The sequence below is a fragment of the Pandoraea anhela genome, from assembly GCF_902459655.1.
GTDB lineage: Bacteria > Pseudomonadota > Gammaproteobacteria > Burkholderiales > Burkholderiaceae > Pandoraea > Pandoraea anhela.
On record NZ_CABPSB010000019.1, the window covers coordinates 1 to 57,497 of the forward strand.

The 57,497-nt window shown below is 64.9% G+C and carries 51 protein-coding genes and 1 pseudogene (1 of these 52 running past the window's edge); 32 read left to right on the forward strand and 20 right to left on the reverse strand.

The features are described from left to right. Positions 1–236: 236 nt before the first annotated feature. Positions 237–734, forward strand: a complete 498-nt coding sequence (locus PAN31108_RS21035; protein WP_150670722.1) for a DUF2946 family protein — start codon at positions 237–239, stop codon at positions 732–734. A gap of 435 nt (positions 735–1,169) precedes the next feature. After that, a complete protein-coding gene (locus tag PAN31108_RS21040; RefSeq protein WP_150670802.1) occupies positions 1,170–3,242 on the forward strand; it encodes a TonB-dependent receptor family protein in 2,073 nt (690 codons plus the stop codon). Positions 3,243–3,348: 106 nt separating this feature from the next. Here PAN31108_RS21040 and PAN31108_RS21045 read toward each other — a convergent pair whose 3' ends face one another. Then, on the reverse strand, positions 3,349–3,921 hold the full coding sequence (locus PAN31108_RS21045) for a cytochrome b (RefSeq protein WP_150670723.1): 573 nt from the start codon (positions 3,919–3,921) through the stop codon (positions 3,349–3,351). Positions 3,922–4,508: 587 nt separating this feature from the next. On the opposite strand from PAN31108_RS21045, the gene PAN31108_RS21050 reads away from it, so the two are divergent. After that, positions 4,509–5,342, forward strand: a complete 834-nt coding sequence (locus tag PAN31108_RS21050) for an aldo/keto reductase (RefSeq protein ID WP_150670724.1) — start codon at positions 4,509–4,511, stop codon at positions 5,340–5,342. A gap of 68 nt (positions 5,343–5,410) precedes the next feature. Then, positions 5,411–6,694: an NAD(P)/FAD-dependent oxidoreductase gene (locus tag PAN31108_RS21055; protein ID WP_370819702.1), complete on the forward strand. Its 1,284-nt coding sequence runs from the start codon at positions 5,411–5,413 to the stop codon at positions 6,692–6,694. A 184-nt stretch (positions 6,695–6,878) separates the two neighbouring features. Here PAN31108_RS21055 and PAN31108_RS21060 read toward each other — a convergent pair whose 3' ends face one another. Next, a complete protein-coding gene (locus PAN31108_RS21060; protein ID WP_150670726.1) occupies positions 6,879–7,880 on the reverse strand; it encodes an LLM class flavin-dependent oxidoreductase in 1,002 nt (333 codons plus the stop codon). Positions 7,881–8,037: 157 nt separating this feature from the next. Between PAN31108_RS21060 and PAN31108_RS21065 the strand changes: the two genes are divergently transcribed. From PAN31108_RS21065 to PAN31108_RS21075, 3 genes are all read left to right on the forward strand, one after another. Then, the gene (locus PAN31108_RS21065) at positions 8,038–8,490 is read left to right on the forward strand and encodes a winged helix-turn-helix transcriptional regulator (protein WP_246184070.1); all 453 of its coding nucleotides are present in this window, start codon (positions 8,038–8,040) and stop codon (positions 8,488–8,490) included. 372 nt (positions 8,491–8,862) lie between these two features. Next, entirely contained in the window at positions 8,863–9,882 is a 1,020-nt protein-coding gene (locus PAN31108_RS21070; protein WP_246184076.1) for a patatin-like phospholipase family protein, read from the forward strand. Beyond that, entirely contained in the window at positions 9,883–11,331 is a 1,449-nt protein-coding gene (locus PAN31108_RS21075) for a GntP family permease (protein ID WP_150670728.1), read from the forward strand. A 172-nt stretch (positions 11,332–11,503) separates the two neighbouring features. On the opposite strand, the gene PAN31108_RS21080 is transcribed toward PAN31108_RS21075, so the two are convergent. Both PAN31108_RS21080 and PAN31108_RS21085 read right to left on the reverse strand, forming a co-directional pair. Next, positions 11,504–12,484, reverse strand: a complete 981-nt coding sequence (locus PAN31108_RS21080) for a M14 family metallopeptidase (RefSeq protein WP_150670729.1) — start codon at positions 12,482–12,484, stop codon at positions 11,504–11,506. A 176-nt stretch (positions 12,485–12,660) separates the two neighbouring features. Continuing rightward, positions 12,661–13,980, reverse strand: coding sequence for an MFS transporter (locus tag PAN31108_RS21085; protein ID WP_150670730.1), 1,320 nt, complete (start codon positions 13,978–13,980; stop codon positions 12,661–12,663). 321 nt (positions 13,981–14,301) lie between these two features. Here PAN31108_RS21085 and acnA point away from each other — a divergent pair, with 321 nt between their 5' ends. The 4 genes from acnA (at position 14,302) to PAN31108_RS21105 (ending at position 19,709) form a co-directional block, all read left to right on the forward strand. Next, positions 14,302–16,932 carry an aconitate hydratase AcnA gene (gene acnA / locus PAN31108_RS21090; protein WP_150670731.1) on the forward strand — a complete coding sequence of 877 codons (2,631 nt, stop codon included), beginning with the start codon at positions 14,302–14,304 and terminating at the stop codon, positions 16,930–16,932. A gap of 37 nt (positions 16,933–16,969) precedes the next feature. Continuing rightward, on the forward strand, positions 16,970–17,866 hold the full coding sequence (locus PAN31108_RS21095; protein ID WP_150670732.1) for a GntR family transcriptional regulator: 897 nt from the start codon (positions 16,970–16,972) through the stop codon (positions 17,864–17,866). A gap of 96 nt (positions 17,867–17,962) precedes the next feature. After that, complete coding sequence (locus PAN31108_RS21100; RefSeq protein ID WP_150670733.1) at positions 17,963–18,694, forward strand: ABC transporter substrate-binding protein; 732 nt, start codon at positions 17,963–17,965, stop codon at positions 18,692–18,694. A gap of 166 nt (positions 18,695–18,860) precedes the next feature. After that, positions 18,861–19,709: an IQM protein middle domain-containing protein gene (locus PAN31108_RS21105; protein ID WP_150670734.1), complete on the forward strand. Its 849-nt coding sequence runs from the start codon at positions 18,861–18,863 to the stop codon at positions 19,707–19,709. Here PAN31108_RS21105 and PAN31108_RS21110 read toward each other — a convergent pair. After that, entirely contained in the window at positions 19,706–20,497 is a 792-nt protein-coding gene (locus tag PAN31108_RS21110) for an AraC family transcriptional regulator (protein ID WP_174995087.1), read from the reverse strand. The genes PAN31108_RS21105 and PAN31108_RS21110 overlap by 4 nt on opposite strands. A 130-nt stretch (positions 20,498–20,627) precedes the next feature. On the opposite strand from PAN31108_RS21110, the gene PAN31108_RS21115 reads away from it, so the two are divergent. Next, positions 20,628–21,734 carry an FAD-dependent oxidoreductase gene (locus PAN31108_RS21115; protein WP_150670736.1) on the forward strand — a complete coding sequence of 369 codons (1,107 nt, stop codon included), beginning with the start codon at positions 20,628–20,630 and terminating at the stop codon, positions 21,732–21,734. A gap of 42 nt (positions 21,735–21,776) precedes the next feature. Here PAN31108_RS21115 and PAN31108_RS21120 read toward each other — a convergent pair whose 3' ends face one another. Then, positions 21,777–22,421 carry a helix-turn-helix transcriptional regulator gene (locus PAN31108_RS21120; RefSeq protein WP_150670737.1) on the reverse strand — a complete coding sequence of 215 codons (645 nt, stop codon included), beginning with the start codon at positions 22,419–22,421 and terminating at the stop codon, positions 21,777–21,779. A 143-nt stretch (positions 22,422–22,564) separates the two neighbouring features. Here PAN31108_RS21120 and PAN31108_RS21125 point away from each other — a divergent pair, with 143 nt between their 5' ends. Continuing rightward, complete coding sequence (locus tag PAN31108_RS21125) at positions 22,565–23,581, forward strand: catalase family peroxidase (protein ID WP_150670738.1); 1,017 nt, start codon at positions 22,565–22,567, stop codon at positions 23,579–23,581. Positions 23,582–23,962: 381 nt separating this feature from the next. Further along, positions 23,963–24,550 (forward strand): hypothetical protein, encoded by a 588-nt coding sequence (locus tag PAN31108_RS21130; RefSeq protein ID WP_150670739.1) that lies wholly within the window; start codon positions 23,963–23,965, stop codon positions 24,548–24,550. A 149-nt stretch (positions 24,551–24,699) separates the two neighbouring features. Here the strand turns inward: PAN31108_RS21130 and PAN31108_RS21135 are convergent, their stop codons facing one another. From PAN31108_RS21135 to PAN31108_RS21160, 6 genes are read right to left on the reverse strand one after another with little or no spacing between them, the layout of a single operon-like run. Continuing rightward, on the reverse strand, positions 24,700–25,113 hold the full coding sequence (locus PAN31108_RS21135) for a RidA family protein (RefSeq protein WP_150661207.1): 414 nt from the start codon (positions 25,111–25,113) through the stop codon (positions 24,700–24,702). Between the two features lie 34 nt (positions 25,114–25,147). Beyond that, on the reverse strand, positions 25,148–25,876 hold the full coding sequence (locus tag PAN31108_RS21140) for an amino acid ABC transporter ATP-binding protein (protein ID WP_150670803.1): 729 nt from the start codon (positions 25,874–25,876) through the stop codon (positions 25,148–25,150). 14 nt (positions 25,877–25,890) lie between these two features. Next, entirely contained in the window at positions 25,891–26,850 is a 960-nt protein-coding gene (locus PAN31108_RS21145) for an agmatinase (protein WP_150670740.1), read from the reverse strand. After that, a complete protein-coding gene (locus PAN31108_RS21150; RefSeq protein WP_150670741.1) occupies positions 26,847–27,560 on the reverse strand; it encodes an amino acid ABC transporter permease in 714 nt (237 codons plus the stop codon). The genes PAN31108_RS21145 and PAN31108_RS21150 overlap by 4 nt, the downstream gene beginning before the upstream one ends. Further along, entirely contained in the window at positions 27,550–28,239 is a 690-nt protein-coding gene (locus PAN31108_RS21155) for an amino acid ABC transporter permease (protein WP_370819704.1), read from the reverse strand. The genes PAN31108_RS21150 and PAN31108_RS21155 overlap by 11 nt, the downstream gene beginning before the upstream one ends. An 11-nt stretch (positions 28,240–28,250) precedes the next feature. Next, the gene (locus tag PAN31108_RS21160; RefSeq protein ID WP_150670742.1) at positions 28,251–29,111 is read right to left on the reverse strand and encodes a transporter substrate-binding domain-containing protein; all 861 of its coding nucleotides are present in this window, start codon (positions 29,109–29,111) and stop codon (positions 28,251–28,253) included. Positions 29,112–29,288: 177 nt separating this feature from the next. Between PAN31108_RS21160 and PAN31108_RS21165 the strand changes: the two genes are divergently transcribed. Then, positions 29,289–30,161: a LysR family transcriptional regulator gene (locus PAN31108_RS21165; protein ID WP_150670743.1), complete on the forward strand. Its 873-nt coding sequence runs from the start codon at positions 29,289–29,291 to the stop codon at positions 30,159–30,161. A 21-nt stretch (positions 30,162–30,182) separates the two neighbouring features. Here the strand turns inward: PAN31108_RS21165 and PAN31108_RS21170 are convergent, their stop codons facing one another. Beyond that, positions 30,183–31,088 carry a LysR family transcriptional regulator gene (locus PAN31108_RS21170; protein ID WP_150670744.1) on the reverse strand — a complete coding sequence of 302 codons (906 nt, stop codon included), beginning with the start codon at positions 31,086–31,088 and terminating at the stop codon, positions 30,183–30,185. A 170-nt stretch (positions 31,089–31,258) separates the two neighbouring features. On the opposite strand from PAN31108_RS21170, the gene PAN31108_RS21175 reads away from it, so the two are divergent. Continuing rightward, the gene (locus PAN31108_RS21175; RefSeq protein WP_150670745.1) at positions 31,259–32,863 is read left to right on the forward strand and encodes an MFS transporter; all 1,605 of its coding nucleotides are present in this window, start codon (positions 31,259–31,261) and stop codon (positions 32,861–32,863) included. An 80-nt stretch (positions 32,864–32,943) separates the two neighbouring features. Here the strand turns inward: PAN31108_RS21175 and PAN31108_RS21180 are convergent, their stop codons facing one another. Beyond that, complete coding sequence (locus PAN31108_RS21180) at positions 32,944–33,807, reverse strand: LysR substrate-binding domain-containing protein (protein WP_150670746.1); 864 nt, start codon at positions 33,805–33,807, stop codon at positions 32,944–32,946. Between the two features lie 116 nt (positions 33,808–33,923). On the opposite strand from PAN31108_RS21180, the gene PAN31108_RS21185 reads away from it, so the two are divergent. The 12 genes from PAN31108_RS21185 (at position 33,924) to PAN31108_RS21240 (ending at position 47,246) form a co-directional block, all read left to right on the forward strand. After that, positions 33,924–34,643 carry a haloacid dehalogenase type II gene (locus PAN31108_RS21185; RefSeq protein WP_150670747.1) on the forward strand — a complete coding sequence of 240 codons (720 nt, stop codon included), beginning with the start codon at positions 33,924–33,926 and terminating at the stop codon, positions 34,641–34,643. 53 nt (positions 34,644–34,696) lie between these two features. After that, positions 34,697–35,494, forward strand: a complete 798-nt coding sequence (locus PAN31108_RS21190; RefSeq protein WP_150670748.1) for an aldolase — start codon at positions 34,697–34,699, stop codon at positions 35,492–35,494. A gap of 368 nt (positions 35,495–35,862) precedes the next feature. Continuing rightward, positions 35,863–36,735, forward strand: coding sequence for a VOC family protein (locus PAN31108_RS21195; protein ID WP_150670749.1), 873 nt, complete (start codon positions 35,863–35,865; stop codon positions 36,733–36,735). After that, entirely contained in the window at positions 36,732–37,838 is a 1,107-nt protein-coding gene (locus PAN31108_RS21200) for a M14 family metallopeptidase (RefSeq protein ID WP_150670750.1), read from the forward strand. Before PAN31108_RS21195 ends, PAN31108_RS21200 begins: the two co-directional genes overlap by 4 nt. Positions 37,839–37,938: 100 nt before the next feature. Continuing rightward, the gene (locus PAN31108_RS21205; RefSeq protein ID WP_150670751.1) at positions 37,939–38,955 is read left to right on the forward strand and encodes a quinone oxidoreductase family protein; all 1,017 of its coding nucleotides are present in this window, start codon (positions 37,939–37,941) and stop codon (positions 38,953–38,955) included. After that, entirely contained in the window at positions 38,952–39,383 is a 432-nt protein-coding gene (locus PAN31108_RS21210) for a PaaI family thioesterase (protein WP_150670752.1), read from the forward strand. The genes PAN31108_RS21205 and PAN31108_RS21210 overlap by 4 nt, the downstream gene beginning before the upstream one ends. Before the next feature lie 99 nt (positions 39,384–39,482). Continuing rightward, the gene (locus PAN31108_RS21215) at positions 39,483–41,147 is read left to right on the forward strand and encodes an ABC transporter substrate-binding protein (RefSeq protein WP_150670753.1); all 1,665 of its coding nucleotides are present in this window, start codon (positions 39,483–39,485) and stop codon (positions 41,145–41,147) included. A 13-nt stretch (positions 41,148–41,160) separates the two neighbouring features. Continuing rightward, entirely contained in the window at positions 41,161–42,153 is a 993-nt protein-coding gene (locus PAN31108_RS21220; RefSeq protein ID WP_150670754.1) for an ABC transporter permease, read from the forward strand. A gap of 46 nt (positions 42,154–42,199) precedes the next feature. Further along, positions 42,200–43,114, forward strand: a complete 915-nt coding sequence (locus PAN31108_RS21225) for an ABC transporter permease (protein WP_150670755.1) — start codon at positions 42,200–42,202, stop codon at positions 43,112–43,114. A gap of 63 nt (positions 43,115–43,177) precedes the next feature. Further along, the gene (locus PAN31108_RS21230) at positions 43,178–44,740 is read left to right on the forward strand and encodes a class I adenylate-forming enzyme family protein (RefSeq protein WP_150670756.1); all 1,563 of its coding nucleotides are present in this window, start codon (positions 43,178–43,180) and stop codon (positions 44,738–44,740) included. Next, positions 44,737–45,525 carry an SDR family oxidoreductase gene (locus tag PAN31108_RS21235; protein WP_150670757.1) on the forward strand — a complete coding sequence of 263 codons (789 nt, stop codon included), beginning with the start codon at positions 44,737–44,739 and terminating at the stop codon, positions 45,523–45,525. Before PAN31108_RS21230 ends, PAN31108_RS21235 begins: the two co-directional genes overlap by 4 nt. Before the next feature lie 44 nt (positions 45,526–45,569). Continuing rightward, positions 45,570–47,246: an ABC transporter ATP-binding protein gene (locus PAN31108_RS21240; RefSeq protein WP_150670758.1), complete on the forward strand. Its 1,677-nt coding sequence runs from the start codon at positions 45,570–45,572 to the stop codon at positions 47,244–47,246. Here PAN31108_RS21240 and PAN31108_RS21245 read toward each other — a convergent pair whose 3' ends face one another. Continuing rightward, positions 47,247–48,032 (reverse strand): GntR family transcriptional regulator, encoded by a 786-nt coding sequence (locus tag PAN31108_RS21245; RefSeq protein WP_150670759.1) that lies wholly within the window; start codon positions 48,030–48,032, stop codon positions 47,247–47,249. 3 nt (positions 48,033–48,035) lie between these two features. After that, the gene (locus tag PAN31108_RS21250; RefSeq protein WP_246184071.1) at positions 48,036–49,001 is read right to left on the reverse strand and encodes a 2-hydroxyacid dehydrogenase; all 966 of its coding nucleotides are present in this window, start codon (positions 48,999–49,001) and stop codon (positions 48,036–48,038) included. A gap of 487 nt (positions 49,002–49,488) precedes the next feature. Between PAN31108_RS21250 and PAN31108_RS21255 the strand changes: the two genes are divergently transcribed. Beyond that, a complete protein-coding gene (locus tag PAN31108_RS21255; RefSeq protein WP_150670760.1) occupies positions 49,489–50,808 on the forward strand; it encodes an MFS family transporter in 1,320 nt (439 codons plus the stop codon). A gap of 147 nt (positions 50,809–50,955) precedes the next feature. Here PAN31108_RS21255 and PAN31108_RS21260 read toward each other — a convergent pair whose 3' ends face one another. Continuing rightward, a complete protein-coding gene (locus tag PAN31108_RS21260; RefSeq protein ID WP_150670761.1) occupies positions 50,956–51,864 on the reverse strand; it encodes a LysR family transcriptional regulator in 909 nt (302 codons plus the stop codon). Between the two features lie 80 nt (positions 51,865–51,944). Beyond that, positions 51,945–52,526, reverse strand: a complete 582-nt coding sequence (gene ruvA / locus PAN31108_RS21265; RefSeq protein WP_150670762.1) for a Holliday junction branch migration protein RuvA — start codon at positions 52,524–52,526, stop codon at positions 51,945–51,947. Positions 52,527–52,845: 319 nt separating this feature from the next. On the opposite strand from ruvA, the gene PAN31108_RS21270 reads away from it, so the two are divergent. Continuing rightward, positions 52,846–53,787, forward strand: a complete 942-nt coding sequence (locus PAN31108_RS21270; protein WP_246184072.1) for a 2-hydroxyacid dehydrogenase — start codon at positions 52,846–52,848, stop codon at positions 53,785–53,787. A gap of 14 nt (positions 53,788–53,801) precedes the next feature. On the opposite strand, the gene PAN31108_RS21275 is transcribed toward PAN31108_RS21270, so the two are convergent. Next, positions 53,802–54,053, reverse strand: coding sequence for a zinc ribbon domain-containing protein (locus tag PAN31108_RS21275; protein WP_150670763.1), 252 nt, complete (start codon positions 54,051–54,053; stop codon positions 53,802–53,804). A gap of 187 nt (positions 54,054–54,240) precedes the next feature. Beyond that, positions 54,241–54,771, reverse strand: a pseudogene (locus PAN31108_RS21280) (hypothetical protein); the annotation flags it as partial. A gap of 222 nt (positions 54,772–54,993) precedes the next feature. On the opposite strand from PAN31108_RS21280, the gene ku reads away from it, so the two are divergent. Both ku and ligD read left to right on the forward strand, forming a co-directional pair. Continuing rightward, positions 54,994–56,028 (forward strand): non-homologous end joining protein Ku, encoded by a 1,035-nt coding sequence (gene ku / locus PAN31108_RS21285; protein ID WP_150670764.1) that lies wholly within the window; start codon positions 54,994–54,996, stop codon positions 56,026–56,028. 8 nt (positions 56,029–56,036) lie between these two features. Beyond that, positions 56,037–57,497: the 5' portion of a DNA ligase D gene (ligD, locus tag PAN31108_RS21290; RefSeq protein ID WP_150670765.1), read on the forward strand. The gene runs 1,185 nt beyond the window's last position; only the first 1,461 of its 2,646 coding nucleotides appear in the window; the start codon lies at positions 56,037–56,039; the stop codon falls past the right edge of the window.

Consider the following 57,497-nt stretch of genomic DNA (forward strand, 5'->3'; position numbering starts at 1 on the left):
GGCGCTAAAGATGAAGACCCCGGCCGAGGCATTCGCTTTAGCCGCTTAACCTGTGCAGGTTTTGCTAGGTCAATACAGATGCGTCAAATTGTCGCGTCTTCCCTACATGCGAACGCAAAGCATTTACGCCGTGAGACGACAGCACCTACAATGCCTGGTTCCCTGAGGTTCGCCGTTATCCGATGACGTCGTGACGTCATCTCGAGACCTCGAATATCCTTATCCCCGGCCAAGGCATGCGCAAGCTCCGTCAGCATCGCGTCGCAATCGGGATCGCCTTGCTGGCGATCCTGCTGGCAGCGCTCATGCCTGCGATTGCGCAATGGCGAGCCGCGACGCTGCAGGACCCGTTCGCGGTCTATTGCACTGTGCGGGGCACGCAGGCTTCACTCGGATCGAAGACAACGCCGCGCGCCGACGCGCAGCGCGCACCAGTGCACGACGGCCATGCCGGTTACGACGACGCCCAGGCGCCGCCCGCTCAGGCCCAACCGTCGGCACTGCACGGCAGCCACGGTGGCGACAACCATGCCCTCGCCTCTGCCGACCACTGGGAAAAGTGTGGGTATTGCGCACTTTGGGCGCATCAGCCGCTCGTCGCCACGACTTTTCATACCCCTGCACCTGCCACGCACGCTGGCATCGATGCCGCCCCCGGCGCATTGGCGCCGCACCACCTGCGCGCCCGCTTCTCCGACGCGTTAGCGCGCGCGCCGCCGTCTCTGTCCGCCTGATCGCTCCGACCTCCGGGCATTGCCTGTCAATGCCGGCGGCGACTGCCGAACGCACTACGCACTCCGATCGCCCATGCCGTCGTCCACGTTTATCGCGTGGAGGCGTCGCGTGTCGCGTCTATAAGAATCGCGTCAGTGACGATCGTCACCCCACGTTCATCAGGCGACCGTCGTACGGTCGCGAGAGAGACATTCATGTCACGTTTCATGACGCAGAAGCCGTTGCAAACGGCCATCGCGCTCGCCCTCGCCTCACTGGGCGGCACCGCACACGCACTCACTAACGATCCCGCCGCCACCGGTCTGAGCGTCGCCGTCGAGGCGACTCATGCCGCGACACATAAGGGCAACGCCACGGGCAAACCCACGGACGCTCACACGAGCGCGGTCGCACCCGGCGCAATCACGGTCTCCTCGACGTCCGCATCCGCATTCATGCTGGCGCAAGCGACGACCCCATCGGTCAACGCAATCGCCGCAGTCCCCACCGTCTCCGACCAGGCCGCTGCGCCGGTGGCGACACTGCCGGCGACAAACGTCACCGCAGCGGCCGAATCGCTCACCTCACCGAGTGTCGATGAGCAGAAGGCGAACCTCTTTCAGACAGCGGGCTCGGTCGGCTTCGTCGATGCGAACACCTATCAGAACACCTACGCCTTCAACCTGCGCGACGTGCTCAAGGACAGCCCCGGCGTGTTCGTGCAAAACCGATACGGTCAGGAATTGCGGGTATCGATCCGTGGCTCGGGCATCGCACGCGGCTACCACGTTCGCGGCCTTGAAATTCTGCAGGACGGCATTCCGACGAACTCGGCAGACGGCAGCGGCGACTACTATCAGATCGATCCGATGGGCCTGCGATCGACCGAGATTTTCAAGGGGGGCAACGGCCTCACTTACGGTTCGACAACGCTCGGTGGCGCGCTGAACTTTGTAACGCCCACCGCCTATACAGCAGATGCCCCGAACCAGTTCAGGGTCGAAGGCGGCAGTTTCGGCACCGTGCGTGCCAGCGGCCAGATGTCGCGCATCTTTGGCCCTGTCGATGCGCTCGCAACCGTCACGCTCAATCGCTCCGACGGCTATCGGGACCATGCCAGGGGCAATTACGCTCAGATCAACGCGAACATCGGCTACAAGTTCTCGCCACGCGTGGAAACGCGATTCTTCTTCGGCGCGTACATCGTCGATCAGAAGCTGCCCGGCACGCTGTCCCTGTTCGACGCGCTCAACAATCCCACGAAAGCCGCCGCTTCGGCCGTCTCCGGCGATCAGGCGCGCAACACCCGTACCGAACGACTCGGCAACCTGACGACGCTGCGATTCGACGTCGGCCAACTCGACATCGCTTCGTGGGTCATCCACAAGAGTCTGTATCACCCGATCTTTCAGGTCATCGATCAGGACGGCTGGACTTACGGTGTCGCACCGCGCTACACGGCCAACCTGACGCTCGCCGGCATGCGCAACGACCTGATCGTGGGCGCGCGCTTCTTCGGCGGCAATACGAAAGCGGATCAGTATGTGAACGTGAACGGCAACCGCGGTGCACAAACGCTCGATGCCCGTCAGAGCGCGTACAACTATGAGGCGTATTTCGAGAACCGCCTGTTCTTCCTGCCAACGCTCGGCCTGATGGTCGGCGCAAAGGCATACCGGGATGTTCGCCAGTACATCGATTACGGCGGTGTGCCGGGCGACGTCAACTATCGCTCGACAAGCGCCGCCTACTCGGGCGTCAATCCGAAAATCGGTTTGATCTGGGAGCCACGCAAGGACGTTCAGGCATTCATCGACGTGACCCGTAGCGCCGACGTGCCCGACTTCACCGACCTGTCGCAGACGTTTGGCGCCACATCGCGCTTCGTTCCGCTGGCGTCACAACATGCGTGGACCATTGAAGCCGGCACGCGCGGCAAGCTCGATCGCGTGGCGTGGGACGTCACCGCGTATCGCTCGCTCGTGCGCGATCAATTGCTTCAGTACACGACGAATCCCGACATTCCCGCGTCCACGTTCAACGCGAACAAGACAGTCTTGCAAGGCCTCGAAGTCGGCGCGTCCATCGATTTGTTAAAGAACGTTGTGGCCACGGGGGATCGTGTCACGCTGTCGCAGATCTGGAACTACAGCGACTTCCGGTTCCAGGACGATCCGCAGTACGGCAATAACCGGATCGCCGGCGTGCCGACGCATGTGCTGCGCACCACACTCGGCTACGCGCTCACGAATCGCTTCCAGATCTCGGCATCGCTCGACTGGGTGCCGACCGGCGCCTGGGTCGACTATGCCAACACGATGCGTGTGCCCGGTTACACGCTGATCGGCTTGCAGGCGTCGTATCTGGTGCAGCGCGGCGTGACGTTCTACGTCGACGCTCGCAATCTGACCGACAAGCGTTACGTTTCGGACTTCAGCACGGTCACGAGTGCCCGCACGGCAAATACGGCCGTTTTCTATCCGGGCGATGGCCGCAGTGTGTTCGCTGGCGTACGGTTCGCATTCTGACCATACGCACCGCTCACCGTCGCGAACGCCAGTCGACGCGTCACCCATGCGCAACGCCTGTTAAGGCGTTGCGCACTCCGTGCATTTTCGCTACGGCGACAAGCGCTCAGAGCATGCGACGCAGCGTATCGTCGCGACGGAAATAGTGATGCCATAGCGCCGCCAGGGCGTGCAGCCCGATCACCCAATAAAACGCGCTTCCCAGCGTCTCGTGAATTTCCTTGATCGACCGGCGCAGTGCATCGTCCTTGTCGACGAACTGCGGCAACGCGACATCGAGCCCCGGAATCGTCAATACGTGTCCACCTGCATTCAGCGTGAGATAGCCCAGCACGGGCTGCGCGAACAGGAAGACATAGAGCAGCAGATGGACGACGGACGATCCCACGCGCACCAGCCATCCTTGCCCCGGCAACGCCGCCGGCGCCCCTTTGACGAGCCGCCAAAGCAGCCTGGGCACTGCCAGCACCAGTACGGCGATCCCCGCCCACTCGTGAATCGTCATCGACAGCGCGCGCGGCGCACTGCCCTTGGGCAGGTATCCCTTGGTGATCACCGCCGCATAAGCGATCACGATCAGCAACGCGACCGCCCAGTGAAAGAAGATTGCAGGCGGTGCATACCGCTCGATAGACATGAGCGGCGCGCCGAGGGAGGGGTACTTGATCGCTTTGGCCATCTCGGGGGGACTCCTCTGCTGTTTAGGGGGCGCCCCCATTATCGCGTTCGTCCCATGTCACGAAAAGGTCGCAAATCGTCACATTTTGTTACTCGAACTCTCTCCCGACATTCGGATTCCTCCTTCCCATGGGTCGACGCGCAATGCCGACAATATGCCCTCGGCGCTTACCGTCACGTGCGGGGCGCCTCATCGATGAACCTCCTTGGCCGGCGCACCTCCGGCCGGCCTTTAAAGCCCCGCCTGCGGGGCTTTCTTTTTTTGTCGCAACCACCCGAGGCGCAAACCGGCACATCGAGAGCCGATGCACATCGCTGGAGCCATCACCGAGCCGTCTCGCTGCGGAGCAACATTCGCAATGTGCATCGGTGAGGCCAGCTTATCCTGGCAAGCCGGCTAAAGGTCTGTGAACTATCCGAGAGATTGAGGGTACGAATGCGAAAGCGGAGATGTCTGTACTGCGTCTAGGACGAATCCGAGGCAAAAGATAGGACGGCACCTCGAAGTGTTGCGCACAGCCCTCAAGACACTGGTCATCGCTCGACTTGCAGGCTGATAATGGTCACCAAAATCCAGGAGGACAGATCATGCGAAACATTACTTTCCCTCAAGGCAGCACCGTACCGGTTCTCGGTCAGGGCACTTGGATGATGGGCGAAAAACCTGAGCGGCGACGTGAAGAAATCGCGGCGTTGCGACTGGGAGTGTCGCTGGGTATGACGCTCGTGGACACAGCGGAAATGTACGGCGAAGGCGCAACGGAGCGTCTGGTTGGCGAAGCGCTCGACGGTCTGCGCGACGAAGTGTTTCTCGTCAGCAAGGTGTATCCGCACAACGCGTCGCGGCGCGGCGTGATCGCCGCTTGCGAGCGAAGCCTCTCGCGCTTGCGCACCGATCGCATCGATCTCTACCTGCTTCACTGGCGTGGCGACGTACCGCTCGAAGAAACGATTGCCGGCTTCGAAGCGTTGATCGGCGCGGGCAAGATCCGCCAATGGGGCGTGAGCAACTTCGATACGGACGACATGGAGGAACTGTTCGAGGCACCGGGGGGCGATGCGTGCGCCACCGATCAAGTGCTGTTCAACCTCTCGCGACGTGGTCCCGAGTACGATCTCGCGCCATGGCTCGCAGCCAGAAAACGCCCGATGATGGCTTACTCGCCGATCGAACAGGGACGACTGCCGACGAGCGGCGTGCTCGGCGAGATTGCCCGCAAACGCCACGTCGAGCCGCTACAGATTGCGCTGGCGTGGGTCCTGAGCCGGCCGGGTGTCATCGCCATTCCGAAGGCCGGGTCCGAAGCGCATGTGCGCGCCAACCGCGCGGCCCACGACATCGAACTGACGGCCGAGGAATTCGCATTGCTCGATCACCACTTCGAAGCGCCGTCTCGCAAACGTCCGCTGGAAATGATCTGAGCGCTTGCAAATTTTGAGGGCGCTCGGCCGTACGCGCCCAACGCAGTACACTAAGCGCTTCCGAATTTTTGCAGGACGGCTTCATGAGCGATTCACGTCCCGTCGTCGTTATCGGGGGCGGTTTGGTCGGCGTGTGTACCGCCGCCTATCTTCAACGTGCCGGTCATCGTGTCACGATCGTCGATCGGCAATCGGCACGTCAGGCCGCCTCGCTTGGCAACGCCGGTTGCATCAACGGTTCGTCGGTCGTCCCGATCGCCATGCCCGGTGTGCTTTGGCAAGTTCCCGGCTGGCTGATGCAACCGGACGGGCCGCTCGTGCTGCGCTGGCGCTATCTGCCGCGTATGGTGCCGTGGCTCACGCGCTTCGTCGTCGCCAGTCAGCCGGCACAAGTTGCAGCACAGGCACGTGCGTTGCGCGCCCTGCTCGGCCCCGCGCTAGATGCCTATCAGCCGTTGCTGGACGATGCCGATGCAAACGATCTGGTCACGCGTCGCGGCTACCTGATCGCATACTCCAGTGAGCGCGGCATGACGGGAGACGAGGGCGGAATGGCGCTGCGCCGAGACAACGGTGTGCAGATAGAAACGCTGGATGCGGGTGCCCTCCGCGAATTCGAGCCGACGCTGTCGAACGACTTCATCGGTGCGCGTTATATCAGCGAGACGGGGCATACCTCGGATCCGGGTGCGCTGCTTGCGCGTTTGACGGCGCAAGTGGTGACGCGGGGCGGTCGTATCGTCGATGCCGCCGCCACGGCTATCGAGACCAACGGCGCGCGAGCCGTCGCGGTACACACCGATAAGGGCCGGGAGCCGGCAAGTGCGGTCGTCGTCGCGGCGGGGGCGTGGTCGGCACCATTCGTGCGTCAATTGGGCGACAGCATCGTCTTCGACACCGAGCGCGGCTATCACGTGGAGATACCCACGCCGCAGGAAATGCCGTCGCGCCCGGTGATGTGGGCGGAAGGCAAGTTGTTTGCAACGCCGATGGCGGGCCGTCTGCGCGGCGCGGGCACGGTTGAGCTGGCCGGGTTGAAAGCCCCGCCGAACTGGCGGCGTGCCGATCTCCTGTTAAGTCAGTTGCACAAGATGTTCCCCGGTGCGGTGCAGGGCGTGAAATCAACGCAATCGGTTGACGGTGCACGCTGGCAGGGATTTCGTCCGAGCACGCCCGACTCTTTGCCGGTGCTCGGTGCGGCGTCGAAGGTGCCGAATGCGTTTTATGCGTTCGGCCACGGGCACGTCGGACTGACGGCAGCCGCATCCACCGGTCGCGCGATCGCCACGCTGGTGAACGGAGAGCGACCCGCCATCGATCTCTCGCCGTTCTCTATCGGACGATTCCGCTGAGGGACCACTGACCTGGCGGCAGCACGCCGATGTCAGACGGTGTTGGCTTTGCGGACATCGGCGCCGCCGGCGGCTCGTTAGCGGTGGCGCTCAGCAGCCCTCACCCCGCTTTGGCCAACCGGGATGCGCCAGCACACCGAGGGCGCATCTCGCGACGATCAATTGACGGTCACGCGCTTGCCGCTCAGCCCTGGCACACGGACGCGACGATGTCGCACGAACGCAGGCGGAGCGCCGGGTCATAAATGTCGCTGACGAGCATCAGCTCATCAGCCTGCGTACGCTCGACGAGATCGGAGAGCCCGGCCTTCACGCGCTCGGGCCCGCCCACGACCGCCACGCCGAGGAATGCTTCGACCGAATGCTGCTCAGCCGGATCCCAACGCTCGTCCATATCGCTCACCGGCGGCTGCAACTTCAGGCTCTGTCCGCGCATGAGCGCCAGAATCTTCTGTTGTGACGATGTCGCCAGGAACGCCGCCTCTTCATCGGTCGGGGCGGCAATGACCGGTGCGCCGACCATCACGTACGGCTTGTCCAGCACGGCCGATGGGCGGAACAGTTCGCGGTAGATACGAATCGCGTCGAACAGGAAACGCGGCGCGAAATGCGATGCAAACGCATACGGCAGGCCCAAATGCGCCGCGAGTTGCGCCGAGTAAAGCGACGAACCTAGCAGCCAGACAGGAATGTCGCTCCCCGCCCCGGGCGTGGCCACGAGACGTTGCCCCGGCTGTGCAGGCGCGAGCAGTGCTCGCAACTCGGCCACTTGCTCGGGGAAGTCGTCGCCGTTGCCCAAACGGTCGCGGCGCAGCGCGCGCATCGTCGCCTGATCGGCGCCGGGCGCGCGTCCCAACCCCAAGTCGATGCGCCCGGGATACAGCGCCGCCAGCGTGCCGAATTGCTCCGCGATGACCAGCGGGGGATGGTTCGGCAGCATGACGCCGCCCGAACCCACACGAATGCGCGACGTTTTGTCCGCCACATGACCGATCAGCAGCGAGGTCGCGGAACTGGCGATGCCGTCCATGTTGTGGTGCTCGGCCAGCCAGAAACGCGTAAATCCCAGCCGCTCGACATGCTGGGCGAGTTCCGTGGACTGTTTCAGGGCTTCGGCCACCGTGCCGCCGGCGCGCACCGGCACCAGGTCCAGCATCGAGAGGGCTGTCTTCGACAAACTGCTCATGGGGTTCTCCGTTAGCTCGTGCGCGCTCGCACCACCGGTCCGATGACTTCAGGTTCACTCACACGGGGTGACGCGCACTATCGCCACAAAGTATAGTGACGAAGGGTCGAAATCCCCAGTAGGCACCTTTTAGTTGAATAGTCACCATTTAGTTACCATGAACACTCGCGAACCCTTCGTCTTCGAGGAAACCTGCGTGCCGCGTCGCGTGCTAGAACTCTTCAGCGTGAAGTGGACGAGCATGGTGCTGTACGCATTGCAGTGCGGCACCACGCGCACCGGCGAGTTGCAGCGTCGTCTGCCCGGCATTTCGAAGAAGATGCTCACGCAGACGTTGCGCGAACTGGAGCGCGACGGGCTCATCCACCGCGAGGTGTACGCCGTCGTGCCGCCTAAGGTCGAGTACTCGCTCACCCCATTGGGCGAATTGTTCATCGAGCCGATCGAGATGCTTTACCGCTGGGGCAACCAGCACGCCGATGTCCTCGCACAACTGAGCCTTCGCCGTGGAAAGCCCACGCAAAAGGGGACTGTCGGCGCAAACGACAACATCGACAATATCGACGAGAGCGAAGACAGCGACGACGACATTCCCCCCGGGAACGCCTAGGACACCGAAGCCAGTCCCTAGCAGCAACACCGCCACATCGCCCTACAGCCCTATTGCCCTATTGCTCTATTGCCCTCACGGCCCACGCTGCGCGATAGCGTCACCTCACCATGAGGTTGCCCAATTCATGTTTATCTGAGACAGTGGTTATGTTGCAGCGCAAACTGCGTACCTACTGCAACCGTACTCTCGTAACGAACCCCGCGGCCAGCGCCTACCGGTGCGGTGCCGCATCGCCGAGGGATCATGCCACGCTCCCCATCTACCCAACGGGCGCAACACACGCCGCCGTCCGCACGCACGGCTAGCGCTTCCCGTACGTCCGCCCGCGCACGCGCGACCGGCCTCACCACGCTGCCCATCGACCTCGCCCTGCAAGGCGGCGGCGCACATGGGGCATTCACATGGGGCGTGCTCGACCGCCTGCTTGAAGCGATCTCGCACGACACGCCCCACGCACCGTTCCATATCGAGGGCATTTCCGGGACGTCCGCCGGCGCCATGAACGCCGCCGTGCTGGCCACCGGCTACGCTCGCGGCGGCCCCGAGGCCGCACGCGGCGCCCTCGAACAGTTCTGGCGGGACGTCGCTCATGCGGGCCGCTTCAGCCCGCTGCGCCGCTCGCCGCTCGACATCGTGCTCGGACGCTGGTCGCTGGATAACTCGCCGTTCTTCATGTTCTTCGATCTGGCGGCGCGCGTCGTCTCCCCATACGATCTGTCCCCGCTCGAATTCAATCCGCTGCGCCGTCTGTTGGCCGACCACATCGATTTCGACGGCATCTCCCAAGCGGCCGACGCCAACCCGATTCAGCTTTTCATCACCGCGACCAACGTTCGCACCGGGCGCGGCCGCGTCTTCCGCAACACGGAAATCACGCCTGACGTCATGCTCGCCACTGCCTGTCTGCCGATGCTATACCGGGCCATCGACATCGATGGCGAACCCTATTGGGACGGCGGCTATGCAGGCAATCCGTCGATCACGCCCCTGGTGCGCGAAACAGCGTCGTGCGACACCATCCTCGTGCAGGTCAATCCGGTCGAGCGGCACGACGTGCCTCGCTCGGCGCGCGAGATTCTGAACCGCGTCAACGAAGTTTCGTTCAACGCCACGCTGCTCAAGGAATTGCGGATGATCTCGGTGCTGCGTCAGGTCGTGGACGCGGGCAGCGACGAAGGCAAGCGCTGGGCGCAAATGCGCATGCACCGCATCGCCAGCAGCCTAATGACGACGCTCGGTTACTCGTCAAAGCTCTCGGCGGAATGGGACTTTCTCGTGATGCTGCGCGATGAGGGGCGCCGCTGTGCCGACGCCTTCCTTCGCGAGCACGGCGCCGATCTCGGCCACCGTTCGTCATTGGATCTCGATCCGCTTCAGGAGGCCATCTGAATGGAGCTTGCCGGCATTCTGATCGGCCTGGCGCTACTCGTCTGGCTGGCTTATCGCGGATGGAGCGTGCTGCTGCTCGCACCTGCGGCGGCCATGCTCGCCGCCGCGCTCTCCGGTGAACCGATTCTCGCCCACTGGACGCAAACGTTCATGCAGAACGCCGCGCGATTCGTCGCGCAATTCTTCCCGCTGTTTCTGCTCGGCGCGCTTTTCGGCAAGTTGATGGAGGACAGCGGCGCGGTGCGCGCCATCGCCGCGTTCCTCACGGACAAACTCGGCGCACGGCGCGCGATGTTCGCCGTGGTGCTCGGCGGCGCGCTGGTCACTTATGGCGGCGTAAGCCTCTTCGTGGCGTTCTTCGTGCTCGCGCCGATGGCCCACGCGCTGTTCCGCGAAGCGAACATTCCCGTGAGGTTGATGCCCGCGGCGATTGCGCTGGGCACGTCGACCTTCACCATGTCGGCAATGCCGGGCACACCGGCCATCCAGAACGCGATCCCGATGCCCTTCTTCGGCACCACACCGTTCGCCGCGCCGGGGCTGGGATTGATGGCCTCCGCGATCATGCTCGGCGTCGGGCTCTGGTGGCTTGCGTGGCGCGAAGCGCAGGCGCGCCGCGCCGGGCACGGTTATGCGGAGAAAGAAGTCTGGGACAAAGCGGCCGACCCGACGGTCGTGCGCGAACGCGCCAGCGTGGCGCGCGAGTTCGATCCGGCGGAAATCGAGCAGGGCCATCGCAGCGACGCCTTGCCGGGCATCGTCACCGCAGCGCTGCCGTTGCTCGTCGTGATCGGCGGCAACTTCGTGATGAACGTCATCGTGTTCCCGCGACTCGACGCGCGCTTTCTCGCGGAGCCGCGATGGGGCGGCATCACGTTGCAAAGCGTGGCGGGTGTGTGGGGGGTCTGCGTGGCGCTCGCCAGCGCCATCCTCGTGCTGATCATCCTGCAATGGCGACGTCTGCCCGCCCTGCGCAAGACGATGGACGCAGGCGCCAACGCCTGCGTGCTGCCGATCATGTGTACGGCGAGCCTTGTCGGCTATGGCGGCGTCATTGCGGCGCTGCCGGGCTTCGAACTCGTACGCGACTGGGTGCTCTCGATCGACGGTGGGCCGCTCGTCTCGGTGGCCCTCTCCGCGAACCTGCTCGCCGCAATCACGGGTTCGGCATCGGGCGGGTTGACGATTGCCCTCGACGCGCTCGGCCCGGCCTACGTCAGTCTGGCCGCGCAGCACGGCATCGACCCCGCGCTGATGCACCGCGTGGCCGTGATCGCCTCCGGCACACTCGACAGCCTGCCTCACAACGGTGCGGTCGTGACACTGCTCGCCGTGTGCGGCAGCACGCACCGCGAGAGCTATCTCGATATCGTCATGACGAGCATCGTGAGTGCGCTGATCGCGCTGGTCGCGGTGATCGTCGTCGGTTCGCTGGTGGGGACGTTCTGAGATCGACATGTGAGGCATCGTCGCGAGCTTCGCATCAGTCCCGTGCAACCGTCCCGCGCACGAACCCGGCGCGCTGATGCCTCACGCTCGACGATCGCAGACGCAAGAAATCGGGCCGGGGCGATACCGGCCCGCCTTCCCTCCCGGCGCTTGAAAGTGTTGCCCGCAAACCTCAGCGATCGAGCAGTCGCCCCAGACGCATCATCGTCACGTTCACGCCGAGGTGACGCATCGACGGCTGCACGATCACGCAGTTGTCGTACGGCGTGACGATCACGTCATCGCCATCGCGAGCGATCTCCGTGCCGGCCTTCTCGATCACTTCGAGTCCCGTGAATGGCTGAGAGAAGCGAAAGTCCATCGAGCGCGCCACAACCGGCTGCGTGATCTCCACGAACTTTTGCGATGCCGGTGTTTGCGTCAGGAACGGTGCGACGTCCGACTCGGCAACGACCCCGGCGTGACGCAGGAAGCGTGCAGCGCTGTCGAGCGCCACGTCGCGCGCGCTCCTGGCGAAGTGCTGCCCCGTCTCGATGAGCAGCGCATTCTTCGCGCTGGCCGGATCCCCGAAGCCACCGTAATCGCGCATACGCGTGCCGTTGGCGTGGCCCTTGTCGATGATGACGTGCTCGGGCGTGCCGAGTTCGGCCGCCAGCGCAATCGCCTTCTCCAGGGGGCCGGTCATCATGAGCGGTGCGGACGCCTCGTGCATCGAGTGGATATCGAGCAGCAGATCGACCGTATCGATGAACGGGCGCATCGCCCGTGCGCGTGCCAGTTCACGGCTGTGACGCTCGCCGTCGAGCGTTGACGGCGTCCACACGCGATTCATGTCCTCGTCGAGAAAACGTGTGGCGTCCGCATTCTCCGCGCTGAATTGTTCGTAGGCGCCGACATTCCCGAAGCCCAGCGACAGACGTCCGGCCGTGGGGCGCAGTCCGGAGGCGAGCAGCGCATCGACGGCAATCGCGCCGCTGACTTCGTTGCCATGCGTGAGCGCGAGAATCATCACATGCTTACCGGGCTTGCCGCTATCGAACGTATGCAGATAGTCGATACCGGTGTTGCCTTCGCGCCAACGCGTAATGTCGGGGAACGAGACTTCGATGGGGTACGCCGGCAGTGCGGCGCGGATCGCTTCGAGCGTGGTCATGGAGAGTGCTCCGCAGGGGAATGCCACAGAAAAAGTGACGACGTCGCGCAAGGGATGACAAGGGGAGATGCGGACGTCGTCGATGCGGCGGAAATCAGTGCATCGGGTGTGGGTGAGAACGCCTGTCAGGCAAACTTCAGACGTTCATCGGACATGTCGCGAACGGTGTCCCGACCTCAGGCCTGCGTGGCGCGCGGCGAACCGTGCGTCACACCGACGATCTTGCCGGCCCGCACCCGACGGGCGAGCGCCGTGACGGCCGCGATACTGAGAACGGCCGTCGCCATCACGTAGAAGCTCGGGGCGAGCTTGTTCTGCGTGGCGTCGATGAGCCAGGTCACGATAAGCGGGGCGAAGCCGCCGAAGAGCGTGACCGAGAAGTTGTACGACAGCGCCAGTCCGGTGCCTCGCGTACTCGTCGGGAAGATATCGGCGAGCAGCGCAGGCAGCGGCGCGAGACTCACGGCGATGAGCAGGCCGACCAGCGCCTGCACCAGCAGCAACGTCTGGAACGTCGGGTAGCGGTTGAGCAGGACAAACAGCGGATAGGTTGTGACACCCACGGCGATGAGCGCCCAGAGCATCACCCGGATACGGCCGAAACGATCCGACATGTGGCCGACGACGGGCGCCGCGATCATCAGCATGACACCGGTCGCGACCGCGCCGACGAACGACGACGTCGCCGGAATGTGCAGTTGCTTGACCGCATACGTCGGCATGTACAGCTTGTGGACGTAGTTGAACGCGGTGGCTGCGGCAACGACGCCTGCGCCGAGCAGCATGTTGGCGCGGTCGCGACCGAAGACTTCGCGCAGCGGCGACGTCTCCCGCTGCGTCTCGCCGAGCTTCTTGAAGTCGGCGGTCTCGTCGATGTTACGGCGGATGTAGAGACCGACCGGCCCGATGAGCAGCCCCACGGCGAAGGCGATGCGCCAGCCCCATGCGCTCAGTTGATCGGCCGTGAGCAGCAGGCTCAGCAGTGCCGAGACGCCGGCGGCGAGCACCGTTGCGAGGCCTTGCGTGGACATCTGCCAACTCGCGAAGAAGCCGCGCCGCTTCGCATCGGCGTGTTCGACCATGAAGGCCGTGGCCGCGCCGAATTCGCCGCCCGTCGAGAAGCCTTGCAGCATGCGCGCGACGATGATCATGAGCGGCGACAGAATACCGATCTGCGCGTACGTCGGTGCGAACGCGATCATCGCGGTGCCGATCATCATCAGTCCGATCGACACCGTGAGCGACGCCTTGCGGCCGGCGCGGTCGGCGTAGCTGCCGAGGATGATCGAGCCGAGCGGACGCGTGACGAACGAGATGCCGAACGTGCCCACGGCGAGCAGCAGCGAGGTCGTCGCGTCGTGGGCGGGGAAGAACAGCTGACCGATGGTGATGGCGAAGTAGCCGTAAATCAGCAGGTCGTAGAACTCAAGTGCGTTGCCGATACTCGCCGCGCAGATTTCGCGCCACGGGTTGTGGGGTTGGGTGTTGCCGGTCATTCCGTGCTCCTCTATATCCCTTTAATCGCGCTATACCGCTGGCGTTGGCATCGATATGTCGACGCCCGTGAGCGCGAGGATGCGCGTCGAGCCGTCTGCCAGTCTCAGGAGGCGCAGTGTAGGGGGCGAAAAAAGCCCCTCCGTGCCGTTTCGGCACGCAAAGGTGCTGATTGGGGCGACGGCTGCTGCGGGTATCCGACGACCGGACGAATGACGTTCGACGCCCCGAAATCGCCGGACGTCAGGGCAGCACAGCGGCATGGCAGCCATGCGTCATTTGCTTTGTTGCATTTTTATAAAAAAATATGCAAACTGCGAAACATGAAAAATGCCCTCCTCCTTCCCGACACGCTGCTTGCGCTGGGCGGCGCGACTTATCGATTCGTGGATTTGCCGACGATGTTCGGCGACGTGCTGCCGCGCCTGCCGGTCGTGCTGCGATTGATGCTCGAGAACGTCGTGCGCAATCTCGACGGCGCGGAGCGCGACGCGGCCGTCGCCGGCGTGCTGGGCTGGCTGGAACATGGCACCAGCGAAGCAGAAATCGCGTTTCAGCCGACGCGCGTCCTGATGCACGACACGACCAGCACGCCGGCGCTCGTCGACATTGCCGCCATGCGCGATGCACTGGCTGAGGCTGGCGTCGATCCCTCCGTGCTCAATCCGACCCTGCGCGTCGATGTGTGCGTCGACCACTCGCTCGCCGTCGAGCACACGCGGCGCGCCGACGCCGCCGAGCGCAATCTCGAGATCGAGATGCGTCGCAATGCGGAGCGTTATCGCTTTCTGCGCTGGGCGTCGAAAACCCTCGATGGCGTGCACATCAATCCGCCGGGCACCGGCATCATGCACACCATCAATCTCGAACAACTCGCCACCGTGGTCACGCAGCAGACAATCGACGGCCAGACATGGCTGACGCCGGACACGCTCATCGGCACCGACAGTCACACGCCGATGATCAACGGCATCGGCGTGCTCGGCTGGGGGGTGGGCGGACTGGAAGCGCAAACGGTCATGTTCGGCATGCCGGTGATGCAACGGATTCCCGACGTCATCGGCGTGAGGCTCACGGGACGCCTGCCCGCCGGCACGTCCGCGACCGACCTCGCCCTGCGCGCGACGAACGCCTTGCGCGATATCGGCGTGTCCGGCGAGTTCGTGGAGTACTTCGGCCCCGGGGTCTCGACGCTCACGGCCGGCGAGCGCGCCGTCGTCGCCAACATGGCCCCCGAGTACGGCGCGACCACCGGTTACTTCCCGGTCGACCACACCACGCTCGATTACCTGCGCGCGACCGGCCGCGCCGAGGCGCTGATCGCGTCTGTGGAGGCCCTTTATCGACGCGCCGGTCTGTGGTTCGACGCCCACAACACGCCGCGTTACACCCGCGTGATCGAGATCGATCTCGGCACCGTCGAACTGCACGTCGCCGGGCCGCGCCGCCCGCAGGACCTGTTGCCTTACGCCAAGACGCGAAACGCCCTGCGCAACGTCGCCGGACAACCGGCGCATACGTCGGCCTCGCTCCCCGTCTGGCCCGTCGCCATCGCGGCGATCACCAGTTGCACGAACACCTCCGACCCGGCGCAACTGATCGCGGCGGGACTCGTCGCGCGGCGTGCAAGGGCGTTGGGGTTACGCGTCGCCGACTGGGTGAAGACGTCGCTCGCGCCCGGCTCGCCCGCCGCCGTCGATTACCTGCAACGCGCCGGACTCACGGACGACCTCGCCGCCGTCGGCTTCGATATCGTCGGCTTCGGCTGTACGACCTGCATCGGCAACGCCGGGCCGCTGTCGAGACCGATCGCGCAGGCCATCGCAGACAAATCGGCATCGCCGGTGGCCGTGCTCTCGGGCAATCGCAACTTCCCGGGACGCGTGCATCCCGATCTGAACCTCGGCTTCATCATGTCGCCGCCACTGGTCATCGCATACGCGCTCGCCGGGTCGGCCGCAATCGATCTCAGCACGGCCCCGGTGCAGACGACACCCGACGGGACGCCCGTCTACCTGAAGGACCTGTGGCCCACGCGTGAGGAAGTCGATGCGCTCGTCGCGTCCGGCACGCGTGCCACGGACTTCAGATCGGCATTCGCCATCGCGTCGTGCAACCCGATGTGGTCGGGGCTCGATGCGCCGCAGTCCGCCCGCTTCCCATGGCGTCCCGAGTCCACGGCGTTACGGCGCCCGCCCTTCGCTTCCCTCGATGCCGGCACACAGTTGGGCGACTACAAGGCCTACCCGTTGCTCGCCCTGGGCGATGACGTCACGACCGATCACATCTCGCCGGCCAGCGCGATCCCGAAGCAAAGCGATGTCGCCGATTTCCTCGTGGAAAAAGGCGACGACCGCAACGATCTGAACGTTTTCGCATCGCGTCGCGGCAACTGGGAAGTGATGGTGCGCGCCGCGTTCTACAACAAAACCCTGGTGAACCTGCTGGCCGACGATCTGCCCGTCGCGCACACGGTTCATGGACCGAGTGGCGATGTCATGTCGATCTTCGAGGCCGCACAACGCTATCGTGCGGCCGGCGATTCGGTCGTGCTGCTCGCAGGGGCGCGCTACGGCACGGGATCGTCTCGCGACTGGGCCGCCAAGGGCCAGCGTCTTCTGGGGATTCGGGCGGTAATTGCGGTAAGCTTCGAGCGTATTCACCGTTCCAATCTGATTGGCATGGGCATTCTGCCGCTGCGGTTTCCCGCAGGCATCGACCCGGTCACGCTGGCGATCCGGCCGAACGACACGATTCACATTGCCGCCAACGCCGAGGCGATCTCGCCGCGCGGGTCCGTCGAAGTGCGCATCGAACGCGCGCACGGCGGCAGCGAGACGTTCATCGCCACCGCCGCTGTCGAGACCCGCCTCGAGGTCTCGCTGTTGCGGCAAGGCGGCGTGATTCCGTCGATTCTGCACCGGACGCTGGCGCAACACGCCAGGGCCGCGTGATGGCGAATTGCCCAATGCCGGTCGCGATGTCTCCGCGATGAAATCCGAGCGCTCTATTGCCACACAAATCCTCGATCTGATTCGGGCCGAAGCCATGCCGGTCGGGCAGCATTTGCCCGCGCAGATGCTCGCGGACAAACTGCGCATCTCCCGCTCTCCGATCAACGAAGCCCTCGCCTTGCTTCACGAGAAAGGCATTCTGGTGCGCGAGCGTAATCGCGGGTATTTCCTGGCGCAAGCGGTGCCGACGTCGGACACCGACACGGCGCAATCGCTGGGGCTCGACGAGACGGATGTCGTCACCAGCACCTACTTCCGGATCGCCGACGATTTACTGCGCGGCCAGTTGCCCGGCGAGTTTTCCGAGCAACTGATGCGTACGCGCTACGGACTGACGACGACGCAGCTGGCCGCCGTGCTCGGACGCATTCGCGACGAAGGCTGGGCCGAGCGCAAACCCGGCTATGGCTGGCAGTTCTCGTCGATGCTGACCACGCCCGACAGCCTCATCCAGACGTATCGCCTGCGGCTTGCGATCGAACCTGCGGCGCTGCTGGAGCCGGGCTACCGGCTCGACCCGAAGGTGCTCGAACGGCTTCGCGCGGCGGAACGGCATCTGCTGGACGGCGGGATCGAGACCGACACGCCCGACCAGTTGCACGGGCGGGGCGTGCGGTTTCACGAGTCGCTCGTCGAAGCGTCGGGCAATCCCTTCTTCGTCGACACGATGCGACGCGTCACCCGCGTGCGGCGACTGCTGTCTTACCGTTCGATGCAGGACCGTGCCCGCTACCGTCCCCATGCGCAACAACATCTGGACATTCTCGAGTTGCTCGCGCGCGAGCGCAATGAGGAGGCGTCAGCACGGCTGCACGACCATCTGAAGCATACGATCGACGCCATCGGCAAGATCGCCGGCCTCCTCAAACCTTAAGCCTTAAACGTTAAACCTGAAATCTCGAACCTTGAACCCCGACCGCTAACCTTTCGCACCCTGCGCACCCTACGCACCTACGCACGACTCCCGACCATGACGACCGACTCGACCCTTCTTGCCGCGTTTGCGCCGACCGGCGTACTGCGCGCGTGCATCAACCTCGGCAATCCGATTCTGGCGGGCACCGACGCCCAGTCCAGACCCGTCGGCATTTCCGTCGATCTGGCCGGAGCGCTGGCGAAACGGCTCGGCGTCGAACTCGACCTGATCGTGGTCGATGCCGCCGGCAAGTCCGTGGAGACGGTCACGAACGAGCAGGCGGACGTCGGCTTCTTCGCCATCGATCCGCGTCGCGCGGCCACCATCGGCTTCACGTCGCCCTACCTCCTCATCGAAGGCTATTACCTCGTGCGCGACGCGTCGCCCGTCCAGACCAACGCAGATGTCGATCGGGCCGGCACGCGGGTCGTCGTCGGCCAGGGCAGCGCTTACGATCTGTTCCTCACGCGCGAACTGCAACACGCCGACATCGTGCGCGCCCCGACGTCGCCCGCTGTCGTCAAGACGTTCATCGACACCGGCTATGAGGTGGCCGCCGGCGTGAAGCAGCAACTGGCGCAGGATGTCGCGAACCTGAGCGGTTATCGTCTGCTGAACGAGCGGTTCATGGTGATTCGTCAGGCAATGGGCCTGCCGATCGCACGCGGCGAAGCGGCCTTGACCTACCTGAAGACGTTCGTGGAAGACATGAAACGCGAAGGCTTCGTGGCAGAGGCCATGCAACGTCACGGCATCTCCGGTGTGAGCGTCGCGCCCGCCGAATGAGCTGATTTCGTTGGTTTTGCCGTTGGTTTTGCCGCTCGTTTTGCCACAGGCCGCAGGCTTCGCCTGCGTCGCCATGACTGCGCCCCCGTCACCGCCGTCGACCCATGCCGGTTGCATGCTTCAAGGGTGCGCGGCGTGAAGCCGCACGTCAGCCCTTCGAGCGAATATGGAAAAGATTCCGAGCCGTGGATTGCCGCTCCCGCCCCTCCAGATCACGCCGCCCTCGCAGGCCCGGTCCGGGGCAACGCATGTCCCGCAGGGACTTCCCACGGCGAATGCCACCAACCCGCTGCTGAGTGGCTTGCCGGTCAGAGCCCGGCGCTCGCCGAGCCCCCCGCCGGATACCGCCGACCACTCGGATAGCGATTGCAGCATCGAAATCGTCATCGAGGAAGTCGAGCCGGAATCGCCGCTCCCATCGGAGTCGCCCGGCGCACGGCGTCCGAACCGGCTCGCCCCCGGTCTCGATCACAACAACCTGACGATCTTCGGCGCAGCGCGCGTGGAAATGGAAGTCAGCGATCGTCCCACGCTTTTCAAGCATCTTCAGCCCCTGGACGGTCGGCATGCCGGTGAAGACCGCGGAGTCTCGTTCGAATCGAAAGTGACGTACCTGAAACCCGCCGAACGGGCTCAGTACAAAGTCTCCGTGCAAAACGGCCTGATGGTCGGTGCCGACGGCCGCCCCATCGACACGCGAGATGCGTCGCGTCGCCCCGGAAAAAACCCGGAGCGCGCCATCTTCGTGATGGACAGGCACGGCGACATCTACCTGTCGAAGCAGTTCCAGAAGGGGCGGTTTCATCATTCGAGCTTTCTCGCGGGGCAGCCCGTCGCCGCGGCGGGCGATATCCGTATCGAGAACGGCAGGGTCACGGACGTATCGCGCACCAGCGGCCATTACCAACCGACGAGCCGGCACTTGCAGCAGTTCGTCGATCATCTGACGAACCTCGGCGTGCCCGCCACGTACCACGTGCACGACAGCAACTCGACACCCGCCGATTCGGTTTAGGCGCGGGGCCTTCCGATGCCCACGTATTTACCCGGCGTCACACCGAACGCCATGCGGAACATGGCAATGAAATTGCTCGGACTCGCGTAGCCCAATGCATCGGCGATAGTCGACACCGATTCGCCTTCCGAGAGCATCTCGACGGCGCGCATCAACCGCGCCTGCTGACGCCATTCGGACAGCGTCATGCCGACCGACGCGGCAAACAGCCGTCGCGCGGTGCGCGTCGAGAGTCCCGCCATCGAGGAGAGCGTCTCCAGAGAAAGCTCCCGGCCCGGCGCCTTCAGCACGAGTTCGGTCATCTTCAGCAGCCGCTTGTCGCTGGGCATCGGCAAGTGCAGCGGCTCATGCCGCGCCGCCCGGATTTCATCGATCAGCACGGCAACGACACGCTCGTCCTCCTGCGACGCCGCCGTTTCCGTGCGCCACGCCGCCACCCGCTCGATCAACGCTTCGAACAACGCGCCGACGGATAACACTTGCGGGCGATCGGGCAGCGTCGCGCAGTACGCCGGTGCGAGCAGGATGTTCGAGCCGGTTCTCACCCCCGTGAGTTCGCCCCAATGCATCAGATCCGGGGGAATCCACACCGCCCGTTTGGGCGGCAGCAACCACGCCCCGAACTCGGTACGGATGTGGAAGTGTCCTGCGGCGATATAGATCAGTTGCCCCTGCGGATGCTGGTGCCACCGGTTCAGACGACTGGCGCCTGCGGTCCGCGCGCCGTCCATCCCGAAACCGTTCAGAACGTGGCGTTGAGGCTTGGTTTTGGCGGTCGGGGCAGACATGCGCGTGTCGTGGGGAAGATGGCCGATTTTCAGCATATTTTGACCTTGTGCGGATAACGCATCAATCCCGACGGCCGATAGAGTCGTGCTGAAACGCTACGGATGTGGCTCGCATGAGAGGAAAATCGCAATGTCGCAGAAACCCGCCATCGTCATCGCCGGCGCAGAGCCCGCCGGGCTGGTCGCCGCCAACATGCTTTACCGTGACGGATTCGACGTCACGGTCTTCGAATCGGACACCAGTGCAACGTCGCGCGATCAGGGCGGCATGCTCGACCTCCACGTGCCGGACGGCCAACTCGCGCTGAAAAAGGCGGGCTTGCTCGACGCCTTCATGGCCGTCGCCCGTCACGACGACCAGGAGATGCGCGACATCGACTGGGCAACGGGTCGGGTGCTGCGCGAAGACATCCCGGCGCCGAGCACCGGGGAGCGCCCCGAGATCGACCGTCTCGCGTTGCGCGAACTGTTGCTCAAACCGTTGCCGGCCGGAAGGGTCGTATGGGGCGCCCGTATCGCGACAGTCAGCCGGACACCTCGCGGGCGCCGTGTCGTGCACCTTCAGGACGGTCGCACTCACGAATGCGATCTCGTCATCGGGGCCGACGGCGCAGGCTCCGCCGTCAGAGCCGCGCTCACCGACGTTCGCCCGGTCTATACGGGCGTAACGTTCGTCGAGTTGTGGATTTCGGATGTGGACCGACGACACCCCGCCATTGCCAGGCAGGTCGGGCGCGGAACGCTCATGTCGCTGGGCACCGGGCAGGCGAAGGGAACGGCACTCTTTGCACAACGTAACGGTCACGCTCTGGTGCGGAGTTACGCCGCATTCAGCACCGATGCCGACGACACCGATCGCCCCGAGAAGACGCTCGCCGGCCTCACGAAACAGGACCTTCTCGCCCGCTTTTCCGGCTGGTCGCCGACGCTGCTCGCGTTGATCGAGAACGCCGAGCGCATCGCCGCCGTGCGCCCCATCGTCGCGCTGCCTGCCGGCACGCGATGGCCTGCAACGCCCGGCCTCACACTCGTGGGCGACGCGGCGCACGTCATGCCGCCGATGGGCATCGGCGTCAATCTCGCCATGCTCGACGCCGCCGAACTCGCCGAAGCCGTCGCGAGCCGAGCCGACTGGCAGGCCGCAGTGCAGGCGCAAGAGCGCGCCATGCTCGATCGCGCCGCCGACACGAGCGAGCCATGCATGAGCGCCTTCAGAGCGTGGTTCGGCCTGATGTGATGGCTGGACGAGCCGCCCGTGACGCACGCGCAACGCGCACCGTCACGACGCTTCGGACGCCGTTGCCGACTCGATGAGGTATTGGCAAATGAGACGGTCTTCGCGAATGCAATGTTCGCTCGCCGGGCGGCCCGTCGCTTCGGAGAAGAACGCCGCCAGCGCACGGCAAACGCACGGCTTGTCGCGCGTCACCCCACCCAGCGGGCAACGGTAGTTACGCACCATGACGCCGCCATCCACGGGCAGGGCCTCCGTGCTGGCGCCCAATGCGTCGGCCGCCGCCATCGCCGCCGCCAGACGGCGCTCGAAGTCCGTGCCGCCATTCGTTGACGTCGGCAGCTTCGTGAGCCCCGCTTCCTGCGCCAGCCGTCGCCCCGTCGTCTCAAGAATGCGGTTGAGCGTTGCCGGGTCGAGATCGGCGTCCAGCACCGAGAGCAGTCCCGCGAGAAACACCGGGTAAGCGCTCGACCCCAGATCCTCGCTCCCCGGCGCCGCTTCGTAGACGATGGCCGGTTTGCCCGGCCCACCGCTTTGCACCGATTTCGCACGACGCACCACCCCCTCGGCTTCCAGCACTTTGAGCTGGACGTTGATCGCATTGCGCGTCACGCCCAGCCGCTCACACAACTGAAGCACCGTCAGCGGCTCACGCTGGAGCAGTCCGAGGATGTCGTTTTTGGTCGTCACTGCACCGTCGCTAAATGAAGAAGATGTGACGGATTATAGCTTCTGACCATAACCACAATAAAAACCATAAAGACAATTGTTATTGTCATTAATGCAGCAGAACCCTACACTGTGCGTCCCCACACCTACATTGGACGGACATCATGAACGTTTCCGGGATCTTCAAATGGCTGGCGGCCTGCTCGCTCGCCCCGGTACTGGCCGGCACTGCCGCCGCGCAAACCCCTTCTGCGCCGGCCGTGCCGGCATCAGCAGCCTCTGCCGCCGATCTGGTCGACGCGCTCAACGGCGTGTTTGGCAAGCATGCCGACGCGCGTGCCGTGCACGCCAAAGGCGTCGTGCTCACGGGAACGTTTACGCCGGACGCGGCCGCAGCGTCGGTCTCCAGGGCACCGCATCTGCAAAAGACGGCCGTGCCCGTGACGGTGCGCTTCTCGGACTTCGCGGGCATTCCCGACATTCCGGACAACCACGGACTGGCAAGCCCGCGGGGATTCGCCATCAAGTTCGCGCTGCCGGACGGCTCGACCACCGACATCGTGGCGCACTCGTTCAACGGCTTCCCGTCGCCCACGGCGGACGACTTCCGCAATCTGCTGATCGCGCTCGGCACCAGCGGCCCCAACGCCCCGAAGCCGACGCCGCTGGACAACTACCTGGCGGGTCATCCCGTCGCGAAGGCATTCCTGAGCGCGCCGAAGCCGGCACCGGTGAGTTACGCCACACTGCCGTACTACGGCGTGAACACGTTCAAGTTCACGAACGCGTCGGGCAAGGTGACGTATGGCCGTTATCAGTTCCTCCCGCGCGCCGGCGCGAAGTATCTGAGTGACGACGAGGCATCGCATGCCGCGCCGAATTACCTGCGTGACGAAATCGTCAAGCGGGTGTCGACGCAACCCGCCGAGTTCGATCTCGTCCTGCAGATCGCGGATCGCGGCGACAAGCTCGACGATCCCTCCGTCGCGTGGCCGAAGTCCCGGCGCATCGTGAAGCTCGGCACGATAGCCGTGACGACCCCCGTTGCGGAAAGCGACGCCGCACAACGCGCCCTGCTGTTCCTGCCGGCTGCGCTGCCGCCCGGCATCGACGTGCAGGACCCGATGGTCGCCGCCCGCTCCGCTGCGTATCCGATCTCGTATCAGCGCCGCCATCAATAAGGCGTGGCGATCCCCGCAGGTACGCCCTCGTCACTTGACGTTCGGGCGGCCTGCGGACTTTAAACATGAGTTCGAGTGTCGGGATATACCCGAAGCCATGACGGCCACGCGTGCGTGGAATGCCGGTCCGGCGGGCTTGAGCGACGACCGGAGGCCGACCGCCCGACCACCCCGGTGGAAATTGGGCTGGCGGTATGCAAATGACTGACTACACTTCCTAAATGCATACGGCGCAAAGAAACCGCTCAAGACGGTTCGCAATACGAAACGCTGAAGTTCCGAAGCTGGGTCGACGTCTGGCCATTTCGGACATTGCGTCGTACGAAGGTAAAAATGGGGCCAGTGGAATCGCGTTTCCATTCCTTCACGGGAGGCATGTCCATGACGTGCCTGAGCAAATGGATGATAGGCGCCTGTGTCGTCACGCTCAGCGGCGTGGCGATTGCTGATGCCGCCGACACGGGTTCATCCGAACAGATGATGATGGCCAACCTCGGGCCGTCACCGCTACCCGTTTATGTCCCGCCACCGCCTGCCCCGGTATCCGTCGCAGCGGTCCCGGCCGTTCCCGTTACGCTCTATCCCTTCGGCCGAGAGGGCCAGGAAATGGCGCAGCGCGTCGACCGAATGTCGCCGACCGATACCAACGCGTTTCTGTATACGCGTATCGAAGCGATCAACAGCGCGGTGCATCCGAACGACAACCGGTCCGCCGACTGGATCGACTCGACGCCGGCCGCCGACGCCGCTGCGGCGAAATCCTCGCGAAGTTATCTGAGCATCGGCCCCAACCGCTCGCCACAGTTGTCGCTCGTGCAATGGAACAACACGGACGACAAGCTCGGCTCCGACCCCAAGCGCGGTCTGTCGCTGAAGACCGAAGACTGGACGGTCTCCGCGAGCGCGAAGATTCCGATACTCCGCCAGAAGGACCTCGGCGCGACGGTGTACGTCAAACGTCGCTTCTGATTCACGGCTTCCGATTCACAGCTTCTGATGACTCGCCGCTGCTGACCCGCCGCGCGAATCTCGCCACGCCGCGCCGCGCCGCGCCAATGGCCGACAGTTGTTCGTCGGCCGTGCACGTTGGCTTCGTTTCGATATCGCAACACAACGGCTCACGCGGTCGGCTTCACCGCCGTCACGTCGATCTCCACCAACCACTCCGGACGCGCCAGCGCCTGCACCACGATACCCGTCGACACCGGGAACACGCCCTTGAGCCAGCGCCCCATGACGTTGTAGACGGCTTCACGATAGCGCGGATCGACGATGTACACCGTCACTTTGCAGATGTCCGCGAGTTGGCTGCCGCACTCGTCGAGCAGCATCTTCACGTTGGCCATCGCCCGTTCGGTTTGTGCGGTGACATCGCCGATACCGACGGACTCGCGCGTGTCGAGGTCCTGACCGATCTGTCCACGCAAATAGATGGTGTTGCCCGCGATCACGGCCTGACACAGATCGTTGTCGAGCTTCTGCTCGGGGTAGGTCTCGCGCGTGTTGAACTTACGGATTCGGGTGTGCGTCATGATGTCTCGTGTCTGTAGGCTGAGAGCCGCGCGCTCAGTGCGCGAGGATCTTGGAGAGGAAGCGCTTCGCGGCAGGGCTGGCGGCCTCGTTGAAGAACACGTCGGTCGGACTGTCTTCGATGATCGCCCCGTCCTCCATGAACACCACACGATGCGCCACGCGCCGCGCGAAGCCCATTTCATGGGTGACGACCATCATCGTCATGCCTTCGCGGGCGAGTTCGACCATCACGTCGAGCACTTCGTTGACCATCTCCGGATCGAGGGCCGACGTCGGCTCGTCGAACAGCATCGCCATGGGGTCCATCGACAGCGCGCGTGCGATCGCGACACGTTGCTGCTGACCGCCGGACAGCTGCCCGGGATACTTGTGCGCGTGCGCCGACAGCCCCACGCGATCGAGTAACGCCCGCGCCTTGGTGCGAGCCGAATCGGCGTCGCGACCGAGCACGATCTGCTGCGCGAGCGTGAGATTGCGCGTGAGGTCCAGGTGCGGGAACAGCTCGAAGTGCTGGAAGACCATGCCGACCTTGCTGCGCAGCTTCGGCAGGTCCGTCGATCTGGCCGTGAGCGACGTGCCCGCCACCACGACATCGCCCTTCTGAAACGGCTCCAGCGCATTGACGGTCTTGATCAGCGTTGACTTGCCGGAGCCCGACGGCCCGCACACCACCACGATTTCGCCCTTGCCGACATGTGTCGAGCACTGCTTGAGCACATGGTGCGCGCCGTACCACTTGTCGACGCCGCGGATGTCGATGATCGGTTGTGCGGCGCTCATTTGTCGAAGTGTCCCGCGCGAATCGATGCGCCGATCAGATTGAGGATCAGACGACCTGCCGTCACGCACGAGATCAGGTTCGCATCGTCCTTCTCCGGCTGGATCTCGACGATGTCCATGCCGACGACACGCCCCTTGCGCACCAGCCCATGGATCAGCTTGCGCGCCTGCACGAAGGTCACGCCCCCCGGCGCAGGCCCCGCCACTGCGGGCATCGTCGACGGATCGAGACCGTCGGCGTCGATGGTGAGGTAATAATTGCCACCGTCGGGAATGCGATCGAGCACGGCGTCCATGCCGATATCGTGCAGTTCATACGCCGTAACGAGTTCCGCGCCGTATTCGCGCGCCGCCGCGAGGTCCTGCGGGCGGCCGCTGCCTTGCGCACGCAGGCCGATCTGAATGATGCGATCGACGTGCGCCATTTCCGACGCACGACGGATCGGGCTCGACAATCCCTCGCGCACCCCGTTCACTTCGTCTCGCCAGTCCAGATGGGCGTCGATATGCACGAGCGTGATCGGTCCCTTCTGATCGAGGCCGCGTAGCACCGGCGTGGTGATGCCGTGGTCGCCGCCCAGCACGATCGGCATCGCACCGCCTGCCGCAATGCGGCGCACGGCCGCTTCGGCGCGAGCGTAGTGCTCGCCCGGCTTCGACAGATCGGGAATGATGTCGCCGCAATCGACGAAGCGAATATCCTTGCGGCCTTGCAGCAAGGGGCCGTCGATATCGAAGTCGTAGTGTTCGGGACGACGCACCACCCGGTCCGTCGCTTGACGAATCGCGGACGGCGCGTTCGTCTGATCGTTGCTGAAGTCCGAGGCGGCGTAAGGCGCACCGTACGGCATCCCCAGCACGGCGATATCGGCCTTCAGGTTGTCGATGTCGAGATCGAGTTCCGAATACAGCAGCGTCGGATGACCTGTGCGCGGAGCAACGGTGTATGTCGTCATGAGAGTTGTCCTTTTCCTTTGGCGGGGAGTGTCGAAAGCGCGGGGGCGTCCGGTGTGCGGGTACGTCGCCCGACAACGGTTTCCAGACGCCGCCCGACACCGGCCAGCAAGACGCTGCTGAGCCAGTAGATCAACGCCGTCGTGCCGAGCACTTCGACGTAAGCGAATGTGTTTGCCGTGAGCAGATTGCTCTGGTAGGTCATCTCGGGCAGGCTCATCACGGAGAAGATGGCCGAGTCCTTGAACATCATGATCACGAGGCTCGTCGTCGGCGGAATCAGAAAGCCGAACAACTGCGGCGCGATGATGTGACGCTGCGTCTGCCAGTACGTCATGCCGAGCGAGAGCGCCGCGTGCGTCTGTCCGCGGGCCACGCTGCGCAGCGCCGCGCGCAGAATTTCGCAGAAGTATCCGCCCGTGTAGAACGCGGTGCAGCCGATGGCGACCGTCATGGCCGATGCACTCACGCCCAGTTTCGGCAACCCGAAGAACGACAGATAGACGAGGATCAGATACGGGATGTTGCGCACCAGTTCGACGTAGCCGAGCGCGACGGGGCGCAAAAGCGTGCGCGACTGTGCGGCGTAGGCAGCGACGATCCCGACCACCACGCCGACGGGAATGCCGACGGCGCTGACCAGTGCGGTCGTTCGCAGGCCTTCGAGCAGAACGGGGACCGCTTCCCGGACGATAGAGAAATCAATGGCCATGGGGCAGCATCCTGGAGACCCGGCGCTCGCAAACGCGCGATGCGGCCGAAATGCAGAACAGAAGCACGAAGTACACGGCTGCCGTGATCGCGAAGACTTGTAGCGGCAGATCCGTCTGCAGCGTGGCGTTGCGCGCGACGGTCGCCAGTTCGGGCACGGCGATGATCGACATCAGCGACGACGCCTTGAGCAGAATCGTGAACTCGCTGGTGAGCGGCGGGATGGCGCGATAGATGACTTGCGGCAGCAGCACATAGCGCCAGACCTGCGAGGCGCGCATGCCCATCGCGTAGGCCGCCGAGCGTTGTCCGTACGAGATCGTGCCGAGCGCCCCGCGCAGAATTTCGACGATGTAGGCGCTGGTATTGCAGGCCAGCGCGGCCACGCCGGCGGTGATCGGCGAAATCGAAATATCGAGCAACGCGGGCACCATGTAGTACGCGATCAGCATATGAATCAGCGCTGGCGTGCCGCGAATCAGGCTCACCCACAGCACGACGAGCGAGCGCAGCGGCGCGATCGGCGAGATGCGCGCGAGCAGCAACGCGATCCCGAGGCCCAGACCGATCACGAAGGCGGCGGCCGAGGCGGCCAGCGTGATGGCCGTTCCCGACACGACACCTTCGAGGAACGGTTGGATCACGCCGCCCCAATCCGGCATGGCGGGCATGTTGAGCATGGCCGCGGACGTCAAATCGCACCTTGCGGCAGATAGTTCTCGCGCGGCGTATCCATCGGGCCGCCGAACCACTTCTGCTGCAACGCGGCGAGCTTGCCGTTCGCGCGGAACTCGTCGAGCGAATCGTTGATGAACTTGCGGATTTCGAGGTCGTTCGGGTTCGCCACCCACGCAAGCAGCTTCGGCTGACCGATGGTCCCGGCGATGCGGAACGTGTTGGGTTGCTTGCGCATCTGGACTGCGGCGATGTTCGACGGCATCAACGCCACATCGATGGTCTTGTTGGCGAGGGCGTTGGACACGTCGGGATACGCCTGGAACAGGCGCGTGTCCGCAAAGCCCTTGCCGGTCTTCGCTTTGAGTTCCTTTTCGAACTCGTCTGCCACCGGTTGCGACGACGACCCCATCTGTGTGCCGATGGTCTTGCCGGCGATGTCCATGTCGCTCTTGATCGCGGTCTCATCGATTCGAACCATCAGTACCGAGCGCACCACGCCGACGGGCTGGCTGAAGGCGAAGCGTTTGGCGCGCTCCGGCGTAATGCCCACGCTCGTCGCCACGAAATCGAACTTGTGCGACATGAGGCCGGGCAGCAGGCCCTGAAACGGCAGGTTCATCTGTTCGAGCTTGACGCCGAGCTTCGCGGCCATCAGTTCGAGCACGTCATGCCCATAACCGACCACCTGACCGTTTTCGACGAACTCGAACGGCTCATAAGCGGCTTCGGTGCCGACCGTCAGCTTGCCGCGCTTCTTGATGTCGGCAAGCGTGCCCCCCTCGGCGAAGGCCAGCGTCGGGAGTACCGGGAGCGCGAGTGCGGCGCTCGATGCAAGCGTCGCCTTCACAAAGGATCGTCTGGACCAGGTCTTCATAGCTTGCCTCGCGTCATGTGGGTTGGGTAGCTGACGGGCGTCCCCCCGGCAGTCCGGTTCGATGCGCCTCTGAAATCCAATGTATGCGGGCAAAAAGATCATGAAAAATGATTTTTTTATTGGTATGGTTTCAGAAAATGAAACCTTTTGAGACAAGTGCGGCAGGGGAGTGAGGCAGTGGCAAATCGAGACTTCAGTGAGCGTGATCTGCGCTCGTTGCGCATTTTCTGCGCGGTGGCGCAGGCCAGCGGTTTTGCTGCGGCGGAGAAGCAGTTGAACATGTCGAAGGCGTCGATCAGCCGGCATATCCGCGAGGTCGAGGAGACGCTGGGCACACGGCTGTGCGAGCGCGGTCCGTCCGGTTTCGTGCTCACGCACGCGGGCAAGGTCGCGTTGGAGTTGGCGCGCGACGCGCTGAAGTCGCTGGAGCGGATCCGTCCCGAAATCGATGCGGTGCGTGGCGTGTTGTCGGGCACGTTGTCGATAGGGATGGTGGAGCACATTCTGTCGGACGTCGGCTGTCACATTCCCGAAGCGCTGGATGCGCTCAAAGCGCAAGCGCCCGATGTGAAAGTCGAATTGACGGTGATGACGTTCAACGAGCTCGATCTTGCGTTACGCGAGCGCCGGGTGCAGATCGCGATACGCGGGATGTATCGTCGCGAGGCCGGTTTTCATTACCAACCGCTGTTTATCGAACGTCACCAGTTGTATGTGGCGAAGCATCGGCGCAAAGACGCGGCGACGCTGCCTCTGGTCTATCGGACACAGCCATTCGTGCATGAAGCGCTCAACACACTGGGATTGACGAGGGGACCGACGGCTTCGGGATTGGAAGCGGTGGCGATGCTGGTGCTGTCCGGCCATTACGTGGGACTGCTGCCGCAGTACTACGCGGGATCGTTCGCGAAACGCCATGCTCTGGTGCGCGTGCCGTCAGGCCCGGAATATGAGAACGCCATCAGCGCGATCACCGAAGCGTCGCGACCCCGCACGAGAGCGCTGGATTTGTTTTTGGCATTGCTCGCACAGGTGCATTCAGGGGAGTAACGGCTCGCACGAGGCAGCGTGCTAGCCGGACAAGGCGTAAGACGTCACCGCAGCCGTCTGCGTGATCTGTGCGATGAGCTTCGTCACCGCGAGCGACGGTTCGAAACTGCGGAAAACGGCAGAGATTTCGGAATGGATGGGCGGTCCCGCCAGGGGCTTGAAGACGACGCCCGGGATCGCCGTCGCGCCGACGAGCACGTCCGGCACGATGGCGACGCCCTCGCCCAGCGCTACCGCCGTCAGGACCGCGATCAGCGATCCGGGCGCCGAGCCGATGATCGGCGTGAACCCGCCGCGACGCGCCACCTCGAACGTGCCCAGGGTCTGCTCCGGGTTGATGAAGCGTTCGCCGTCCAGCGACCCGGCGTCGACCGCCCCCGCCCCCGACGCATGCGCGAGCGAATGCCCCGCAGGCAGCGCAATGCAGAAGCTGTCGCGGAACAAGACATGCGCACGGTGCCGGTTGTGCAGATGGATCGGCATGCGCACCAGCGCCACGTCCAGACGGTTATCCACGAGCATCGCGGGCGACTCGTGTTGCGACACTTCCTTCGCCGTCACGATCACACCCGGCCATGCCTGCCGAAAGGTCGCCAGCAGCGTCTGCAATACGCCCGAGTACACCGCCGAGCCGATATAGCCGATCTCGATGCGCCCCGTCTCGCCGCGTCCCGCGCGCTGGCCCGCCTGCACGGCACGCTCGGCCTGCGCAAGCACCTGCTTCGCTTCGAGCAGAAACATCTCGCCGGCAGGCGTCAGACGGACATCGCGACGGCTTCGTGCGAACAACTGCACCCCGAGCCTGCGTTCGATGTCCTGAATCTGCACGGTCAGCGTCGGCGCGGCAATGTCCAGCGCCTGCGCCGCACGCCCGAAATGCAGTGTGTGCGCAAGCGTCACGAAATAGCGAAAGTGGCGGAGTTCCACGAGACGCCTCACGGTTTGTTATGCACGGTGTGCCATGCTACCGCGTGGCCAGGCGGGCGTCATCGATCATTTCATTAGGTTGGACCTAACAACTTTGCCGAGGCCCGGCAATGACGTGCGGCCGCTCGCGTGATCGAATACTTTCACTTTCACGCACGCGATACCCAAACATGGCAACGCAACCTCAAACCGGCGCATCCGACACCTCGTCTTCGTCGACGGGCGGCAACCTTGCGCTGCTGCTCACCGCCTCGACCGGCTGCGCGATGACGGTGCTCGATACCAACGTGGTCGGCGTCGTATTGCCGACGATCTCGGCGCAACTGCATGCGAGCTTCGCCGAGGTGCAGTGGGTCATCGGCGCCTACGTGCTGTGCTTCGCCGCACTGCTCCTGCCCGCCGGTTCCATCGCAGACCGCTTCGGCCGCCGTCGCGTGTTTCTCTGCGGCATTACCGGCTTCGCACTGGCGTCGCTCGCCTGCGGTCTCGCGCCCACGGCGCAGTGGCTTTATCTCGCGCGCGCCGCACAAGGCGTGGGAGCTGCGTTTTTGCTCGCGCCCGCGCTCGCCATCATCGGCCACGGCTTCCATGCACAAGACGCCCGAGCCCGCGCATGGGGTCTGTGGGGCATGGTGATGGGGCTGACGATGGTGCTCTCGCCGCTCATCGGCGGCGTGATCGGCGACACGCTCGGCTGGCGCTGGGCATTCCATGTCAACGCGCCGATCTGCGCCTTGCTCGCGCTGGCGGTCGTGCGCATCGTTCCCGAATCGAAAGCCGAAGGGCAGCGCACCATCGACGTGCCCGGCATCGCGCTGTTCGCCTGCGCAATGTTCTGCGTCACGTGGGCATTGATCGCCGCCCCCGCCGCCGGCTGGGGCAGCCCGGGCATTCTGACGCGCTTCGCCGCAGGCGCTGCCCTCTTCGCGATCTTCGCCGTCGTTGAGCGCTCGCGCGCGCACCCGATGCTCGATCTGTCGCTGTTCCGCTCGTGGCCGTTCGCAGGCGCGACGCTCGCCATGTTTGCCTACGCCGCATGCGCGCAAGTGATGGCCTCGTTGCTCCCGCAATTCCTCCAGAACGCGCGGGGCGAGACGGTGCTGGGGGCTGGCGTCGCCATGTTGCCGTTCGCGCTGGCGATGCTGCTGCTGCCGCAGGTCGGCAAACGGCTCGCGTCGCATCTGCCGTCGCATCGGATTCTCGTGCTCGGACTCACGCTCACGGGGCTGGGCAATGCGGCCATGGCCTACGTCTCGTCGCAAGGACCGACGCATTCGGCATTGGCGCTGATGGGGGCGATGTTCGTGCTCGGCAGCGGTGGAGGTCTGCTCAATGGCGAGACCCAGAAGGCCATCATGGGGACGATTGCGCGCGACCGGGCGGGCATGGCGTCGGGCATCAGCACGACATTCCGCTTCTCCGGCATCCTGCTCGGCTACACCGCGCTTGGCGCCGTGCTGAGCGCTGGCGTGCATCGCAGCGTCGCTGTGCACGTCCCGGCGCTGGTCGGCGCCACGCAGGGCGACGTTGCAATCCGCCTAAACTTCGCCGATGCCATCTCCGCCGGCGACTTCACGCAAGCGCTGCATCTCTATCCGCAGACGCTAAGCCATGCGTTGCTCGACGCGGGCCGCAACGCCTACGCCAGCGGCTTTAGCGGCGCATTCCTCGGCGCCGGCATCTTCGCCGTGCTGGGCGCGTTGGCGGTTCACCTGAGCATGGGGCGCACGCAAGCCCACGAGGCACGCATTGCCCGGCTGTCACGCCCGTCCTGACTGAGCGTGCCGATGACCGTCGGGACGGTGTCGGTCGGCTGTCCCGCCTTCACGGCTGACCTCGCGCCTAACTTCACGCTTCATTGGGCGGCTAACGTCCCGCCAACCGTCACCGCGAGAAAATCCGCCAACGCACGGCGCGATGCCGACGCCGGCCCGCCGCCGTCCACCAGCGCGATTTCCGAGGGGGGCGGCGACGGCAAGGCATCGCAGACCCGGTGATCGGGCAGCAACACGGCCTCGGGCAACACCGACACACCGAGACCGGACGACACCGCCGCCTGAATCCCCGTGAGGCTGTGGCTGCCGAATGCCATGCGCCACGGACGCTGCGCCGCATCCAGACTCCGGATCGCCCGCTGCCGGTAGATGCAGCCCTGCGGGAACAGCGCGAGCGGCACGGGCGCATGCGCCATCGCGGCTGTATCGGCGCCGGCGGCCATCGCCCAGACCAGCGGCTCGGGCCACGCCATCAGGCAGTCCCCCTGCCCCGGTTCGCGCTTCACGAGCGCGAGTTCCAGATCCCCCGTGCTCAGCCGCTCGCGCAGATCGGTGCTCATGCCCGCGACGATCTCCAGACGAATATCGCCGTTCGTCCGCACGAAGCGCGACAGCATGTCCGCCATTCGGCGGGCGTCGATGTCCTCCGGCAGACCGACACGCACCGTCGAGACCCGGCTGTCGTTCTCCATGGCGTCTACGGCCTCCATCGACAGGGCGAGCAGCTTGCGCGCGTATTGGGCGAGCAGTTCGCCATGAAGCGTCGGGGTGACGTTCACCCCGGAGCGGTCACGCATGAGCAATTGCCGTCCCACGTCGTCTTCCAGACGCCGGATCTGCTGACTCACCGTCGACTGCGTGCGATGCACCCGGTCCGCCGCACGCGTAAAGCTGCCTTCGTCGACGACGGCAACGAGGGTCCTGAGCAAACCGAGATCCAGCATGGCGGCACCATATTTACATATCCGATAAGTGTCGAATTTTAATTTAATTTCAGAATATGCGATGCACCGACTACGCTGACGGCATTCCATTGATGTCCGCTTCGGGGAGACCGACCATGACACATCCATCCGATTCGCTAAAACATAGCCCCCGCCCGCAATGGCTCACCTTCGACTGCTACGGCACCCTGATCCAGTGGGACGAAGGCCTGCGCGACGCCGTTACCCGCATTTTGCAAAGCAAGCCGGGGCACAACATCGGCACGGCCGATCTTCTCTCGACCTTCGATCACCACGAACACGCGCTTGAGCAAATGCCCCCGCATCGCGCGTTCCGTGAAGTCGCGGGCGAAGGGCTTCGCCTTGCGTTGCAGGATCTGGGGCTGCAAACCTCCCCGCAGGACATCGAAGTGCTGACGGGCAACATCGGCGCGATGCCGCCGTTCCCGGAGGTCGTGCCGACACTCGCCGCGCTCAAAGCGCGTGGCTACCGCTTGTGCATCGTCTCCAACACGGACGACGACATCATTGCGGGCAACGTCGCGCAGTTGGGCGGACACATCGATCGCGTCATCACCGCGCAGCAGGCCGGGGCGTACAAGCCGAACCGGCGTCTTTTCGATTATGCGCACGCGCAACTCGGCGTGACGAAGGATGACGTTGTCCATATCTGCGCGAGTCCGCACCTCGACCATGCGGCAGCGCGCGACATCGGTTTTCGTTGTGTGTGGGTGGATCGCGGCACGGGGCGTCGTCCGCTGCCCGACTACACGCCGCACGCGACCCTCGCCACGCTCGATGCCGTGGTGCCGATGTTCGACTCGTTCGGCTGGTAATCACCGCATGCGACGGGCGATGAAAGCGCGCCGTCGCGCATGAGGAGACCGACATGGCGCATACACACTCACGGAACGCGAGCGACAGCTCGTTTCGCATCGACACCTCCATCGATCTCGACTCGCCCGCCGTGCGCATCACTCGCGAAGCCCTCGCGGCGTGCTTTCGACTCGCCGCCATGTACGGCTTCGAGGAAGGCATCTGCAACCACTTCTCGGCAATGTTGCCGGGCAGCGACCGCTGGTTCCTCGTCAACCCGTTCGGGCTGGCGTTCGAAGAAGTCACCGCATCGAGTTTGCTCGTGTGCGACGTCGACGGTCACGTCGTGTGCGGCGACGGCGTGCCCGAGGCCACCGCGTTCTACATCCACGCCCGAGTGCACAGGGCGAACCCGCGCGTGCGTGCGGCGTTCCACACGCACATGCCCTGGGCGACCGCCCTTGCAATGAGCGAAGGCTCCCCCCTTGTCTGGGCCGGTCAGACGGCGCTCAAGTTCTACGGGCGCACTGTCGTGGATACCGATTACAACGGCCTTGCGCTGGGCAACGAGGAAGGCGACCGCATTGCGTCGGCCATGGGCGACGCGGATATCGTCTTCATGAAGCATCACGGCGTGATGGTGGCCGGCCCCACCATCGCCGAGGCTTGGGACGACCTCTACTATCTGGAGCGTGCCTGCGAGGTGCAGTGCAAGGCGATGAGCACGGGGCGCGCGCTTCGTCCGGTGCCGGAGGCCATCGCACGGCGCACCGCCGCCGAAATGCGCGCAGGCGACCCGCTTAGCGCCCGCGCCCATCTCGACAGCGCCATACGGCGTCTGCGTGCCGCCGGGGTGCCGTTCGATCGCTGATGTTCCCGAGTTGTCGATGATCGGAACGCCGGCCAGGGAGCAAAGGGCAACAAGCCGATCAGTGGGAAGCGCGCGCCGCCTCCGTTGCCAAATCAGCGAAAAAAACGGCACGAAAAACACCGTCTCATCGAGTGAGAAAGCCCGCCACATCGGGCTTGGCGAGCGATATCCCGCTGCGTAACGCCTGAGGGCCTCACGACTGCACGCGTGGCGCTAAATGGACGCGTCGTCCTTTTCCTGTCGGGAGCCGTCGTGTCCAGTCGTTTTGCCTTGGGCGTGCCTTTCGCCGCCGCCGTCTCGCGTGTACCGCCCTTTGTGCACCTTGCCGCCATCGTTTCGTTTCAACGTCGACGTCTCGGAGGTCGGGCATGAGTCAGCTTCCCGCACCGGTTCTCGATCACGTCGTCATCAACGTCAAAGGCGAACTCGAAGCGTCGGTGGACACCTACCGCCGCCTGGGCTTCGCCCTGACCGAGCGCGGTCATCACTCGCTCGGCACCAGCAACCATCTGGCGATCTTCGGGGAGAATTACCTTGAACTGCTCGGCTACGAAGCCGGCAAGTCGACCGCACGCCCCGACGTCACGCAAGCGCCGCTCGGCCTGACAGGGCTCGTCTTCAAGACGCAGGACTCGCACGGCCTTTACGCCGCGTTGCAGGCGCGCGGCATCGGGGTGGAGACGCCCGCCGAGTTCTTCCGTCCGGTGCGCCTGCCCGACGGCACCACGCAAGACGCCCGCTTTCGCACCGTGCGACTGGCCAGCGAACTCGTGCGCAACGGTCGCACGTTCTTCTGCCATCACTTCACCCCCGAGCATGTCTGGCGCGACGAATGGCGCGAGCATCCGAACGGCGTGACGGACATCGTCGGTTACGTGATCGCGTCGCCGAATCCGGCCGTCACGGCAGCGCTCTACGAGCGTGTCTTCGGACCGGGCCTCCTCACCGCCACCGGCGACAAACCGGGCGACGAAAGTTACGCCTTCACCGCCGGGCGCGCCCGCGTGCACTTCGTCACCCCCATCGAAGCCGCCCAGCGCTTCGGCGACGTCGAGACGACGCAGGACGGCAGCGAACGCAGCGTCGCGCTCATTCTGCGCACCCGCTCCCTCGCGCAGACGAAAGCCACGCTGCGCGAGAACGGCGTGCCCTGGACGACGCGCGAAGACGGCGCTGTGCTCGTGGCCGCCGCCGACGGCTTTCACGTGGCACTCCAGTTCGTCGAAGGAGACCCCGCATGAGCGCGCAACCGACATGGTGGCAAGCATTCGGTGTCGATTACGCAGACGCCCGTCAACGCTTTCGCACCGCCGCCGGCCGGGCGGGCGCAGCACTGAGCACGTATGTGCATCCGGGCGCGCAAGCCCCTGACGGCAGCGAGCTGACGGTCGACGTCGCGCGGCTCGGCGCGGCCCACGCCCCGCATCAACTGCTAGCCATCAGCGGCACACACGGCCTCGAAGGCGGCGCAGGCTCCGCCGTGCAAACCGCGTGGCTCACGCACGCGGCCGACACGCTGCCGCCGGATGTCGCCGTCACGTTCGTGCACGCGATCAATCCGTACGGCTTTGCACACACCACGCGCACTACGGAAAACAACGTCGACCTGAACCGCAATTTCATCGACCATGAGCGGCCGCATCCGGTCAATCCGCACTACGCGTCGCTGCACGACCATCTGATTCCCGCCGAGTGGACCACCGAAGGACTGGCGCAGAGCGCGCGCGCCGTCGATGCGTTCCGCGCCGAACACGGCCCGGACGCCCTCTTCAACACGCTCGCCAGCGGGCAATACACCCACGCCGACGGCCTCATCTACGGCGGACGTTCGCGCGAATGGTCGAACCTCACATTGCAGACGATCGTCGAGCGCGAGCTCTCGCAAGCCCAGCGCATCGGTCTGATCGACTGGCACACCGGCATTGGCGAATACGCGGAACCGTTCTTCCTGTGCTTCAACGCCGAAGGCAGCGAGGCGCAACGCGAGGCCGCCCGCTGGTGGGGCGCCGAGCGTGTGCTCGATCAGCGGCCGCACGGACTGCAACGTCCCGACTATCAGGGGCTGGTGTTCCGTGGCGTCGAACAGTTTGCGAAGGGACGTCCGGTCATCGGCGCCGTCGTCGAATTCGGTACGCGCGGCGCGAACGCGAGCCAGGCCAACCGGCTCGATCAGTGGCTGCGCTCGCGTGCCGCGACAAATCCCGACGCTGTGCGTGATCGTCAACTACGCGCCGACGTGCTGGACGCCTTCGTACCGGTGTCGTCCGTATGGCGCAACAGCGTGCTCACGCACGGGTTGCAGATCACGGCGCAGGCGCTGCAAGGACTCGCCACGCACGCCTAGGCCATCGGGCGCCCGACGCCCTCCCCCGTTTCCGCTCTTCAACAAGGATCGGCGTCTGCCCGAGGGGCTCGCGCATCCTGAAATCGACTCTCGAACCGACATGAAAGCCATCGTATTACGTGAACACGGCGACAACAGCGCGCTGAAACTCGAAACCGACTTCCCGGATCCCGTCGCGGGCGAAGGGGAAGTCGTGCTGCGTGTGCGCGCGTCGTCGCTGAACTATCACGACGTCTTCACGCGCCGCGGCATGCCCGGCATCAAACTGCCGTTCCCGGTGATCATCGGTCTCGACGTCGCCGGTGAGATCGCCAGCATCGGGCCCGGCGTGCAAGGCTGGTCGGTCGGCGACCGAGTGCTGGTCGATCCGATCAATCGCGTGACCGGCGGCCTCGTCGGCGAGACGACCCACGGCGGCCTGGCCGAACTGTGCCGCGTGCCCGAGCATCAACTGGTCCGTCTGCCCGACGGTGTTTCGTTCGACGACGCCGCCGCGCTGCCCGTTGCCTACGGCACGGCGCTGCGCATGATGCACCGCATCGGTCAGATCAAGGCCGGCGAGCGCGTGCTGATCCTCGGTGCGAGCGGCGGCGTAGGCGTGTGCGCCGTTCAACTCGCCAAGCTCGCGGGCGCGGAAGTCATCGCCTGCGCAGGCTCCCGAGAAAAAGGCGAGCGCCTGCGCGAGCTGGGCGCGGACGACATCATCTATTACACCGAAGAGGACTTCGTCGACGTAGTGCGCACCCGCTACGGCAAGGCCGCGCGCCGTCGCGGCGCGGCCAACAACGGGGGCGTCGACGTCGTGGTGAACTTCACCGGCGGCGATACCTGGACACGCTCGCTGCGCACCCTGCGCCAAGGCGGCCGCGTGCTCACCTGCGGCGCCACCGCCGGCTTCGATCCGAAGGAAGACCTGCGTTTCATCTGGACCTTCGAATTGCAGATTCGCGGCTCGAACGGCTGGGAGCGCGAAGACCTGCACGAACTGCTCGATCTCGTCGCCGGCGGCAAGCTGCGCGTGCTGATCGACAGAAAGTGGCCGCTCGAACACGGCGCACAGGCGCTCGCCTCGCTGGAAAACCGCCAGATAGTCGGCAAGGTGCTGGTGGGCGCATGAGCACGACGATCCCCACCCTGTCCGTCGCGCAGGTTCAGCAAGCCTTCGACAACTCGACCTTCATCGCCTGGCTGGGCATGCGTGTCGTCTCGCTCGATCACGACGCCCAGACCATCGAAGTCGAGATTCCCTTCAAGGCATCGTTCGAGCGTGGCAAAGGCACCCGCCAGTGGCACGGCGGCCCGCTCGCCGCCGTGATCGATACGGTCGGCGACTTCGCGGTCGGCATGCTCGTTGGCCGGGGTCTGCCGACGGTCAACTTTCGCGTCGATTACCTGCGCCCGGCCATCGACACCGATCTGCGCGCCGTCGCACGGGTCCGGCGGCTCGGCAAGAGTATCGGCGTCGCGGACGTCGATCTGTTCAACGCACAGGGCGCACTCGTGGCCATCGGCCGGGCGAGCTACGCCACGTTGCCGCCCGCCTGATTCGATTGGCCGCTCAGGCGCTCTAGCCGCCCTAGCCGACCTAGCCGTTTGGAGGCGCCAGCGAGATCGCACGGGCGCCGCGTTTTTTCGGAGTTCATCATGCGCAAGTCCCGGGGTCTGTCCCACCGTCAGTTTCTGCGTCGTCAATTTCTATTCCGCCGTGCGCCCGGTGCACTGGCCGCCACTTCCGCCGCGCTCACCGGCACGGCAGGGTGGCTGGTGTCGCCGACACGCGCCGTTGCGGCGGACGCCACAGCGCGCCAAGGCGGCACCCTCGTCGCCAGTTGGGGCGGTCTGGAGCCGCAGGCGCTCTTCGTGCCGGGCGGCGGCGGTTCCAGCCCGTTCATGACGTCGACGAAAATTCTCGAACGCCTGCTCAAGATCGACGAGAAGCTCGCGTTCCAGCCAGTGCTCGCGACGGACGTTCGCGCCTCCGCCGACTTCAGGACATACACCGTCTCGCTGCGCAAAAACGTGTTGTGGCACGACGGCAAGCCGTTCACGGCAGACGACGTCGTCTACAACGTGCAGGAGCACTGGAAGCCCATCGCCGCAGGCGTCGCCCTGAAGTCGCTCAAGCGCGTGAGCGCGACCGATACGCACACGGTCAAGCTCGAATTCTCTACGCCGGTGCCGGAGTTCTTCTTCAAATCGATCCTCGCCGGGCAGTATCAGGTAGTCGTGCCGAAACATCTGTACGCGGGCAAGGACATCATCACCCACCCGCTGAACAATGCACCGGTCGGCACCGGGCCGTGGAAGTACGGTCAGTGGGTGCGCGGCAGCTACGTCTCCTACACGCGCAACGAGCAATACTGGAATCCGGCGCAGCCGTATCCGGAGAAACTCATCATCCGCTGGTGGGGCGATCCGGCATCGCGCGCCGCCGCGCTGGAGACCGGCGAGTTGCAGGTGGCGTTCTCCAACCCGGTCCCCGCGCGCGATATCGACCGTCTCGTGAAGACCGGCAAAATCGCCGTCGACACGAAGGGCTACGAGAACGCCGCATGGACGGTCACGGTCGAATTCAATCAGCGACGCGAGATTGTGAAGCGCCGCGAGGTGCGTCAGGCCATCCTCCACGCCATCGACCGCAAGTTCATCATCGACACGATTTACTTCGGACGCGGCAAACCCGCCGTCTCGCCGATCTTCCGCACCAATCCGCTGTTCTTCACGGAAGACGTGCCGAAGTACCCGTTCGACCCCGCCAAGGCCAACGCACTGCTCGACGCCGCCGGACTGCCGCGCAAGAACGGTTCGCGCTTCACGATCCATCTGGTCGCCGCCGCGTGGTTCGAGGAGAACGCCAAGCTCGGTCAGTACCTCAAGCAGGCGTTACAGGATATCGGCATTACCGTGAAGCTCGACTCGCTCGACCGGGCCACCGCGCTCAAGCGGATCTACAGCGATTACGACTACGACATCGCCGTGTCCAACTTCACCGCGCCGCTGGAACTCGTTCCGGTCGTGACGCAGTTCTTCACCTCGGACGGCATCGTCAAAGGCGCCGCCTTCCGCAACGCCACGGGCTACTCGAATCCGGCGATGGACGCACTCGTCGACAAGCTCACCGTCGAGACCGACAACGCGAAGCGGCAGAAGCTCGCGCACGACTTCGCCCGCCTGGCCGCCACCGACGTGCCGCTCGTGCCGCTCGTCGAGATGGAGTCGTTCACGCTCTCACGCACCAACGTGCGCAACGCGACGACCAGCGCCAACGTGCAGGGCGATGCGCTGGCGGACGTCTGGCTCGCCTCCTGACGGGACGGCCGCCATGGTGACGCGTCTGCTATTGCGCCGTATCGTTCAGGCCGTGCCGCTGCTGCTCGGTGTGATCGTCATGAACTTTTGTCTGATCCAGTCGGTGCCCGGCACCCTGCTCGACGTGATGACTGCCGAGCAGCAAGTGACCGATCCTGCGCTGATCGAGCGATTGCGCGTGACGTACGGCATGGACAAACCGCTATGGCAGCAACTGCTGCACTACATCAACTCGGTGCTGCATCTCGATCTCGGCTACTCGTACCGTCATAACCTGCCGGTGTTCGACGTCATCATGGCGCACCTGCCCGCCACGCTGGTGCTGATGCTCGCGAGCCTGCTGATCGCCGTGGTCGTGGGCGTGGCCGCCGGGGTCGTCGCCGCCGTGAACGTGAACACCTGGCGCGACACGCTCGTCTCGGTCGCGGCCGTCGTGTGCTTCGCCGCGCCCAGCTTCTGGCTCGGGATCATGCTCATCATTCTGTTCTCGGTGAAACTCGGCTGGTTTCCCGTAGGCGGCATGACCACGATCGGCATGGACTACGGCACAGGTCTCGCCGGGGCGTGGCGCGCCTCGCTCGACGTGCTGCATCACCTCGCGCTGCCCGCGCTCACGCTCGGCCTCTTCTACGCGGCGACCTATGCACGTGTCATGCGCGCCTCGATGCTCGAAGTGGCGCGTCAGGATCACGTGCGCACCGCCCAGGCCAAAGGACTCACGCGACGCGCCGTCATCACGCGACATATGGTGCGTAACGCCATGCTGCCGGTCGTCACGCTGCTGGGCTTGCAACTCGGCACGGTGCTCGGCGGCAGCATCGTCGTCGAAGCGGTGTTCAGCTGGCCCGGCATCGGCGGCGTGCTGTTCGATAGCGTGATGAGCCGCAACTACCCGGTCGTGCTGGGACTGCTCGTCCTCAGCTCGGCGCTCGTTATCGTCGCGAACATCGCCGTCGATCTGATGTACACGCGGCTCGATCCCCGCATTCGCACGCATGGCGCGTGACGAACCCGCGCGTGTCGCGCTTTACTGCAATGAACCGGTCTGCGCTATGACGTCTTCCGCTGAACCCACTCTCGACGCGCTCGCCTCCCGCGACGCTTCCGATCTGCCGCATGCGGTGCGGCGCGGCTCGCCTGTGTGGCGTCAGTTCACCCGACACGGCGGGGCCGTTGCCGGGGCGCTACTGCTCGCGAGCATCGCGCTCGTGGCGCTGTGTGCGGGCTGGTGGTTCCCCGCCGATCCGCTACGTATCGTCGCCGCGCCGGAGATCTGGCCGTTCGCGCAATGGCAATACCCGCTCGGCACCGACGCGCTGGGTCGCGACATCGCCGCGATGCTCGCTCACGGCGCACGCGCCACGCTCGCCATCGGCCTCGTTTCGAGCGTGGTCGCCACCGTGATCGGCGTGTCGATCGGCGCGATGGCCGCATGGTGGGGCGGGTGGATCGACGAGGGGCTCATGCGCTTCACCGAGCTGTTCCAGATCGTGCCGAACGTGGTCTTCGTGTTGACGGTCGTCGCCATTCTCGGTCCACGCATCGAAAACACCGTGATCGCGGTGGCGCTCGTGTCATGGCCCGCCATTGCGCGACTTACCCGCGCCGAGTGCCTCTCGTTCAAATCCCGCGAGTTCGTGCAGGCTTGCCGCACCGTCGGACTCTCGCCGTGGCGCATCGCACTGCGCGAGGTGCTGCCGAACGCGCTGCCGCCTGTGCTCGTGATGGGCACGCTGGTCGTGGCGGGCGCGATTCTCTACGAATCGGTCGTGTCGTTCCTGGGACTGGGCGATCCGAACATCGCGAGTTGGGGACGCCAGATCGGTGAGGGGCGCACGCTGATCCGCTCGTCCTTGTATCTGTGCGCCGAACCCGGCCTCGCCATCATGCTCGCCGTACTCGCACTGAACCTCGTGGGCGACGGGCTGAACGACGCCCTGAACCCCGCGCTGCGCAAAAAGCGCTGAGCGCTGAGCACCGCGCGCGCCCAAGCCCATCGCACATCACTGCTTCACGCAAACTTCAAACCTATGACTCACCGCTGGCACAACCTCGGCGACCTCGTCGACCGATCCCTCAGTCTCGACACGACAGCCATCGTCGACCTGCGCGACGAAGCGCACCCGCGCGCCTACACACACGCCGACATCGACCGGCTGGCGAACGGCGTGGCCACCGCGTTGCGCGCGCGCGGGCTGCCGGACGGCGCACACGTCGCCATCGCCTCGCTCAACCGCGCCGAATACCTGATCGCCTATTTCGGCATCATGCGCGCAGGCTTCGTGGCCGTGCCCATCAACATCAAACAGTCGCGCGAGGTGCTCGATTACGTGATTGACGATGCCGGCATCTCGCTGGCATTCGTCGACGCGGCGCGCCGCGATGCCCTGGCCGCGCGTGTACCGGTCATCGATTTCGACGACGCCGGTCCCGACGGCTTCGTCGCGCAAAGCCGGCCGGCCGACTTCGCCGCGGTCCGTGCCGACGGGAAACGCGTTGCACAAATGCTCTACACGTCAGGTTCCACCGGCAAGCCGAAGGGTGTGCCGCTCACGCATGCCGGACAATTGTGGGCATTAGGCGCGACTTACGTGCAGCCGGCGCATCCGTCGACGGAGCGTTATCTGCTCGCGCAACCGCTGTTTCACATGAACGGTCTGTTCATGGCCAAGCGCGCCTTCTCGGTGAACGGGACCCTGGTGATCCTGCCGTCGTTCGATGTGTCGTCTTATGTCGACGCCCTGGAGCGCTATCGCATTACCGTGCTGACCGCCGTGCCGACGATGTTCGCGCGTCTCGTGAAAGATCCGCAAACGCTCGCGGGCCGCGACGTCTCGTCGCTCAAGCGCGTGATGCTCGGCTCCGCCCCCATGAGCGCCGCGCTGCTCGCACGCATTCAGGCGGCGTTCCCCGAGACGCACATCCACCACGGATACGGCACGACGGAGGCGGGACCTAGCATCTTCGGGCCACACCCGCGCGGCATTGCCCTGCCCCCGCTCGCCCTCGGCTACCCGCTCTCGCCCGAGGCGGTGAAACTCGTGGACGGCCCCGACGCGAATCAGGGCGTGCTTTGCATGCGCAATCCCGCAGTGATGCACGGCTACCACCGGCTACCGGAGAAATCGGCCCAAGTGCTCGACGACGGCTGGTACTACAGCGGCGACGTCATGCGCCGCGACGCCGACGGCTTCTACTACTTCGTGGGGCGCGCGGACGACATGTTCGTCTGCGCCGGCGAGAACATCTATCCGGTCGAGGTGGAGAAACTGCTGGAGGCGCATCCGGAGGTGCGTCAGGCGAGCGTCGTGCCCTTGCCGGACGAGGAACGCGCCGCTGTGCCGGTCGCCTTCGTGGTACGGCAGCCCGGCAGCACGCTGAGCGCCGACGCGCTCAGGCAGCACGCACTTGCCCATGGCCCCGCCTACCAACATCCGCGACGTGTGGCCTTCGTCGCGGAACTGCCCTGGGCGGGGACCAACAAGGTCGACCGTCACGCCCTGCTGCAACAGGCGCGCGCGCTCGAAGCCGCCAGCGGATGGAGCGATGGCCGCGCCGACAACCTTTCGCTCACCGGAGCCAGCGCATCATGAGTCTTCTGCCGTCTACGCCAGATCCGATCCGTCTCGACGGGAAAATCGCCCTCGTCACCGGCGCCAGTCGCGGCATCGGGCGGGCGATCGCCATCGCACTCGCCGCACGCGGCGCGACGCTCGGCGTGCACTACAACACGGCGTCCGGCGACGCCGGGACACTCGTCGACCAGCTCCTCGCGAGCGGCGCGCGCGCTTTCGCGGTGCAGGCGGATCTGTCCTCGGCCAACGGGGCAGTGCAACTGATCGAGCGCTTCAACGGCGCACTGGCCGCACACGATCTGCCGCCGCGCTTCGACATTCTCGTGAACAATGCCGGCGTCGGGTTGCGCGCGCGCATCGACGCGGTAACGCCCGACGACTTCGACCGCGTGCTGCAAGTCAATCTCAAATCGCCGTTTTTCCTCGTTCAGCATGCGCTGAAACATCTGAGAGACGGCGGGCGCATCGTCAACGTCTCGTCAATCGGCACGCGCGCCGCTTACCCCGAGATGAGCGTCTACGCGCCGGCGAAGGCAGGCCTGCAAGCGCTGACGCTCTCGCTCGCCGCCGAACTCGGCGCGCGCGGCATCACCGTCAACGCCGTGCTGCCCGGCGCCACGGCGACCGATCTGAACAAACGTGCGAGCGATCCCGTCGCCAGTCAGGCCATCGCGCAGACGATTGCCCTCGGGCGCGTGGGCGAGCCACGCGACATTGCCGACATCGTGGCCTTTCTCGCGAGCGACGCAGGCCGCTGGATCACCGGCCAATCCATCGATGCGAGCGGCGGGCAACGTCTCTGAACGCCGTCTCGCCCGCCCTTTCACGCAACTCCCGGACAGCCACCATGACGACTCTGCTCGACGTCGAACACCTCACGCTCGACCTGCCCCCGAACGCGGATCGCCCGCATGCACTTCACGACGTCTCGTTCTCGCTCGCGCGCGGCGAGATTCTGTGTATGGTCGGGGAAAGCGGCTCGGGCAAGTCGATGACCGCCAGTACCTTGCTCGGCCTGTTGCCGCCCGGTGTGCAAGTCAGTGGCGGACGCGTCGCCTGGGAGGGCGCCGGCAACCTGCTGGCCTTGCCCGAAGCCGAGCGCCGCCGTTGGCGCGGTTCGCGCATCGGCATGATCTTTCAGGAGCCGATGACTGCGCTCAACCCGCTGCGCACCATCGGCGATCAGATCGCCGAGGTCTACCGCACGCATACGCGACTGCCGGGCAGCACCATTCGCGCCCGCACGCTCGATTGGCTCGAAGCCGTGCAGATCCCGTCGCCCAACGACGCCGCCAAGCGATATCCTCACGAACTGTCCGGCGGACAGCGTCAGCGCGCCATGATCGCGATGGCGCTCGCGCTCGAACCCGAACTGCTGATCGCCGACGAGCCGACGACCGCGCTCGACGTCACCACCCAGGCGCAGATTCTCACGCTCATCCGCGAGCTACAGCAACGCAAGGGGACTGGCGTGCTGTTCATCACGCACGATTTCGGCGTGGTGGCGGAGATTGCGGACCGCGTTGCCGTCATGCGGCACGGGGAAATCGTCGAGCAAGGGGCGGCACCAACGATCCTGACGCGGCCGTCGCACGATTACACGCGCACGCTGATCGCGGCGGTGCCTGCGTTGCCGTCATCGTCATCGTCTTCGTCGTCTGCGGCGACCGGCGCGCCCGTGCGGCGCGACGAAGCGACGCCGCCGGTGCTACGCATCGAGCAGGTGCGCAAGACCTACGCCAGGCGCGGCTGGCTCGGCAAGAAGGCGCCGGCGCACACCGCTGCGCTGCGCGACGTCAGCCTCGATGTGGGCAGCGGCAAAACGCTGGGCATCGTGGGGGAAAGCGGCTCGGGCAAATCGACACTTGCACGTTCGATTCTTCGGCTCATGACGCCCGATGCCGGACGCATCCTCTATCGGGACATCGACCTGGCGTCCGGCGCGCTCGACGCCGACGCGCGGCGCACCGCGCTCGAGATTCAGATGGTGTTTCAGGACCCGTTCAGCTCGCTCAACCCGCGACGCCGCGTGGGCGATATCGTCACGCAAGGGCCGATTGCCCGCGGCGAGCCGCCGCGCGAGGCGCATGCCCACGCTCTGGCACTGTTCGAACTCGTTGGCCTGAGCGCCGACGCGCTCGATCGTTTTCCCCATGAGTTCTCAGGTGGACAACGTCAGCGCATCGGTCTTGCGCGGGCGCTGGCGATGCGCCCGAAAGTGCTGGTCGCCGACGAACCGGTGTCCGCGCTCGACGTCTCGGTCCAGGCGCAGGTGCTGCGTCTGCTCGCCCGGCTGAAGGCGGAGTTAGGGCTGTCGATGATTTTCATCACGCACGACTTGCGCATCGCGGCGCAGTTGTGCGACTCGCTCGCCGTCATGAAGTCGGGCAGTGTGGTCGAGTACGGCGATACCGGCGCGATCTTTCGCGCGCCGTCGCACCCGTACACGCGCGCGCTGCTCGACGCGATCCCGGGGCGTGGCCGGGAAGTTCGCGCCGAGGCGCCGGCGCTCACCGCGGCCTGATCATTTGCGCAGATCGGCGATCGACAGGTAAGGAAGCCACGTGCCGGATGCCGACAGGCTTGCGAAGACGTGCGCTTTCGTTTGCTGGAGAAAGGTTTCGATGTGTTGCCGCGCGAGCGCTTCGGCGCGCGGCGCGTTGCCCGTCACCAGCGCACCGATGATGCTCTCGTGATCGTGCTCGATACGCGGGCGTACGCCCTGCACGCCGAAACCGAGCGATACGAGACGCGCCATGTCGTCCATCAACCCGGCGAGCGTCCGGTACAGGCGCGCGTTACCGCTGGCCGCCGCGATCGTCAGATGAAATTTGCGGTTCGTGTGCAGGAACCACTCGATCTGGTGGTCGATCGACTTATGGGCGAACGGCGCTTCGCACGCTTCGTCCAGACGCTGAAGCAGTTCGGTATCGACGTTGCCGCATGCGAGCCGCGCCGCCATCGGTTCGAGTTGCGCGCGCAGCGTGAAGATCTCTTCGACGTCCGCCAATGTCACCGGCGAGATGCGGTACCCCTGGCGCGGAATCGCGCGCGCGAAGCCCTCGTGCACCAGCCTCACCAGCGCCACGCGGCAACTCGTGCGCGCAATGCCGTAGCGGCGCATCAACTCCGCCTCGCTCACCACCGCCCCCGGCATGATCACGCAGGTCAGCACGTCGTGACGGATGCGCTCGTAGGCATCGTCGCCGCGCGCAAGCGCAACGGCTTCCTCGGTTTCGCAGGAGGCCGGAGCGGACGCGGAGACCGACGCAGACACTGCGCCGGAAGCGGACGATGAGACGGAAGACATGGCTCAGTACCCTCTTGCTGCGTCGTAGACGAACGGCAACGGTGCGCCGCGTCGATGCGCCCCCAATACTTCTGCGACCTGCCGCGCCCGCGCCGCGTACGACACTGTCGACGCGATGTGCGGGGTGACGAGCACTTTCGGGTGACGTCGCAGGGCGTCTTCCGGCGGCAGCGGTTCGATGTCGAACACGTCGACGACCGCCGAGCGCAAGCGCCCGCTGTCGAGCGCGTCGAGCAACGCCTGCCGGTCGAGGTGCGCACCGCGCCCGACCTGAATCAGGCTCGCGCCCGCCGGCAGTTGCGCGAACAGCTTGCGCCCGAGAATGCCGCGCGTGGCGAGCGTGTCGGGCAATAGGTTGACGAGAACGTCGGTCTCGGCGAGCAGGGTATCGAGTTGCGCATCGCCCGCGAAGACATTCACGCCGTTGAGCCGCTTCGGCGTACGCGACCAGCCGTTGACGCGAAAGCCGTTGGCGTACAGCCGGGTCGCGACGGCGCCGCCCAACTCGCCCAGGCCCAGCACGCTCACCCGCGTGTCGCGCGCGAGGCGGCCGGTCAGCTCGCTGGCCCAGCGACCGTCGCGCTGCGCGGCGACGAGCGCCGGCATGTCGCGCACCATGGCCAGCGCGGCGAACGTCACGAAGTCGCTCATACGCTCGCGCGTCTCGTCCGTCACCATGCGCACGATGGGCACATCGCTCGGCAGCGTCGGGTCGGCAAGGATATGGTCGACGCCAGCCGCCGCGCTCAGGATCAGGCGCAAACGCGGGTAATGTGCGAGACGTCCGTGATCGGGCTGATAGACCAGCGCGTACTTGACGTTGCGGGCGTCCACGAACGGATCGTCCCAGCCATAGACGCGCAGGCCCGGCATCAGCCGTGCGAAATGGTGCTGCCATTCGGTCAGCGCGGCAGCGCCGCCCGACTTGATCAATAACGTATCGCCTTGCATGACTTCGGGGGATCGCACCTCGCGCATCGGGGCGAGGGCTTCAGGATGGAGCGGCCTCCCATCGTACCGGCCGCCCGTCGCCCGGCTAAGCATTTGTTATCGAAAAGCTTATGAATGCATGGCAGAAATGCACGTCGCGTCTCGGCATAAGCATGCAGGAAGCGCGCAAACCCGTCGGGGCAACGTCCCGCTTGCAAGAAAATTTCTCGAATTGCCTGCAATGGGTCGCACCAGCCGAAACACTCACCGCCGCGCGCAAACGTCCGCCCCGTGGGCTTCATCACCATGCTGCGGCGCAACAATTCACGTGATTGTTTCGATATTCACAATAATCGATCCGTCACGCAGGCATTGTCTGCTGCGCCCGACACCCGCTATAGTTGGCCCGCCCCCGCGACGCGATAAGCTGATTCGTTCGCATATGAAGGACTGGCGAGGCGAGCAAGCACATCAGCGTCATGTTGCAAACGTAGTTATTAATGCGATGCCCCCATCGCGAGTAGAAATGAGAGACACAGCGACAGTCAACGCCGGAATCGGCAACCCGCCCCCCTCCCCGGAAGAAGTCCGCAAGCGCGTTTTCGCGATCGTTGCGGCGTCGTCAGGAAATCTGGTCGAGTGGTTCGACTTTTATATCTATGCGTTTTGCGCGATCTACTTCGCGCCGGCGTTCTTCCCGAGTTCGGAGCCTACCGCCCAGTTGCTCAACACGGCGGGCGTGTTTGCCGCCGGCTTTCTGATGCGCCCCATCGGCGGCTGGATCTTCGGTCGTATCGCGGACCGCAACGGCCGCAAGAACTCGATGGTCATCTCCGTGATGATGATGTGCTTCGGTTCGCTGCTGATCGCGGCGCTGCCGACGTATGCCAGCATCGGCACCTGGGCGCCGGCGTTACTGTTGTTCGCCCGTCTGCTGCAAGGCCTGTCGGTCGGCGGCGAGTACGGCACGACCGCGACCTACATGAGCGAAGTGGCGCTCAAGGGCCGTCGCGGCTTTTTCTCGTCGTTCCAGTACGTGACGCTCATCGGCGGCCAGTTGCTGGCCGTGCTCGTGGTCGTGATTCTCCAGCAGTTCCTGAGCGAAGCGGAACTCAAGGCATGGGGCTGGCGTATTCCGTTCGTGGTCGGGGCGGTCACGGCGGTGGTTGCGCTGTTGCTGCGTCGTACGCTGCACGAAACGTCGACGAGCGAGAGCCGCAGCAATCGCGACGCCGGCTCGATCGCGGGTCTGTTCCGCCATCACAAGGCCGCCTTCTTCACGGTGCTCGGCTATACCGCCGGCGGTTCGCTGATCTTCTACACGTTCACCACCTACATGCAAAAGTATCTGGTGAACACGGCCGGGATGCCGATCAAGACGGCGAGCTACATCATGACGGGCTGCCTGTTCGTCTACATGTGCATGCAGCCGATCTTCGGCATGCTCTCGGACAAGATCGGCCGTCGCAACAACATGCTGCTGTTCGCCGGCCTCGGCGCGCTCAGCACGGTGCCCATCCTGACGGCGCTCAAGACGGTGCAAAGCCCGACCGTGGCCTTCTTGCTGATCTGTGTCGCGCTCGCCATCGTGAGCTTCTACACGTCGATCAGCGGCATCGTGAAAGCGGAGATGTTCCCGACGGAAGTGCGTGCCCTGGGTGTGGGTCTTGCGTATGCCGTGGCCAACGCTATCTTCGGCGGCTCGGCAGAATACGTGGCGCTCGGGCTGAAGAAGGTCGGCATGGAGCCGACGTTCTACTGGTACGTCACCGGCATGATGGTGCTCGCGTTCCTCGTGAGTTTGCGTCTGCCGCGTCAGGCGAAGTATCTGCATCACGAGCATTGATCGCAACGGGAGAGGCGCGGGCTTTCATGCGGCGCCTCGCACCGTTCGTCGGCATCGACGCTGACCTCACGCGGTGCGCTTCGGCGCGCGCGTGACAGCCTGCGAAGGCCCTCCCGTCTCTGCGCGGCACGTGCCGCGTCCCTGCGCTCAGGTGTCGTCGCCAGCGGCCAGCCTGGCGCCTTGCCAGATGGCGTCGAGCACGGGGTGCGGCTGATGCCGCCGCCGGTAGAGCGCGATGTCGAAGCCGATCTGCCAGTCCTTTCCCCCGACGATAGCCAGCGTGCCACGCGCGACGTCGTCCGCCACCAGACGCTGCGGCAGCCAGGCAATGCCCGCACCGCGTCGGGCCATCGCGAGAATCGCCTCGTAAGAATCCGCCTGATAGACCGGCTTGAGTGCCGGGCGATTCGGCATCTCTGCCAGATGACGGGCGAGCATCGCACGCAACGTCAGATTGCGCGTAAACGCCAGCCACGGAATCGGTGCCGGACCGGCGGCGAGTCGATATCTCGCGCGGCCTTTGGCGTCGAGCGCGCTCACCGGCACCAGCACCTCGCGCGCCACGCTCAACCAGTCGAAACGCTCCTGATCGATGAGCAGACGGGTGTGTGCGCTGGAGTAGACGATGAGCAGGTCGGCTTCACCGGCCGCGAGCCGCAGGATCGCTTGTTCTGCGCTGCCCGTGGACAGGGTGGCGGTGAAGAAGCCGATGCGCGAGACGGTTTCGTCGTACCAATCGGGAAAAAATGTCGCGGCGAGCGTGCGGCCCGTGGCGATCTTCAGGTTGTTTTCGAGGGTAGGCGCGGTGTCCTGCAACTGCGTGCGGGCGCTGTGAAGAATGTCGAGCGCGTTGGTCGCGGCGTCGAGAAACACGGTGCCTGCGGCGGTGAGTTCGAGCGGCTTGCTGCGCTCGACCAACTGCGTGCCGACCCACGCCTCCAGCGCACGAATCCGACGGCCGAACGCCGGATGCGTGACGAAACGGTTCTCCGCCGCCCGCGTGAAACTGCGCGTGCGGGCCAGTTCGACGAAGTCTTCGAGCCATCGAAGTTGCATACCGTCTCCTCGCTACCGTCCCACGTTTGTCGCCGATGCCGGCTTCGCGGGTCGTCGACGCGCGAAATGCCGGCGTCGGCTCAGGCTTTCGAGAGCGACTTGAGGGCGTGCTTGATACCGTCGGACACCGTGGTGCCTTCGGGCACCGTCTTGACGGCGGCAAGCGCCTCCTTGTCGGAGTAGCCCAGCGCCAGCAACGCGTTGACGACATCGCTCTTGTGATCGTGCGGCACGGCAGCGCCGGCCACAGTGCCGAGTTGCGCCCCGAGTTTGCCCTTGAGTTCGAGCAGCAGGCGCTCCGCCGTCTTCTTGCCGATACCGGGAATCTTGGTCAGCCGGCCCGACTCTTGCAGGGTGACGGCCTGCGCGATGTCCGCCACGCTCATGCCCGACAGGATCGCCAGCGCGGTCCGTGCACCGACGCCCGAAATCTTGAGCAGTTCGCGAAAGGTGTTGCGTTCGTCCGGCGAGCCGAAACCGAAGAGCAGTTGCGCATCTTCGCGCACGATGAACTGCGTGAGCAGCGTCACGCGCTCGCCAACGTTCGGCAGGTTGAAGAAGGTGCTCATGGGCACCGAGATTTCGTAACCCACACCCTGGCAATCGACCAGGATGTGCGGCGGATTCTTTTCCAGCAGCGTGCCGGAGATGCGGCCAATCATTGATGCCCCGAGAGAGTGACGTCGACAGGCGGCAAGTGTAGCAAACCGCCCGATGTGCAGCGCTCGAAGTGACCGAGCGGTTCGCGCTTCGTGTTTCGACACTCACAACCGCCGCGACGGCCCGCGGGCATCGCTCACATCGCGCGACGACGCCCGCTCCCTTGTGTGGCGCGGCCATTTACGGCGAGGGCCACATCGCACAGCGTGTCGCGCCGCGCAAAGCGGCGCGGATCGGGATAGAGTGTCGTCTGACGGCGAATGCGAGCGGCACGCGCGGCCCCCGGCGCCGTCGATCCAAATTCCCTGACGGAGATTGAAGGTGTCGCTGCCCCCCTTGCTGGTCATCATTCCGATGCATCCCGAGCAGTTGTCCGAACTGCAAACCCGATTCGACGTGATTTACCGCCCGAGCCACCATCCCACGCCGCAGGGCTGGGGACCGGAAGGCGAGCGCGTGCGCTTCGTGCTCACTAACGGTTCTCGCGGCATGAGCGCCGCCGAGCTGGCGCATTTGCCGAACGTGGAGCTGGTCAGCGCACTCGGCGCAGGCTATGAAAATCTGGACATCCCAGCCATGCGTGCGCGCAACATCGTCGCCGTCAACGGGGCCGGAGCCAACGCACCGACCGTCGCCGATCAGGGCTTCGCCTTGCTGCTCGCCGCCATGCGCCGTATTCCCGAGTACGACGCCGCCTGTCGCAAAGGCGTCTGGCGCGACGCGTTGCCGATGCAACCGGGCGTCGCAGGCAAGAAGCTCGGCATCGTCGGCCTGGGCGCGGTGGGGCGTCAATTCGCCAGGCGCGGTGAAGGCTTCGATATGCCGATCGGCTACCGCAACCGTCAGCGTCGCGACGATCTGCCGGCCCATTACACCTACTTCGACAGCGTGCTGGCGCTGGCTGAGTGGGCCGACATTCTCGTTGTGACCGCGCCGGGCGGCGCAGAATCGCATCACATGGTGAACGCGGAGGTCTTGCGGGCACTCGGCAAGGATGGCTTCCTCGTGAACATGGGGCGCGGCAGCGTGGTCGATACGGCAGCGCTGGCCGATGCGTTGCGCAGCGGCGTCATCGCCGGTGCCGGCCTCGACGTCTACGAAGGCGAGCCGTCGCCGCCCGCAGCACTCATCGATTTGCAGAACGTCGTCCTCAGCCCACATGTGGCCGGGCGTTCTCCGGAAGCCGAGGCCGCAACGATCGCGATGTTCATGGAGAACACCCGCCGTTATCTGGCGGGCGAGGCGGTGATGACGCCGCTGTGAGCGTCTGACACGCCTCAGTGATTATCGAGCCCGTCGAGACTTCTCTCAGGCGACGGCGACAGTGTCACGCCGTCGTTGACGGGCTCGAACTCGATGCTGCTTTGCGCGCTGCCCGTGGTGAAAACTGCTTCACAGGTCGGGCACTTCACTTCGGCGTCCGAATGGAGATAGTCGTGGAGCGACTGGACGCTCGGCTCGCTCGCCACCACGGCGAAACGCGCCTTGCACGTGGGGCATACGACGAAACCCGTATGGATCGACAACATGGTCAGCCTCCTGAATATTCATCGAGCGACACACCGCATGTTACAGCCAGTCGGTGCGGCGGGGGCTTTTGCGCATGGCGTCCTCCGCCTCTCGGCGCGATGGCGTGCGGCGGTCGTTCGCCGCGACGCCGACCGTCGGCTCGGCAGGCGTGACATCGACTGCCTCGCCTTGCACGCCTGGCGCACGCTGAACGGGATCGAAGTCGCGCCACTCGCCGCCCTCCCACACCCCGTTCGCCCGCTCGATCTCTGCGGCGCCCGCCTCGCGTAACACCGCGATGGCGGTATCGGCTGTCGTCTCGCTCACGTGCGTGGCCAGCATCACTCCCGCATCCCGCATGCCGGCCGCTCGGGCCGACACGCGCTCGCGGCCTCGCATGCGCCCAAGTGCACCGAGAAACGCCCCCAGATAGGCGCCCGCCATCATGCCGACGACCGGCACCAGCCAGAAGCGCCAGACGGTGAAGAACAACAGCGCCCCCAGCGCCAGCCCGAAAGCGCCGCCAGCGATCACCCCCTGCGCAGCGCCACGGCCAGCGGGACGCGCTGCGGCGTCAGCGTCGACATCGCCACCGATCGGAAATGTCGCGTGCTGCCCGGTAGGGTTCAAAAAGAAGACCGACACGTCAGACGGTCGAAACGACCGGTCATAGAGACGGTTCGCGACCCGAGTCGCCTGATCGAACGTCGTAAAGCGTCCTGCCACGATCATCGCCATGGCAACCTCCCTGCATCGATGAGTGAGTATGCGTTCGTAAGTGCAGATACCGATCCTTATAGGAGGGCGACGCCGCCGCTTCGTTTCATCAAGGAATGCTTATGCGTCTCTCACAGGCATTGAGAAAATCAATGTCGGGGAACCGTCGCAGCACATCGCAATCGCAAAGAGGTGTACGGTGAGATGGCATGACACGAGGGTGTGTCGGCGATGGGAGCATCTATGGCTCGCGCGATATGGAAGGGTGCTATCAGCTTCGGTCTGGTCAACGTTCCCGTGACGCTGTTTCCGGCGTCGACGACGCACAAGCTCGATCTGGACTGGCTCGACAAACGCACGATGTCGCCCGTCGGTTACAAGCGGGTGAATAAGGAAAACGGCAAGGAAGTGCCGCGCGATCAGATCGTGCACGGATACGAGTACGAGAAGGGAAACTACGTCGTGCTTAGCGACGACGAGATCCGCGCGGCGAATCCGGCGGCCACGCAGACCGTGGACATTCTGGCGTTCGTCGATGCGACCGAGGTGTCGTTCATGTACCTCGATACGCCCTATTACCTTGTGCCGGAACGCGGCGGTGCGAAGGCTTACGCGCTGTTGCATGCCGCCCTGATCCGAGCCGGCAAGCTCGGCATCGCGCGCGTGGTCATGCACACGCGCGCGCATCTGGCAGTGCTCGCACCGGCGGGCGACGCGCTCGTGCTCGATACCCTGCGATGGCAGGACGAAATGCGCGATCCGGCCGAGGTCGGGCTCACCAGGGAGAAGCTAGGCAAGCTCGCCGCACCGGGAGATCGCGAACTGGATATGGCGATCCGGCTCATCGACGAGATGTCGGGGCCGTGGCGTCCCGACGACTATCACGACACGTTTCAGGACGACCTCAAGGCGCTCATCGACCGCAAGATCGCCTCCGGTCAGACCCGCGAGATCGTACAGATCGACGCAGGTGCGCCGAAGCTCGAGCACAGCGGCAACGTGACCGACCTCATGGCGTTGCTCAGGCAGAGTCTGGGGACCCGGGGCAAGCGCGAGGCCGTCACCGTCGAGGCGGAAGCTGTCGCGGGCAAGGCCGCCAGGCCCGGGGCGAAAGCAAGCGACAAGGGCAAGGGCGAGGGCAAGACGGCGACGGTGAGGAAGACAAAGAAGGCGTCTGAGGTGTCAAAGGCATCTAAGGGATCTAAGGCGACCGTCGGAAAGACGGCGAAGACGCCCCCCAAGCGCGCCACGTCTACCAAATCTTCCAAAGCCCGGTGAGCGCGACCATGCCCAGACGTGCCACTCCCGCCGCGGCGTCAGCGAAGACAACGACACAGGCGAAGACACAGGCGAAGACGAAATGCGGCAAAGCCGCCGATCCTCTGGCCGCCTACGACGCGAAACGCAACTTCTCCGCCACCCCGGAGCCTCGCGGCAAACGCACAGCGCACGCAAAAAGGTTGCCGAAAGCGTCGCCGAAGGGGTCGCCGAAAGCGTTGCGTTACGTCATTCAGCGCCACGACGCGAGTCATTTGCACTACGACTTGCGCCTCGAACTCGATGGCGCGTTGCGGTCGTGGGCGCTGCCGAAGCAGCCGAGCCCGGACGTCAGTCGCCCGCGTCTGGCCGTGCAGGTCGAAGATCATCCGCTCGCTTACGCCGACTTCGAAGGCGACATCCCGGCGGGCAATTACGGTGCCGGTCACGTCGATATCTGGGACACCGGCACATGGACGCCGGACGGCAACGCAACACGCGATTATGCGAACGGCAAACTGTCCTTCACATTGCATGGGGAACGTCTGAACGGCCACTGGACGCTCGTGCGCACCGACAAGCCGGCGCGCCAACCGCAGTGGCTGCTGATGCATCGGCGTAGCGGGCAGGCGGTGCGTGAGCCTGCCAAACCCGCAAAGCACCCGACGGCGGCTCGCCGGTCGTCGATGACACCGCCTGACGAGATGCGTCCGATGCTCGCAACGCTCATTGACGTCGCGCCGTCATCCGAGGGATGGCACGCAGAGATGAAACTGGACGGCTACCGCGTACTCATTCGCATTGCCGGCGACGACGTACGAGTCTTCACGCGCTCGGGACAAGACTGGACGCATCGCTTTGCACCGACGGTCAACGCATTGCACGCCCTCAGAAAACGCGGCTTGCCCAATGCCTGGCTCGACGGCGAGGCCGTTGTCATGAACGAACACGGCTTGCCGGACTTTCAGGCGCTGCAACGGGCGTTCGACGAAAACGCGCAAAGCGATATCGTCACTTACGTCTTCGATCTGCCGTGGTGCAACGCACAGGACTTGCGCGACACGCCGTTGCGCGAGCGTCAGGCGATGCTGAGCGCCATTTTCGACGCGAGCGGCATGCATGCTCAAGCCGACGCGCAAACGTCCGCCGTGCGAATCCTGCACCCTGTAACGGGCGATCTTGCATCGCTCTGGCGCAGCGCGTGTGAGGCGGGTCTCGAGGGCATCATCGTCAAGCGCGACGATTCGACCTATGTCGGCGGGCGAAGCGACGCGTGGCGCAAGCTCAAATGTTCACAACGTCAGGAGTTCGTGGTGCTGGGGTTCACCGAGCCTGCGGGTGCAAGACAGGGCTTCGGCGCACTGCTGCTCGGCTATTACGACGACGACGGCAAGACGTTGCGATACGCGGGAAAGGTCGGCACCGGCTTCGATACCGGTGCATTGCTACGCATACGCAAGCAACTCAACGCCATCGAGACGAGCGATCCG

Coding starts and splice junctions, on each gene's coding strand:
- PAN31108_RS21035 (WP_150670722.1), top strand. CDS start 237: ATGCGCAAGCTCCGTCAGCATCGCGTCGCAATCGGGATCGCCTTGCTG.
- PAN31108_RS21040 (WP_150670802.1), top strand. CDS start 1,170: ATGCTGGCGCAAGCGACGACCCCATCGGTCAACGCAATCGCCGCAGTC.
- PAN31108_RS21045 (WP_150670723.1), bottom strand. CDS start 3,921: ATGGCCAAAGCGATCAAGTACCCCTCCCTCGGCGCGCCGCTCATGTCT.
- PAN31108_RS21050 (WP_150670724.1), top strand. CDS start 4,509: ATGCGAAACATTACTTTCCCTCAAGGCAGCACCGTACCGGTTCTCGGT.
- PAN31108_RS21060 (WP_150670726.1), bottom strand. CDS start 7,880: ATGAGCAGTTTGTCGAAGACAGCCCTCTCGATGCTGGACCTGGTGCCG.
- PAN31108_RS21065 (WP_246184070.1), top strand. CDS start 8,038: ATGAACACTCGCGAACCCTTCGTCTTCGAGGAAACCTGCGTGCCGCGT.
- PAN31108_RS21075 (WP_150670728.1), top strand. CDS start 9,883: ATGGAGCTTGCCGGCATTCTGATCGGCCTGGCGCTACTCGTCTGGCTG.
- PAN31108_RS21080 (WP_150670729.1), bottom strand. CDS start 12,484: ATGACCACGCTCGAAGCGATCCGCGCCGCACTGCCGGCGTACCCCATC.
- PAN31108_RS21085 (WP_150670730.1), bottom strand. CDS start 13,980: ATGACCGGCAACACCCAACCCCACAACCCGTGGCGCGAAATCTGCGCG.
- acnA (WP_150670731.1), top strand. CDS start 14,302: ATGAAAAATGCCCTCCTCCTTCCCGACACGCTGCTTGCGCTGGGCGGC.
- PAN31108_RS21095 (WP_150670732.1), top strand. CDS start 16,970: ATGAAATCCGAGCGCTCTATTGCCACACAAATCCTCGATCTGATTCGG.
- PAN31108_RS21100 (WP_150670733.1), top strand. CDS start 17,963: ATGACGACCGACTCGACCCTTCTTGCCGCGTTTGCGCCGACCGGCGTA.
- PAN31108_RS21105 (WP_150670734.1), top strand. CDS start 18,861: ATGGAAAAGATTCCGAGCCGTGGATTGCCGCTCCCGCCCCTCCAGATC.
- PAN31108_RS21110 (WP_174995087.1), bottom strand. CDS start 20,497: ATGTCTGCCCCGACCGCCAAAACCAAGCCTCAACGCCACGTTCTGAAC.
- PAN31108_RS21115 (WP_150670736.1), top strand. CDS start 20,628: ATGTCGCAGAAACCCGCCATCGTCATCGCCGGCGCAGAGCCCGCCGGG.
- PAN31108_RS21125 (WP_150670738.1), top strand. CDS start 22,565: ATGAACGTTTCCGGGATCTTCAAATGGCTGGCGGCCTGCTCGCTCGCC.
- PAN31108_RS21130 (WP_150670739.1), top strand. CDS start 23,963: ATGACGTGCCTGAGCAAATGGATGATAGGCGCCTGTGTCGTCACGCTC.
- PAN31108_RS21135 (WP_150661207.1), bottom strand. CDS start 25,113: ATGACGCACACCCGAATCCGTAAGTTCAACACGCGCGAGACCTACCCC.
- PAN31108_RS21145 (WP_150670740.1), bottom strand. CDS start 26,850: ATGACGACATACACCGTTGCTCCGCGCACAGGTCATCCGACGCTGCTG.
- PAN31108_RS21150 (WP_150670741.1), bottom strand. CDS start 27,560: ATGGCCATTGATTTCTCTATCGTCCGGGAAGCGGTCCCCGTTCTGCTC.
- PAN31108_RS21155 (WP_370819704.1), bottom strand. CDS start 28,239: ATGCTCAACATGCCCGCCATGCCGGATTGGGGCGGCGTGATCCAACCG.
- PAN31108_RS21160 (WP_150670742.1), bottom strand. CDS start 29,111: ATGAAGACCTGGTCCAGACGATCCTTTGTGAAGGCGACGCTTGCATCG.
- PAN31108_RS21175 (WP_150670745.1), top strand. CDS start 31,259: ATGGCAACGCAACCTCAAACCGGCGCATCCGACACCTCGTCTTCGTCG.
- PAN31108_RS21180 (WP_150670746.1), bottom strand. CDS start 33,807: ATGCTGGATCTCGGTTTGCTCAGGACCCTCGTTGCCGTCGTCGACGAA.
- PAN31108_RS21185 (WP_150670747.1), top strand. CDS start 33,924: ATGACACATCCATCCGATTCGCTAAAACATAGCCCCCGCCCGCAATGG.
- PAN31108_RS21190 (WP_150670748.1), top strand. CDS start 34,697: ATGGCGCATACACACTCACGGAACGCGAGCGACAGCTCGTTTCGCATC.
- PAN31108_RS21195 (WP_150670749.1), top strand. CDS start 35,863: ATGAGTCAGCTTCCCGCACCGGTTCTCGATCACGTCGTCATCAACGTC.
- PAN31108_RS21200 (WP_150670750.1), top strand. CDS start 36,732: ATGAGCGCGCAACCGACATGGTGGCAAGCATTCGGTGTCGATTACGCA.
- PAN31108_RS21205 (WP_150670751.1), top strand. CDS start 37,939: ATGAAAGCCATCGTATTACGTGAACACGGCGACAACAGCGCGCTGAAA.
- PAN31108_RS21210 (WP_150670752.1), top strand. CDS start 38,952: ATGAGCACGACGATCCCCACCCTGTCCGTCGCGCAGGTTCAGCAAGCC.
- PAN31108_RS21215 (WP_150670753.1), top strand. CDS start 39,483: ATGCGCAAGTCCCGGGGTCTGTCCCACCGTCAGTTTCTGCGTCGTCAA.
- PAN31108_RS21220 (WP_150670754.1), top strand. CDS start 41,161: ATGGTGACGCGTCTGCTATTGCGCCGTATCGTTCAGGCCGTGCCGCTG.
- PAN31108_RS21225 (WP_150670755.1), top strand. CDS start 42,200: ATGACGTCTTCCGCTGAACCCACTCTCGACGCGCTCGCCTCCCGCGAC.
- PAN31108_RS21230 (WP_150670756.1), top strand. CDS start 43,178: ATGACTCACCGCTGGCACAACCTCGGCGACCTCGTCGACCGATCCCTC.
- PAN31108_RS21235 (WP_150670757.1), top strand. CDS start 44,737: ATGAGTCTTCTGCCGTCTACGCCAGATCCGATCCGTCTCGACGGGAAA.
- PAN31108_RS21240 (WP_150670758.1), top strand. CDS start 45,570: ATGACGACTCTGCTCGACGTCGAACACCTCACGCTCGACCTGCCCCCG.
- PAN31108_RS21245 (WP_150670759.1), bottom strand. CDS start 48,032: ATGTCTTCCGTCTCATCGTCCGCTTCCGGCGCAGTGTCTGCGTCGGTC.
- PAN31108_RS21255 (WP_150670760.1), top strand. CDS start 49,489: ATGAGAGACACAGCGACAGTCAACGCCGGAATCGGCAACCCGCCCCCC.
- PAN31108_RS21260 (WP_150670761.1), bottom strand. CDS start 51,864: ATGCAACTTCGATGGCTCGAAGACTTCGTCGAACTGGCCCGCACGCGC.
- ruvA (WP_150670762.1), bottom strand. CDS start 52,526: ATGATTGGCCGCATCTCCGGCACGCTGCTGGAAAAGAATCCGCCGCAC.
- PAN31108_RS21275 (WP_150670763.1), bottom strand. CDS start 54,053: ATGTTGTCGATCCATACGGGTTTCGTCGTATGCCCCACGTGCAAGGCG.
- ku (WP_150670764.1), top strand. CDS start 54,994: ATGGCTCGCGCGATATGGAAGGGTGCTATCAGCTTCGGTCTGGTCAAC.